The sequence below is a fragment of the Kitasatospora sp. NPDC054795 genome, assembly GCF_053611565.1.
On the sequence record NZ_JBSHAP010000051.1, the window covers coordinates 1 to 56,270 of the forward strand.

A 56,270-nucleotide genomic window follows, 5' to 3' on the forward strand; every position below is an offset into this window, starting at 1 on the left:
GGACGGCGGACAGCGGACGGCGGTCCCGGCGGACGGCGGTCCTGGCGGCCGCCAGCTGTCAGCCGGTGGCGGCAGCGGCCAGTTGGGCGAGGTAGCGCTCGGCGGCACGGAGCTTGCGGCCGTCGGGGCCCGGGAGGTGGGCGCGCAGTTCGATGATCTCCGGGGCGATCCGGATGGCCGCCGCGCGGTCCGTGATCGCACGCCAGCAGGCCTCGGCGTTGGTCGCCGCCCGCTGGGTCTCCGGATGGTCCGACCCCTGGGAACGGAGCAGCGTCAGGGCCACCTCGCGGTAGATCTCCGCGGCCTCGGCCGACCGGCCCGCGAGCCGGCAGACGTGCGCCCGGACCTGCCGGACCTGCAGCACCGGCTCGGAGACGGCACCGTGCTCGGCGATCGCCTCCAGTTCGAGGGCGAAGGCCAGGTCGGTGGCGGCGGCGTGATCCCCGGCGTCGGCACTGCGGACAATCCGTCCGATGACCTCGCGGTAGTCCGCCCGGGGCGGCCTGGCCGCAGCGGCCTCGTCGGCCGACGCTTCGGCAGCGGTGCCGGCCGGGTTGTCGGTCGGGGCGCCGGTCGGGCTGTCGGTCGGGGCGCCGGCCTGGGCGGGCGGCGCGTCGGCGGGAGATTCGCCGGCCGGTCGCTCGTCGGCCGGTCCTTCGCCCCGCGGCACGGCGTCGACCGGCGCCTCGTCAGCAGGGTGCTCGTCGGCCGGAACGACATCAGCAGGCGCCTCCTCCGTCGGCGCCTCATCGGCCGGCACCTCGTCGGCGGGAGTCTCGTCAGCGGGCACCTCCTCCGCGGGCGCCTCCGGGACGGCGTCCCTGGGCTGCTCCGTGACCACAGGGGCCTGTTCGGCCCCGGGTCGCTCCGCAGCCTCGGACTCCTCCGCGACGGCCTCCCCGGTCGCGTCCCCGCCCGCCGCTCCGGCCGTCTCCCCCGTCGTCTCCGCAGCAGTCTCCGCAGCCGTCTCCTCAACTGCCTCCGCAGCCGCACCCTCGACCGCCTCCGCCGCGGCCTCGGAGGCCGCCACGGCTTCCTCCTGCGGGAGTTCGGGCTCGGCGACCGCGACGTCCGCGGGCTCCGGCCGGGGCTTGAGGAGTGTGACGCCCGCCGGAGGCGTGCCGTCCTCGGGCACGGCGTCGGCCGGGGCGGGCTTGCGCAGGGTCACGCCCGGCGCCTCGGCCGTTCCGCCCGCCTTCAGCAGGCTCACCGGGCGGGCCGGCCGCGGCGGAGTGGGCGGGACGCCCGGCTTGACCAGGCTGACCGGACCACCCGCGGTCACCGGGGAGCCGACGGCCGCGGTCGACGGCTCGGGCATCGCTGCCGGTACCGGCGACGGCCACCCCGGGACGGCGTCCCGCGGTTCCGTCGGACGCGGCAGCGGCGGTGCCAGGGGCGGCGGCAGGTCGGAGAGCGCCACGCCGGCGGCCGGCACCGGCGGCACGTCGGCCGGCAGGCCCTCGCCGCGACGGGCGGTGTTGCGGAAGAACGGCCGGTCGGGGGCGTGGGTGGCCAGGACGATCACATCCGGCCGCAGCACCGAGTACACCTGCTGCCGCAGTTGCTCGGGCGCGAGCACCTCGCCCGCGCCGGGCCGTCCGCCGTGCAGCGCCTCGATCAGCGCGCGGGTGAAGGTGCCGATCTGCTCCGGGTCCGGGCTGACCACCGCCCACAGCGGGATGCCCTCGCTGAGCGGGGAGACGGTGCCCTGGAGGTACGGCCAGGCGTTCTGGTCGGCACTCAGGTCGGCGATGACGAGGGTCTGCCACTCCGCCGGACGGTGGCTCAGCTCGGCGGCGACGGACTGCCAGGGGAGGCCGTCCTGCTTGGCGTCGCGCAGGGTCAGCTGGAGCTGCCCGCCGCGCTTGTCGGCGACGATGTGGCCGCCCAGGTGGACCAGCAGCGGTCCCGGGTGGCGGGAGGCGGCGCGCAGGTGGGCGAGGACGGTGTGCGGGTCACCGGCGCCGGGGAGGTGGACGGCGTCCACCGCGTCCGCCGCGAGCAGCACCTGCGGCGAGACGGCGGCGAGCATCGCCGAGAGCACCGGCGCCTGGGCCGGTCCGCCACGGCCCCAGGTGCGGCGGCCGGAGTTGCCGTACCCGCCCTCGATCACCAGGATCCGCCCGCGCGGCGCGGCCCCGAGGCCACCCGCACCGATGCCGCCCGCGCCGAGCCCGCCCGCACCGCCGACGGTGGCCGGCGCCGCACTCTGGACCGGGAACGGCGGCGGGGTCGCCGAGGAGGCGAACCCGGCGGTGGGCAGGCCGGTGAGGGTCCACCCGGTGGGCGGAACGGGCGGTGCGGCTGGGGGCGCGGGCGGCGGCATGGGCGCCTGTCCGACCGGCTGCACGCCCCCCTGCGTGCCCGCCCCGGAAGCAGGTACGGCCCCCGGAGGAACACCCGGTACGGAAGCGGCGACCGGAACGGGGGCAGGGGCGGCCGGGGGCGGCGGCGGCTCGTACAGCGCTGCGGGGCCGGGCGGATGCTCATCGGCCGGGAGGCGCGGGGGCGGCGGTACGGCGTCCCAGGGCCCCGAGCCGCCGGCCGGGTCGGGACCTCCGGAAACCGCTGTCGTCTCCGCCATCTCCTGGTCACCGCCCCGCCCCGCCGCTCCCGCGGCGTCTGATGCCCTCGCCTGTGTGGTGCCTGCCACCACACTCCGTGCGCGCCACCCTACGAGATCCCGGCTCACCCGTTCCAGGCCGGGTGGCCGATCGGCGCACCGCACCACCCGCGCCGCCCCGCTAAGGTGCCGTCATGGTCGATGCCGATCGCCCCTTGCTCTTCCTCGACGTGGACGGCCCGCTGATCCCCTTCGGCGACCCTCCCCCCGGTGGCTACCCCACCTACCGCAGCCCGTACGTCCCGCCCGGCCCGGCGATGGGCGGGAATCCGCTGATCGCCCGCGTGAACCCGGAGTTGGGGCCGCGGCTGCTGAGCCTGCCGGGCGAACCGGTGTGGGCCACCACCTGGCTGGAGGACGCCAACGAGTGCCTCGCGCCCTGGCTCGGCCTGCCCCGACTCCCCGTCGTGGACTGGCCGGTGGACGACACGGGTGCCATGGACGCCCCGGACGCCCCGCACGCCTTGGACACCCCTGCGACGACGGACCGGCCGGACATCACGAACTGGCCGGACGGGCCGGACGGCCTGCACTGGAAGACCCGTGCGCTGGTCGCATGGGCGGACGGGCGGCCGTTCGCCTGGGTGGACGACGAGATCACCGAGCCCGACCGCCGCTGGGTCGCCGCCCACTCCCCCGCCCGCGCCCTGCTCCACCGGGTGGATCCCCGACGCGGGCTCACCGAGGCGGACTTCACCGCCCTGGACGCCTGGCTGCGGGCGGTCTGACCCGCCACCGGCCCGCCGATCCTCCGGGCCGCCGCTCCACCGATCGGCCCGCCGATTGATGTGCCGATTGATCCGCCGACCGCACCCGTACCGAATGTCCACACGACCGTCACATCCGCCGTCGGCCCGTCAACACGACTGCCCGGCCACCCCCGTGGGAGTGGCCGGGCAGTCGGCGATCAACCTCAGGAACCCGCGAGCAGGTCCCGCAGCAGGGCGACGGTGTCGGCGTCCAGGTCCCGGCCGGTCCGGCGGCTGAGCGCATCCAACCGGTTGACGGCGCGCAGGAGTTGATCGCGGGCACCGGCCGAGGCGTAGGCGTAGAAGAGGTCCCGGTGCAGCAGTTCGACGTCCGGGGCGACGGCGAGGCCGCGGAACACGGCGGCCTCGGCGCTGCGGTGGTCGCCGTACTGCAGACGCCGGGCGGCCAGTTCGTGGGCCGTGTCGACGATCGCCGCGATCATGTCCTGCCGCTCGGCCTCGGCCCAGCCGTACGAGGCCGGCGGGGCCTCGGCGAACGGCGCCCCGCGGACCAGGGCCAGGGCGTGGGCGAGGGCCGCGTCGGCGGTGGCACTGGTGCTGCGCATGCCGCGCCGGTAGAGACCGCGGAACTCGTCCCAGTCGCAGGTGACCGCCGGGGCGAAGGAGTACCCCTCGGTGCCCTCTGTGGGCAGGAAGGCGCGGCCCTCCGGCGAGGTGCCGAACCAGGCGGCCAGGTCGCCGAGTTTGGCCACCACCGGGCTCCTGGCGTCGCCCGCGGTGGGGTGCGGGTCGAGGTGCGCCGCGCCGGGGTGCAGATCGTGGTCGAGCGCGTGGCGGTCCGACCCCGGACGCAGCGCCAGGTAGACGGCCAGCTCGGTGAGCCGGGGCAGCGCGCCGGGGACGGCGGTGCCGAGGACCCCCGCGACGTCCACCGGGCCGAGCAGCCGGATCCGGGGGGCGTTGCGAGCGGCGTGCGCCTCCGGGGAGCGGAGGATGGCGAGCAGGTCGTCGCTGTCGCTGCGCCCGGGGGTGGTCCGGGCGACCGGGGCGACGGTGGCGGGGCCCGATTCGACGGCGGGCTCGAACTCCCCCGTACCGGCGGGGTCCGCGGTCCCGACCGTCTCGGCGGTCCCGGCCGGACCCGTCCCGGCGACGACGGCGGGCACCGCGACGGACGCGGCCGACGGCGCCGACTCCTCGGTCCCCTTCGGCGCGGTCGGCTCCGCCGTCCCCGGCTCCGCCACCACGGGAGGCGACACCACGGACTGCGGAACGACGGACTGCGGAATGACGGGCTTCGGGACGACCGGCTGGACGGCGAGCACGACCGTCGCCGTGGACTCCGAGGAAGTGTCCCCCGGCTCGTCCGCCCCCTCGCCCTCCGGCAGGCCCGGGCGCCGCAGGTCCCGGGTGGTCTCGTCGGTGGCCGCCTGCCTCCCCTGCCCGTTGACGACGAACCGCGCCGGACCGGCCGGAACCGGAGCCGGCACGGGGGCCGGGGCCGAGGCCGAAGCCGCGGGCGGCAGGGCGGCGGGACCCGGAGCGGGCGTCACCGGATCGGTGCCCGCGAACGGGCTGGCCCCGGTGCCGATGACCCGGGCGAGCAGCCGCGGACCGGCGGCCGCGTCCGCGCCCTCGTCAGCCCCGCCGACCGAAGCCCCACCGGCCGAAGCCCCACCGGCCGACAACCCACCGGCCGAAGCCCCACCGGCCGAAGCCCCGACGGCCGAGGCCCCGACGGCAGCCAGCACCGGTACGGCGGTCGGCAGTTCGGCGGTGTCGGGGTCCTCCTCCGGCCCGTCCAGGGTCCAGGCCGGGGCCGGGTGCTGGGTGGTGTCGTCGGCGGCCCGGAGCAGCTCGGCGACCTGGTCGTACTGGTGGCCGCTGAGCCGCTGGAGCTCGACCGTGAGGTGCAGGCCCGGGATCGCGGCCTGCCCGGAGGTCGGCAGGGTCCAGCGGGCGACCGGGCCAGTGCCGCGCTCGGGGGCGCGGGTGATGACGGCGACGCAGGTGCGCGGGCGGGCGTCGAGCAGGCGTCCGAGCTCGGCCGGGACGTCCCCGCCGGGCTGGTGGGCGCAGAGCACGATCTCGGGCGTCCAGGACTCGTCGGCCTGGCCCCGGCTGCGGGCCTCGCGCGGGCTGGTGGCCTCGGCGGCGACCAGGGTGGCGCGGGCCTTGGCGGTGCGCGGGCCGAGGGCGGCGAGCGCGGCCTCCAGGGTGGGGTGGCGGTGCACCCGTTCGGCGGCCGGTCCGCTGATCGGCAGCTCCTCGGCGAGGTCCACCAGGTGCAGGTGGAGCCGGTCGGCCAGCGGGCTGTGGGCCAGTTCGACGGCGAGGGTGCGCAGCACGTCCCGGGCGTCGTCCGGGTGGCCGGACAGGTGGAGCAGCCGGACGGCCTCCAGGTCGGCGAGGACCACCGAGCCGTCCGGCGAGGTGCCGAGGGTGACCAGCGCGGGGTACGGCGCGGCGGTCCGCCGGGCCTGGCCGGGGCTGAGCAGGTCGCCCGAGTCGGCGCTGCACCACCACACGTTGGCGGCGTGCGCGGCGCGGAACGGCGCGATCGGGGTGGCCGGGCCGGACAGGTGCAGCTCGATGGTCTGGCCCTGGGTGATCCGGGCGGCGACGATGGCGGGCAGCCGCTTGCCGCCGCGCACGGTGTTGCGGGCCATGGTGCGCAGGGCGCGGTCCAGCAGTTCCAGTCCGGCCTGGTCCTGCCGGGCCATCAGCTCGTTCTCGAAGGCGGCGGCCTCGGCGTCGGGCATCGCGATGCGGTGCCGAGGGCGGCGGGCGCGCTGCTGGCCGCCGCGCTTGTGGGCGACGGCGCCGACCATGATGGCGGCGAGCAGGACGCCGACGGTGGAGACCGAGAGCGCGACGGTGTAGTCGTCGCTGGGGGCCGGGTCGGCGTGCGCGGCGGGGGCCGGCGCGTGGGCCGGCGCGTGTGTGGGCGCGGGCGCGGGGGCCGACTGCGGCGTGCCCTGCGCCGGAGCGCCCTGCGTGGGAGCGCCCTGCGTGGGAGCGCCCTGTGCCGGAGCGGGTGCCGGGGCCTGGTCGGCAGGAGCCGGTGCGGGCGCCGGCGCCGGTGCGGCACCGCCCGCCCCCGGCACCGTGAGCACCATCCCCGGCACGACCACGTCCGGGTCCGTCAGCTGCTCCCCGTCCGGGGCCTGCGCCCCCTTGTTCGCCTCGAACAGCTTCGGCCACTGCTCCCCGTCCCCCAGCTCCCGCTGGGCGATGGCCGACAGGCTGTCCCCGGCCTGGACGGTGACGGTCCGCTGCCCGCCGGATCCGCCCGCGCCACCGGCGCCTCCGGGCCCCCCGGCCTCCGTTCCGGACTGCGGAACGTTCTGCGGGGCACCCTGCGGCGTCCCCTGCGGGGTACCCTGCGCCGCATCCCCGGAGGGAGCCGGCGCGGGGGCAGGAGCCGGTGTCCTCGCCTCGTCCGGCTTGGCGTCCGCCGGCATCAGCAGTTCCCAGCCTGGCTGGATCGGCCGTTCGGCGTCGAAGCGGACGCCTGAATCGCCCATCAACCGGCCCTCGTTGAGCTTGGCGATCTCCATCCACCGCTCGCCCGAGCCCAGTTGGCGCTCGGCGATGGACCACAGGCTGTCGGCCGGCCGGACGTCGCGCACTGTGTAGGTGCTCTGCTGTTCGGCGGCCGGGGTCGGGGCCGGTGCGGCCTGCGCGGCGGGCAGTGCGGCGCGCTGCACGCCCGGCGTCAACTGCGCCTGGACGACCGGGCCGTGGGCGGCTTCGGGGACGGCCGCGAAGGCCGAGCCGGCCACCGGCAGCAGGGCGAGCACCGAGCCGACCAGTCCGGCCGCGATCCGCTGGCTCCAGCCGAAGGCCGGGATGCGGCGGGCGATCCGGCCGCGCAGCTGGGCGGGGATCTCCAGCAGGACGGAGAGCGCGAAGCAGGCCCAGGCGAGCCAGCCGACCACCACCAGCGCCCACAGGAACAGGCTTCCGTCGTCCGGGCTGGTGAGCGCCTCGCCCACCCCGCCCGAGGCGACCTCGCCCATCCCGGCGACCGCCTGGGTGCCGTACAGCAGCAGTGCGGGGACGCCCAGCAGCAGGGCGAGCAGGGTGACCAGCGCGCCGAGCGCGGTGATCACGGCACGGCCGCGCCCGCGGGGTGGTCGGGGCGCCGGGGCGGCGGGCCTTCGGGCGCCGCCGGCGCGATGGGACGTCCCGGCCCGGCCGTTGCGGGCCTGGGCGGTACGGGCCTGGTCCTTGGCACGTGGCGCGGCCATCAGTCGGTCTCCGCTTTCTCGACTCCGTGGACGAGGGTCGCACTGCCCTTGCCCGTTACCTTCCGTTGCCCGAGGGCGCCCAGCAGGACCGGGCGGTAGTCGGCCTGCACGGTGACGGTGACGACCTTGCCGTCACCGGAGAACTCGATGTCGCCCGCGTGCAGGCCGTACAGGCGCAGATAGGCGTCGGCGGCGTCCCGGACGTAATTCTCCTGGACCTTGAAGCCCTTGCCCTGCAGGACGGCCGCCCGGTCGAGCTGCTGGCCGCCGACCCGCGCGGCCTCCAGGGCGTAGGCGTCGGTCCGCTCGGCGACCCGCAGCCGGCCGCCGGCGTCGATCACCAGGGCGATGACGAGCACGACGTAGGCCGCGCAGATCGCCACGAAGAGGGCCACCGCGCCCCGGTCGGACCGGCGCGCCGACAGCCGTCGCCGCAGACGGCTCACCACTCCCGTCCCCTCCCCCCACTTCGCACGCTGCTCTCCCCACCGGCTCCCACCGGGCGCCACTCGGTACCGCTGTGTCATCCCCCGGGCGCTCTCCGCTTGCGTCTCCCCCGCACGGGCCGTCTCCAATCCCCCGTCTTCCCGGCGACGGCGCCGCGCGCCGTCATGTGCCCCGGTAACGGTCCACCACCGAGGTGAACTCGCCGACGAGGTGCTTCGTCACGGGTACCCCGGACGGCCCGCCGAGCAGGTCGGCCAGTTCCACGTCGCAGATCACCGTGACGGTGACGGTCGTGGCCGGTCCGCCCGGCAGGTTCAACTCCCCCTTGCCGACCCGTACGTCCCCGTTGCGGCAGGACACGCCCTGCTGGCGCAGGGTGGCGAGGGCGGACTCCCTGGCCGGCTGGTCCATCCCGTCCACGCTGCGCTGCAGGGACGCGGTCCGGGCCCCGGCCCGGGCCGCGGCCTCCACGGTGCCGGCCGTGGTCTGCACCCGACCGGCGGCGATGGCCACCAGGACCAGTCCGACGACCCCCGGCACGACGATCGCCGCCTCGATCGCGATCCCGCCGCGGTCCCGCCTGCGCGGCCGCGACCAGAACCGCCGCCGGGACGGCCGCGATGGCCGCCGCCGCCCGCCAGGTGCCCTCGGTTCACTCCTCACGGCTTCACCACCGGCGCCACGAAGCGCTCGCGCGGCGCCTCGGCGAACTGGGTGACGGTGGGCGCCCTGAGCCCGGGTATCAGCAGCGGCGGGGTCAGCTCCACGGTGACCCGGACGGTCTGGGCCGTGCTGCCGTCGGTCCGCACCACGTACCCGCGCACGCCCTGCCGGTCGAGGAAGTCGCGGGCCTGCCGCTGGGCCGCCTCGTTCTTCTCGCCGTCCGTCGCGCTGCTCTGCACCCGTCCGGCGTCCACACCCTCGCGGGCCGCGGTGAGCGCGACCTGCCGGTCGTACCAGAGCAGCGCGGCCTGGACGACGAGCAGCAGGAGCAGCAGGACGACCGGGAAGACGATGGCGAGACTCACGCTCATCGACCCCCGGTCGCCCCTGCGGCGGAGAGCAGGACGCATCACTGGGTGGCGCCGCCCGCGCCCGCGCCGCCCGGCATGTTCGGGTCCTGCTCGACCTTCTTGACGACCTTGTCCTTCAGCAGGTAGAGCGCCGTCGCCACGGCACCGGCGACGAAGACCAACGCGATGATGGCGAGGGCGAGTTCGATGCTGATCGCACCGCGGTCGCCGCGCGCCCGGGCGGCCCGCAGCCGGCCGAGCCGCAGGGTGAACAGCATCAGTGCGAACTGGACCGGTAGCAGGGCGGGTCGCAGCACCCGGTCTGCCAGGTGGGCGAGTCGTGCGGTCATCGGGTTCTCCCGGGGATGTGGCGGTGTGGTGTGGTGGTGCCGGCTGCTCTGAACTGGCGGGTGGGGCTTGCGAGGTCCGGTCGGGGACGGTACGCGACCGTGGAGCACGGTCAGTTGAGCATCTGGTGCAGGGCGGGGAAGACGATCAGGACGGTCATCAGCAGGGTCAGCGCGGCCCCGGGAGCGACCATCCGTTCGCTGTCGGCGTTCGCCCGGGCTAGGTCCTCGGCGAGCAGTTCCCCGCGCAGGCCCTTGGCGCGGGCCCGAAGGGTGTCGTAGACGGCGGCGCCGTCGGTGCCGGACAGCCGCATGATGTCGGCCACGTCCTGGAGCGGGCTGAGTCCCAGCTCCTCGGCCAGTGCGTCGAGTCCGGCCCACGGCGGGAGCCGGTCGGTGGCCGCGCGCTCCAGGGCGTCGCGGATCCGCCGGAACACCGTGCCCTGCCCGACCGCGGCGGCCCGGCGCAGCGCCTCGGCGGGGCCGCAGTCGGCGGCCCGCTCCATCGCGACGAGTTCCAGGTAGGCGGCGATGCCGTGCAGGTACTCGGTGCGCGCCTCCTTGGCCTCGCCGCGCACCACGGCGTCCGGGACGAACCAGAGCAGCCCGGCCAGCAGCGGCCCGGCGACCAGCGGCAGCGCGAACGGCAGGCCGGTGTCCATCAGCACGGCCATCGCCCCCAGGTAGGCGGGCAGCAGCAGGCCGAGCGCGGCGAACAGCAGCTTGTGCACCATGAACCGGGCCGGGGTGCGGCCGATCAGGGCGAGTTCACGGCGCGGTACGGAGACCCCGCGCAGGTGGACGGACCGCTCGCCGATCCGGTCGTACCAGCGGGGCCGCTCGTCCGGGTCCTGCTCGCGGTCGGCGGGGGTGGCGTGCAGCCGGTCCAGCGCTTGGCGCAGGTCCGGTGGCGCCGGCCGCAGTTCGGCGACCAGCAGAGCGAGGCCGCCGGCCGCGAAGGCGCCGGCCAGCACGGACCAGGGCGAGATCACCGGACCTCCCCGAGCTGCTCGACCGGCTCCGGCGCGGCCGCCGGTGCGGCGGACCGGCGCCCGCTCCTGCTGCGCCGGTCCGGCGTCAGCAGCCGGGGCACCGGCGGGTGGGAGGCCAGCGCCCGCATCCAGGCGATGATCGCCACGAACAGGGCGGCGACCACGGCGAGCACCACCTGACCGAGGAAGCTCCCGTACGGCCGGGTGTACTCGGTGTTGAAGGAGCCGACGGTGACGACCAGCACGATGATGCCGACCAGCCAGCGGATGGTGGTCCGGTGCTTGGCCCGGTCCGCCTCGATGGCGCGGCGCTGGCGGACCTCCTCGCGCACCGAGTCGGCCATGTCGGAGAGCGTGCGTGCCAGGCCGGGGCCGCTGTCCCCGGCCCGCAGCACGAGCGCGGCGAGCACCTTGTCGGCGGTGGCGTCGGCGAGGCTGTCGGCGAAGGCGCGCAGCGCCTCCTCGGGCCGCCAGCGGGCCTGCAGCCGGGCGGCCAGCTCGCCGATCTCGTCCTCCAGGGCGGCCGGGGCGGTGCGGCGGCTGGTGACGATGGCCTGGTTGAGGCCGACGCCGAGCAGCAGCACGTCGGCGATCCGCTGGGTCCACTCGGAGAGCGCCTCCAGCCGCTCGATCCGGTGGGTGTCCGGGCGGGTGGTGTCGAACAGCCAGGGCAGGCCGAAGACGGCCAGCGGCACCAGCAGCGCGGTCAGCGGGATGCCGGTGAACAGCCAGGCCAGCGGCGCGCCGGCGAGCGCGAGCGGCAGCTGGACGCGGCGCAGCCGCACCATCCGGTGCGCGGCCGTCCCGGGGGCGCCGTACCAGAACACGTGGATCCGGCCGGCCAGCGGGTTGGGCTCCCGCTCGGCCCCGTCCTCGGCGCCGGGCTCGCTGCCGCGGGCCCAGGCCACCAGGGCGACCAGGCCGCCCGCGACCGCCAGCCCGCAGAGGGCGAAGAGCAGCATCACCGCGCGCCACCGCCGATCCGCAGCTGGAGCGGGGTGGCCCAGCTCCCGTACCGGGAGCCGAGCAGCGAGGCGTCGAAGCCGGCCCGGCGCAGGTCGTCCAGGCACTGCGGCGGGGTGTGCGGGACGGCCCGCGGCTCGCCGAGGTCCGGCCGGGGGCCGAAAACGGTGTTCAGTGCGGGCCGGCCGCTCTCCCCGAGGCCGGTGACCTCCAGGACGTGGGAGACGAAGCGGTGCCGGCGGCCGCCGACGGCGGTCTCGTCGACCATGGTGACGTGCACGATGAGGTCCAGGGCGTTGGCGGTGAGCCGGTAGGCGAGCGAGTCGGTCATGTGCGAGCCGTACTCCAGGCAGAGTTCGGCGATGCGGTCGACAACCATGTGCGGGCCGCGGGCGTGCAGGGTGCACATCGAGCCGCCCTCGCCGTTGGTCATCACCCGCAGCATCGGGACGACCTCGCCGGAGCGGACCTCCCCGACGATGATCCGGGAGAGCGTCATGCGCAGCGCGGCCGGAATGAGGTCGCCGATGGTCAACTCCCCGGCCAGGCGCCCCTCGACGCGCTCGCCGTTGCCCTCGCGGGCCTCCATCGGGACGACCTGGCGCAGGTGGCCGAGGGTGTGCAGCCAGAGTTCGAACTCCGACTCCAGGGTGCCGATCCGCTCGTCCGGCGGGATCTCGGCGGCCATCGCGCGCAGCAGGCTGGTCTTGCCGACGCCCTGGGTACCGGTGATCATCACGTTCTTCCGGGCCCGGATCGCGGAGGCCAGGAAGGCGGCCAGGGTGGCGTCCAGGGTGCCGAGTTCGACCATCTCGGGCAGCGTCGCCGAGGCCACCCGGTGGCGCCGGATCGCGATGTACGGGCGGGGCGTCACCTCGGTGAGCGCCTGGAGGCGCATGCCGCCCTCCAGGCGCAGCGCGAGGGTCGGGCTGGCGGTGGACAGGCTGCGCTCGCCGCCGCCGTGCTGGCGGGCCAGGTCCTGGAGCAGTTCGATGAGTTCGGCGTCGTTCTCGGCCACCGGCGGTACCTGGCGCAGGGGTTGGTGCACCTTGGAGACCCAGACGTCGTCGCAGCCGTTGATCAGGATGTTCTCGATCTCCGGGTCGTCCAGGTAGGGCTGGAGCCGGCCGGCCCGGAACAGCAGGTCGAAGACGGCCTCGGCGAGGGCGCGGTCCTGCTCCCGGGTGGGCGGGATGCCGTGGGTCTGCGCATAGGCGTCGGACCACCGGGCGACGGCCTCCTCGATCAGCGCCCGGCCGCGCTGGCGGCGGGTGGCGCGGTCCGGATCGGAACCGGAGGCGGCGGTCAACCGGGTGATCTGCTGGTGCAGTTCGGCCGCGACCTGGCGCTTGAGCTCCCGGGCGACCTGCGGGTCGACGGCGGGCCGGGTGGCGGAGCCGCGCAGGTCCAGCGAGGGCAGCTGGGAGGGCACAGCGGCGGGCCCGGCCGCACCGGGCGGAACGGGCTGGGGCACGACGGGCTGCGCCGGGACGGGCTGGGGCGCGACCGGTCCCGGCCGGTACCCGTGCGGCGGGACGACCGGTCCGGGCGGCGGCGCGGCCCAGGGCAGCGCGGCCGGATCGGACGCGGGACGCTGGTGCAGGGGGCTACCGCGCACGGAGCACCTCCCCGGGATTGTTCGGGTACGGCCCGCCCGTGTCGCCCTGACTGTTCGTCACCGCAGGCTGCTGGAGCGGGTACTGGTCTTCCGGTTCGCCGTACGGGGCGAACTGGACGTGAGCCGGGAACGGTGCCGGCGCGGCCGGCTGCGGCGCCAGCCCGGCCAGCGGCGCCACCGGGCCGGTGGTGATCACCGGCGGGACGGGCTGCGGCGGGGCGTACGAGGGCTGCTCGCCCTCCGCCGTCCCGTAGCCGGACCGGCCGTGCACGGACCGGCCGTGGGCCGCCGTGCCGTACCCTCCCGGCGGATACGGCGACGGGCCGTGGCCGCCCGTCCCGTATCCCGGCTGGGCATACCCCGGCTGCCCGTAGTCGGACGGGCCGCCCGTCCCGTACGCCGACTGCCCGTACGGGCCCGGCGCGGACGCGGGCGGAGGAACCGGCCCCGTCCCGGACAACGGCACGGGCCCGGACGACGGCACGGGCCCGGACGACGGCACGGGCCCGGCCCCGGGAACGGGCATCGACGGCTGCGGCGCCATCGGCACGGGCGGGGCCGGTATCGGCGGGGCCGGCACCGGAGCCGCCGGGACCGGCGGCACCGGCACCGCCGCCGCGACCGGGACCGCCGCCGGGCCGCCCGCCGTCAGCCGGGCCGGCACCGCGTCCTGCGCCGCGCCCGGCGCGAGCCGCTGGCGCCGACGGCGGATCAGCAGCTGCACCTCGTCCGCCGCCGACCGCGCCGTGCGCATCAGCTCCGAGCGGATGAACCGCCGGTCGCCGGTGTCCCCGCCGTCGGAGAGCACCTTCGCCGTCCGGGTGGCGTGCGGCAGCACCCCGAGCACCGGCAGCCCGAGCTCGCGGGTCACCTCCGCCCTCGTGTACGGCCCCTCGGCGACCAGCAGCAGCCCGAGCGCGTCCGCCCCGGTACCGGCGGTGGCCAGGTCCTCGGTCAGGGCGGCGAGCCGGGGCCGGACCGAACTCAGCCCGCGCAGCGTGGTGCGCACCGTCGCCACCACCGCGTCGGCGCGGCGGGCGAGCACCGCGCTGTGGCCGGTGGCCCCGGAGCGGCCGAGGTCCACGATGACGTCGTAGCCCTGCCGTTCCACGCCGTGCAGCAGTTCGGCGAGCGGTTCCCAGGTGTAGGCGAGGCCGGGCGCCTGGGTGGGGTCGGTCAGCCCGGGCAGCAGCAGCCGTTCGGCGTTGCCCTCGGGCGAGAGGTCGATCAGCTGCTCCCAGATGGTCTGTGTGAGCAGTCCGCGCCGGTCGGCGACGGCCAGGTTGCGCAGCCCGTACACCGCCTCGACCCGGCCCTCCAGGGCACCGGCGAGCACCGCGCCGCCGTCCGGGTCGGCCTCGACCAGCAGGATCCGCCGGCCGGGCGACAGCGGCCACGACAGCAGCAGTGCCAGGGCGGTGGTGGTCGCTCCCGGTGCGCCCGGGCCGCCGACCACCGCGATCACGGCCATCAGGCGCCGCCCGTCGCGGCCGGGGCCCCGGAGGCGGCACCGGGGCCCGGCGTGGTGGCCCCGGGCGCCGCGCCCCCGGGCGCGGTGGCGGCGGCCGAGGGCGCACCGCTCGGTGCCGGGACCGGCGCGGTGCCGCCGCCGGGGGCACCCGCCGCACCCCGCGGCGCGAGCAGCACCTGGATCCGCCCGCTCGCCACCCACTGCGCCAGCCGGGGCCCGTCCGCGGTACCGACCGCCACGTCGATCACCTGGCTGCCGTCGGTGTCCACCCGGCCGACGGTGATCACCGTGGCCGGCAGCGAGTCGGCCCGGCCGTTGTCGGGAGTGAAGACGACGACCAGCTGCACACCGGGCTGGAGCCGGCTGGCGGGCAGCTGGGTGCGCTTGGCCGACACCCCGACCACGATCTGCCCGGGCTGCACCGACAGGCCCTGCGCGAGGTCGGAACCGGTGAGCATCGCACCGCGTTTGAGGTCGGTCGCGGCCCGCATGCCGACCGCCTTCGCGCGGTCCTGGGCCGACACCGGGCGCAGCGCCGGGTCCCCCGCGATCCGGGCGACCACCAGGTCGTCCTCGGTGATCACCTGCCCCCACGGCACGTCCCGGGCCAGCGCCAGCACCGCGACCCGCTGGCCGGTGCTGTTGTAGAGCACGGCCCCGCCCAGCCCGCCGGCCGCGATCAGCGCGACCGCCATCGCCAGCACCGCCGGGCGCCGCCGGCGCGCCCCCATGGTCCGCCCGGGCGCGTGCGGCACCGCCCGGCCCCGGCCCCTGCCCGGACCTGTCTGCTCCGGCTGCTCCGGGAGCGCCACGGACGCCGCCGCGCCCGCGGAGGTGCCGGATCCCGGCGTCGCGAACGTACGGTTCTCCACCGGGTTCCGCCCTTCCCTCGTTCGTCTCTGGCTCGTCCGGCTGGTCGGTGTGCGAATCGCCGTACCGGCACGGTCACTTGTGTGCGGTCACTTGCGGGTGATCACTTTCGGGTGATCACCGGAGCTCGGTCACCGGACCGCGCTCAGTTGAGCACCTGCATCTCGGCGACCCTGAGCTCGAAGGGCTTGCTGCTCTGGTTGATGCCCGGGATCGTGAACTTCCGCGGGTTCGGCCCTCCGGTGACCACCACGGCGGCCTCCCAGTGCATCGTCACCGTGGCGCTGAAAACGCTGTTCTTCTCACCGGCCGAGCTGGTCCTGAACTCGTAGCCGCAGTCCGGGGACTTCGCGTCGCCGTACTTGGGGTCGTACGGCGTTCCGGTCGTGGTGCAGGAGGTCTGGAGGTGCGCGCCGAAGCTCCAGTCCGCCTTCAGCAGCCGGGGCGTGACGGTGACCGAGATGCCCCCGACCGCCGCGCTGCCCGGTGCGGGCAGCGCGGCGTCGTCCGCCCAGAGCCAGACCGGGGCGTTGACCACCGCCGTGGTCTGCGGAGCGGCGCGGCCCACCGGCGGCCGGAAGCGGACCTGGTCGTAGGCCCGCTGGATGGCCATCGCCTCCGCGTTGACGTTCTGCCCGCCCGGCGCGGTGGCCTCGAAGACGATCTCGGCGCCGCCCTGGCCGCCGTCGGTCTGCGGACAGACCTTGGTGTAGAGGGAGCCGTCCTTCGGGTCGTGGCCGTCCCACGCCGGGTCGCCCGCGGGCGGCGGGTTGTCCAGGGCGCGGAAGTAGCACCCCTTGTCGCTGTTGAACCAGCCCAGCTGGGGGTCGTGGCAGGCCCACGCGACCTCGTGGTAGCTGCACAGCTGCGGGCCGGTGTCCGAACCGCCGCCACCGCCGGGCTTCGGTCCGCCGGGCGACGTGGTCGATCCGCCGGAATTGACGTCTATGCAGATGACGTTCGGGTAGCACTGCTCGGCGCCGCCGTTCGGCGGTTCGTCCGCGGTCGCGTTGACGGCCGAGGTCAGCAGCAACCCGGCCGACATCGACGCGGCGATCGCGATTCGCCGGGCCGGTTTCCGCGCGTTCAGCATGTCCGGTCCACCTCCCGTTTGAAGTCGTAGATCAACCAATGTGCCTGGAACCAGCGCAGGGAAGCGGTTCCGACGTACCGGTTCAGACGTGCTCCGGGATCCTTGGCGGCCCCGGTGACGGCGTCGACGCGGTGCCAGCCGGACAGGTCGACGCAGTCCTCGATCACGGCGGTCTGCGGATCGGCTTTCAGATCAATGGCCTTGACCATCGCGGAATTGCGCGGCGTCCCGGTCATCACCACTTTGGCGTCGCGCAGTTGCCGGAGGCTGACCAGGCTGTCGGACAGGGCGCGCCCGGAAGAGTACTGCTCAAGTGCGTAACCGTCCGAATCCGAACGTCCGAAGACCTGGGCCTGGACCTGCCACCAGTCCTGATAGGCCTTCAGGGCCAGCCGTCCCATGGCCCCTTCCGGACCGCTGGTCGGCGCGATCGAGGCGTTTACCGAACCACCCGAAGGAGTTAGCGGGTCCACTCCCGCGACAGTGGGCGCGGCCGACCCGATGCGATCGACGGAACCGCCCGCACCACTGCTCGCACAAGCACCGAGCAGCAACACCAGAACCGCCCCACCGACTCCAACCGCCCCAGGGCGCAACACATTTCCGCGCTGCCGCATGGCCCCACCTCGTTGCGACCGACCTGATCCGTGATCCACGGCCGCCAGGAGAATTCCGCCGTCCCACCGGTGTTTCCGCTGGGGATCGATTCTTCGCCAACCCACCCCATCACGGCAACACCTCAGGCCCCCTGACCTTACGCGGAAGGAGGTTCCGTCGGGGCGTTTTCCCGCCACAGAACGGCCAACAGTTCCTCGGAAAGCGACAATCCGGCCAATGCGCCCCGAACCGCGGCCCGATTGCGCATCAGGAGCCGCCCGGCGTGCGGCGGAACGAGCAGGCGCGCGCCAGGCGCACCCGAACTACCGGCCGCTTCCCCACCGTCCGTCAGCGCGGCCACGGCCGGCTGGAGATCGAGCGGGGCGACGGCCGCGGGGGCACCCGGGACGCCCTGGCGCAGGACGGCGGTCAGGGCCCGGCTGAACGAGCCCTCCCCGCCCGGCAGGACGGCGTCCCGGCCGCGTCTGCCCGGGGCGTAGCGGCTGCCCGGGGAGTGGCGGCCGATCCGGCCCCACAGCGGAACCCTTGAGTAGCTCAGCAGTTCACCCGCGCCGTCCTCGCCGCGCTCCAGCGCCACCCAGGCGTCGCGGTCGACCACCGCGTCGACCAGCAGCAGCGCCTCCTCCTGGTCCCCGTGCACCATCGCACTGACCACCCAGTCCCAGGCCAGGCCCCGGCGGTAGGCGTTGTCGGCAGTGCTTCCTGCGGTGACCAGGGCCAGCCGGCGCCCGCGCGGATCGACCACCAGCTGGCCGACCAGGCAGACCAGCAGCCAGCGGCCGGGGTGCTGGGCGGCATCCCGGACGGCGGTGAGCATCGCGTTGGCGTCCGCGTCCGGCGCCACCGTGGTGACCCGGCAGCCGGCCGCGCCGGTGTCGAAGCACATCCCGGGCAGCACGTCGGCGAGCAGCCGGGCGCCGTCCGCCGCGAGCGCCGCACCCCCGAAGGCCCGGTCGGGCCCGCCGTCCGCCCCGATCACCACCAGATCGACCCCGCCCGCCATCCGGCCGTCCCCCTCCTGCACCATTTCTCCACCCGCCGGGCAGGCTACCGCCCCGAACGGTCGCCGACGGGGCTCCCGACCCGTCCGCTCAGGGACCATGGGCCCTATCGGCGCGCGCACCGACCGAGGACGATCGGACGCATGGAGCGTGAGGACCGTGTGGAGACCCTGAGCGAGGCCGAGTGCCTGCGGCTGCTCAGCACCGTGCCCGTCGGGCGCGTGGTGTACACCGAGCACGCGCTGCCGGCCGTCCTGCCGGTCTCCTTCGAGGTCCTGGACGGGCGGCTGGTGCTCGCCGTACGCCGGGGAAGTGCCACCGCGCGCGGGCTTGACGGCACGGTGGTGGCCTTCCAGGCGGATCTGCTGGACCCGGTCACCCGCACCGGGTGGAGCGTCCTGGTGCACGGGCGGGCCGACGTGGTGAGCGATCCCGAGCAGGTCAGACGGGTGCTGCGGTCCGGTCTGCGGCCGTGGGTGGGCGATCCGGAGCCGCTGTTCGTCGCGCTGGTCCCGGAGCTGGTCAGCGGCCGCCGACTGTTCCCGACCGGGCCGGGCGTCCCGGGCCGCCGGACACGCCGGCAGCCGAGCACCGGGCCGGTGAGCGCCGGGCCCGTGAACACCGGTTCTCCGTTCGGCTCCTGACAGATACCGGTGGGTAGGCATACGCTTCCGGCGTCCTGACCCCACCCCGGGCCCGTCCCCACCAGGAGCGCACCGTGACGACCTTCGCCTCCCTCGCCGAGCTGACCGCCGCCGTCGGCACCGAGCTGGGCACCAGTCAGTGGCACACCATCGAGCAGCGGCGGATCGACCTGTTCGCCGAGGCGACCGGTGACCACCAGTGGATCCACGTGGACCCGGAGCGGGCCAAGGAGAGCCAGTTCGGCTCGACCATCGCGCACGGCTACCTGACCCAGTCGATGATCCCGGTGCTGGCGAAGGAGTGCTACGCCGTCGAGGGCGTGCGGATGGCGCTGAACTACGGCTCCGACAAGGTGCGGTTCCCGGCGCCGGTGCCGGTGGGCACGGCGATCCGGGCCACCGCCGAGCTGCTCTCGGCCACCGAGGTGCCGGGCGGGATCCAGGCGGTGGTGCGGTTCACCGTGACCAGCGAGCGGAGCGCCAAGCCGCACTGCGTCGCGGAGACGATCACCCGCTTCTACGCCTGATCCGGGCCAGGGCCGGGGCCTGATCCGGGCCAGGGCCGGGGCCGGGGAAGTCCCCCCGGGGGAGAGAGAGCGGGGCGGCGCCCGGACACCGGCCCGCGCCGCCTTCCCGGGTACGCCGATTGGACCGCGCCGGGCTCTCCACCAGGTCCGGACGGCCCATGGCGAGTAATCTCCGACGAGATGGTTGTCGTATCGCAGCAGCCCCACCCGCCACTGCGCTGCGCGCCCCGGGCACGCCCGGTAGCCGTGACCGTCCCTGGAGGAGCCGTGCCCCGCCCCGCCCCGTGGTTCTCCCGCCTCGCCGGTCTGTCCGCGCTGTTCGCCCCGCCCTCCGCCGACCCCGCCACCGAGCGCGCCGTACCCGGGCTGGCCGGACTGCCCCGGGCCGCCTGGCACCGGATCCGGACCGACGCCTTCGGAGCCGAGCCCCGGGGCGAGCGGCTGGCCCGCATCCGCCGCTCCCCGCAGTTCGCCGACGGCGCCTTCCGCAACCCGGTGCCCACCCGCCGCCTGGTGTACGAGCGCAGCCCGCTGGAGATCACCCGCGCCCAGCTGGCCGGGGACAAGACCCGCCGCGCGCCGACCGCCGCCGTGCCGGTGCACCGGCTGCTCCCGGGCGACCTCGCCGCGCCGCCGGATTCCGGGCTGCGGCTGACCTGGCTGGGGCACGCCACGGTCCTGGCCGAGATCGGCGGACGGCGGGTCCTGCTCGACCCGGTCTGGGGCGAGCGCTGCTCCCCCTTCTCCTGGACCGGCCCCAAGCGGCTGCACCCTGTTCCGCTGCCGCTGTCCGAACTCGGGCCGGTGGACGTGGTGGTGGTCTCCCACGACCACTACGACCACCTCGACATGGGCACCGTCCGGGCGCTGATCGGGACGGGCGCGGTGTTCGCCGTCCCGCTCGGGGTCGGGGCCCACCTGGAGCACTGGGGCGTACCGGCCGCGCGGATCGTCGAACTGGACTGGTGGGAGTCGGCCGAGGTCGCCGGTCTGACGCTGACCGCCACGCCGGCCCGGCACTACTGCAGCCGGGGACCGCGCACCAGCACGCTGTTCCTGTGGGCCTCCTGGGTGATCGCCGGTGGCGGGCGGCGGATCTTCCACAGCGGGGACACCGGCTACTTCCCCGGCTTCGCCGAGATCGGCCGCCGGCTCGGCCCGTTCGACGCGACGATGATGCAGGTCGGCGCGTACAGCGAGTTCTGGCCCGAGGTGCACATGACCCCCGAGGAGGGCGTGCGGGCGCACCTGGACGTGGGCGGCGAACTGCTGCTGCCGATCCACTGGTGCACCTTCAACCTCGCGCTGCACCCCTGGGACGAGCCGGCCGAGCGAGTGGTCACCGCGGCCCAGACGCTCGGCGCCCGGCTCGCGGTGCCCCGTCCCGGCAAGCCCTTCGAGCCCGCCGCCCCGCCCGCCCTGCGCCTGTGGTGGCGGGCCGTCGCCGCCCCGCGCGGCATCCCGCCCCTGGCCGGCGAGCGGCCGCAGGACGAGGCGGCCACGGGGGCGTCCGAGGCGCGCGAACGGACGACAACTTTCAGCGAACAGATTTCAAAATCTGTTCGCTGAAAGTTGTCGTCTGTTCGACATCCGTCCGCCATCAGTCGACATCTGTCCGCCGCCGACCGACACCCGTCCGCCGCCGGCGCCCGTGTCGGGGTCCGCCGGCATCCACCCCCTCAGCCCGCGAGCACGTCCCGCAGCGCCCGGGCCTCCTTGACCACCCGGCCCGCTCCCCCGCGCTCGGCCGCCGCCGTCACCTCGGCGACCGGCCCGCGGGCCCCGGTGCGCCGGGCGCAGTCGGCGGCCAGCGCGATCAGGTCGCCCAGCCCGCGCGTCGACGGGTCGGCCTCCCCCAGCAGGCCCGGCAGGGCCGCCGCGAGCACCGACCAGACCGTCGCCCGGGCCCCGGTCTCCGCCGCCGTGGTGAGCGCCGCCCCGAGCCGGCCGGCCGGCACCGTGCCGCAGGCCACCAGGGCGCCGAGCTCACGGCCGAGCAGCGCGCCGTCCAGGTCGCCGCGCGCGGCGAGCACCAGCAGGGCGTCCACCGCCGCCGTCCGGTCCTCGGCGTGCCGGGCGCCCAGGCCGTACGCCAGTGCGAGGTGCAGCGCGAGCCCGGCAGGGCCGCCGGCCTCGGCGAGCAGCGGGAGGTAGCGGGCGGCACCGCGCTCGTCCCGGTCGGCGCCCTCAGCGAAGGGGTCGAGCCAACGCGCGGCCAGCTCCTCCCGGTGCCAGGGGAGCATCGCGAACCAGTGCGCGACGGGCCGCCAGGTCCAGCCGTACACCTTGCGGGCCCGGGCGACGCTGGGCTCGGTGCCGTCCAGCAGGGCCCGCGGCTCGGCCGTGAGCCGCTCGCCGCCCGGCCCCTTCGGTCCGGCGCCGATGCCCGGCTGGGCGACGGCGATCCGCTCGACGTCCTCCCACCAGCGGTCCCCGTACGCGTTGGTGCGCCGCACCCCCTTGCCGGGCGCGAACAGCACCCGCTCGGAGGGCTGCCCGGGCAGGCCGCCGGTGCGCAGCCAGTGCGCCAGCCACCGCCCGGCCGGGGAGGTGAGCGCCTCGGCGGCCTTCAGCACCGCCTCCTCCACCCGCACGTCGACCCGCAGCAGGGCCTGGGACAGGTCGGCCTTTCCCGGCGTGACGCCCGCCGCCTCGTACCCGGCGAGCCGCTCGACCAGCACGGACGCGTCCAGGGCGCCGGTGGCGTCGGTCGGGGTGGCGAGCAGGTACGGCAGCCGGGCCTGGACGACCTGCCAGGCGGCCTCCTCCAAGCGGGCGGCGAGGACGGCCCCGTGCACGGTGGTGTGCGCTCCGCGAAGCACGGAGCGGCCCTTGCGGCCGAGGTAGTCCCAGACCTTCCACGGCGGCGTCTCTCCGGCCACCGCGGCCACCACGTGGAGGATCTCCCGGGGCATGCAGTCACCCCCACTGTTGGTGCCGCGCCACGGGTGCACCCGGCGGACCGGCTCCACCGCGTCGGCCAGCGCCTTCCGGTCCAGGTGGGTGAGCCGGACCAGCCCGTCCAGCACCCGCTCGAAGTCCGCCACGGCGGGCTCGCCCGAGGCGAGCAGGGCGGACAGCTCCTCCGCGAGTTCCACCGCCGAGCCGATCGGGGCGCCGAGCGGGCGCGGTTCGGGGGCCGGCGGGAGGAAGGCGTTCCACCCTGCGTCCGGGTCGTCCTCGTCACCCCCGACCGGCGCGCCGAGCAGGTCGCCCGCGCGCCGGTGGTGGGCCGGGTTCAGGGCCTCGGCGGCGGTCCGCAGCTCCGCCACCACCGCCTCCCCCGCCGCCTTCAGGTGCCGGGCCACCACGTTCAGCGCCCGTTCCTGGAGGGCCGCGTCGGGGTGCCCGAAGGCCTCGGCCGCGGCCAGCACCACCGGGCCGGAGCGCCCGGGCGCGCGCCGGGCCGCCTTGTCCAGCCAGGCCAGCTGGGCGCGGACCAGCTTCTTCTCGGTCCGGAACAGCACCACTGCCGAGGCCTCGGTGAGCACCTCGGGCTCGATCAGCCCGGCCTCGTCCAGCCCGGCGAGCACCTCCTGGACGTGCCCGGCGAGTACCGACGGGCCGTCCAGCAGCGCCACCAGGTCGCGCACCCGGGCCGCGTACTCCCCGGGCGTCGGTTCGAGCTCCCGCAGCACCTCCAGGAAGGCCCGCTGGTCGGTCGTCCTGCCGCCGCGCACCAGCCGGGCCAGGCAGCGGTCGAGCACCTCGGCCCGGTCCACCACGCCGGCCGCGGCCAGTTCGCCGATCGCCTCCGTCCAGACGTCGCCGGGGCGCGGGCCGAGCCGGAGCGTCAACGGCCAACCGATGTCAGCGAGTTCGAACAGCTCGGGCAGCAGCATCGGGGTGAAGGCGTCCGCGCGCAGCTTCTCGGCGAGCGTCGGACGCGCGCCGCCCAGGTCGCCGGTGCGGTCCATCCAGCCCCGGACGAAGGTCTCGCCGCGCGGCACCTCGCAGCCGGTGCGCCGGACCACGGCCTCCATCACCGGGTACATCGACCAGCCCTGGTTGCGCGCCGGCCGGACTGCGAGCCGGGTGACCACCTCGACCTGCCACTCCACCGGCTGCGCCTCGATGACCTGGTGCAGCACGGAGTTGCGAGCCCACGGGCGGTCGGCGAAGTCGCTGCCGGCCAGCCAGACGGCGGCGCCGGCCGGGCCGGCGTGGCAGCCGACCCCGGCCACCAGCAGTCGCCCCCTGGCCTCGGCCGCCTCCCGCGACCAGTCCTGCCGCAGCTCCTTGCGCAGTTCCTTGAGGGCGGCCAGGCCGGACCGTCGCTGGGCCGGGTCCAGGGCGGCCAGCAGCTCCGGTATCCGCGCGAGCCGTCCGGACCGGACGGCCGTCAGCAGTTCGTCGACCGGCCCCTGCCGGTCGGCATCCGCCGTCGTGCTCACGCTCCGGCCCCCTTCGCCCCCGCGGCCGACTCCCGCACCATCCCGACCGCCAGTGCGTGCTTGCACGGCCCACGTCCGCCCCGGTACTTGCCCCACCACAGGCAGGTGCAGCTCAGCCGCCCCGACGCGTCCGTGCGCACCCGCTGGATGTGGCCGTCCACCGTGACGACGGCCGTCGCCCCGCCCTCCTCCAGCCGGACCGCGCCCGCCTCGACCAGGGCCCGGGCGGCCCGCAGCCGGGGGTTGGCCGCCTCGGCCCGCCCGGCGGCGTACGGGAGCTGCCGGTGGAAGTAGGCGGCCTCGGCGGTGTCGTAGCCGATCTGCCCGGCGGTGCCCAGCCGGGTGAGCGCGGCGCGGACCCGTTCGGGGCTCAGCCCGGACTGGGCGGCGAGGTCCCCGACCTCGATCCGGGGCTCCCAGGCGAGCAGCACCGCGATCAGTCCGGCGTCCCGCTCGGCCGTCCCGGTGGCGAGCGAGTCGAGCACCCCGCCCTCGCCGGAGAAGCCCCGGGAGGCGTCGGGCGAGAGCGTCAGGGTCAGCCGCATGCCGGGCAGCACCGCCTCCCAGGCAGATGCGGTCGGCCCCCCGGCCGCGACCGGCCCGTACACCCGCAGGGCGAGCGCGTGCCGCAGCACCCGCTGGAGCGCCACCAGCCGCTCGGGCCCGGGCAGGCAGACCGCGCCGGGCACCGGCCGGGTGGTCGGCCGCAGCGTCCTCCCGGCCGGGACGACCCAGCCGGCGCCGGCCCGCCCGCCGCGCCCGGCGCGCGGCAGCGAGCGCAGGAACCGGACCGCCTCGGCGGCGGGCAGCTCGGCGCGCGGCTCGAAGCCGGCGGCGACGACCTGGGTCTCGGCGAATCCGCGCAGCCAGCGCTCCGGCAGCGGGACCTTCTTCTCGACCAGCGGCCCGTCGAAGCTGGTGACCTCCAGCGCGTCCGGCCCGACCGCGAGGTGCAGCGGGTCGGCGGGGCCGATCCTGGTCAGCGCCTCCCGCAGCGGGTTGTTGACGTCCACGTTGGTGGTGCCGTGGCCGATCTCGTCCCCGTCGAGCCCGGCCCGGAGCACGTCGAGCCGGGCGTAGACGCCGCAGCAGCCCGAGAAGGACTCGAAGCGCAGCCGGTCCCCGTTGGCGGTGACCACCGGGTCGAGCGAGGCGCGCAGCTGCGGCTGGTAGTAGCGCGCGGCGGCGACGTCCGCGACCGCGAGCAGCGCGGCGGCGGCCGGCGCCGGATCGGCCAGGAAGCCCGCGAAGAAGCGCGGGTTGGCGGCGGATCCGAGCGGGGTGGCGCCGCCGGAGGTGGCCAGGTCGAGGCTGCGTCCGTCGGCGCCGTCCAGGACGGCCGAAGGACGCAGATAAGCGTACGCGTGTGCGGATTGCGTCATGCCGAGCACGCTAGGTGAGGGCACTGACAGGCCTGTGGGCCACCAGCTGAAGTGAAACGTGTTCTATCCGATTTCCGAGCACCCGGACGTTACCCGGGTCACATCGCCACACGGTTGGCTTCTGCCACTATTGGCCCGTGACAGACCTGACTGAACAGCGCATCCCGGCCGAACAGGAGCCCAGCCCGGCCACCTCGTTCGCCGGGCTGCTGGAGATCGAGCAGCTGAACGAGAACACGTTCCGGGGCCGCTGCCACGCCGGCGCCCCGATGCGCGCCTTCGGCGGCCACGTCGCCGCGCAGGCGCTCGTCGCCGCCGGCCGCACCTGCGCGGACCGGCGCCCGGTGCACTCGCTGCACGGCTACTTCCTGCGGCCGGGCTCCCCCGCCCAGCCGATCGACTACCTGGTCGAGCGGGTCCGCGAGGGCATGTCCTACACCACCCGCCGGGTGACGGCGCTCCAGCAGGAGCACGAGGTCTTCACCCTCTCGGTGTCCTTCAAGCACCCCGAGCCGGCCGCCGACCGCCAGCGCGAGATCCCGCCCCTGCCCCGCCCGGAGTCGCTGCCGAACGCCGTCGCCGGGCTGCCCGAGCAGGTCCGTCGGGCGCTCGCCGCGGACGGCGGCTTCCGCGACCTCGACGTGCGCTTCGTCCCGGCGGACTCCCCGGGGCTGCCGGCGGCCGTCCCCGGACTGCTGCAGCAGTTCGTCTGGATGCGCACCGCCTCGCCGCTGCCGGACGGGGACCCGCTGCTGCACGCCGGCGCGCTGACCTACCTGTCCGACCTCACCCTGGCCTCCACCGCCGGGCTGAACATGCAGCCGAACTTCTTCCAGCGCACCGAACCGCCCCGGCTGCTGATGGCCTCGCTGGACCACGCGATGTGGTTCCACCGCCCGTTCCGGGCCGACCAGTGGCTGCTGTTCGCCCAGCGCAGCCCGTCCTCCTCGGACGGCCGGGGCCTGGCGCTCGGCGAGTTCTACGACCTGGACGGCCGACTGGTCGCCTCCGCAGTCCAGGAGGCGCTGATCCGCGACCCCTCGTGACACCCGGCACTCCCGGTACCCCGGTGACCCCAGGACGAACGGAAGGCGGCCGGACGGCGTCATACTCCTGAGCGGCCCCGGCCCGTATCATGGTGCGGGTGACCAAGGTTGACCTGTCACCACGGCCGGTGGAGGCGATGTCTCCGCGTCAGCTCGAACGCCGCGAAAGCCTGATCGCGGCCGCGCTCGCCCTGGTGAACGAGATCGGCGTCGAGCGGATGCAGATGAAGCAGGTCTGCGAGCGGTCCGGAGTCGCCCTGGGGACGGCGTACCGCTACTTCTCCTCCAAGGACCACCTCCTGGCGGCGGCGATCGCCGAGTGGCATCGCCTCCTGCTGGCCGACCTGGTGGCCGAGCTGCGCGGCCCGAGAGCCGGGCCGGGGGCCACCGACCGGGCGGTCCGGTTCGTCCGGGGCGGGATGCGGGCCTACCAGCGGCAGCCCGAACTCGCCCGGCTGAGGGTGGCCGTGGCCGCCTCCACCGATCCGTTCGCCAGCGAGGCCCTGCAAGGCATGGCCCGGGCCGACAGCACCGCCCTGCAAGCCGTGACGACCGAGGTGCCGGCCGCCGCGAGCGACCTGGTGCGGCACATCGTCGCCCACGCCTGGCAGGGCGAGCTGACCGCCTGGGTGACCGGCCGCACCACCCTCGGGGACGCCCGGCGGCGCCTGGAGGACGTGGTGCGGCTGGTGCTGACCCCGTACGAGACGCGGTACCCGGCCCCGTACGAGGTCCAGTCCACCGGCGCGGCGCGGATCACTGCCGCGGCTCAGACCACCGTCACCGGGTGGGCCACCACCGCACCGAACAGGTAGCCCTCCCGGTTGAACACCGCCCGCTCGGGCTGGGTGTTGCCCCGGCGGTCCGTCGCGCGGGCACGCAGCTCGTACGGACCGGGCCGCTCGGGGCGCCAGTCGACGCTCCAGCGCGTCCAGCCGTCGGCCCGCGGCTCGTCGCGCAGTTCGGCGCGCCGCCAGGTCCGGCCGCCGTCGGCACTCACCTCGACCCGGCGCACCGCCGCCGCCCCGGACCACGAACGCCCGTGCAGCCGGTGCTCGCGCCCCGCCGCCAGCCGCGCACCGGCGGCCAGCTCGAAGGCGCTCTTGACCACCTGCTCGGTGAGCGGGTCGCCGCCGCCCGGCGGGTACTCCGGACCGAACATCCGGTAGAAGTCGGTGTTCCACGGCGAGTACAGCCGGTGGTCGGCGACCTCCACGCTGCCCACCCACTTGATCGAGGCGATGCCCACCCAGCCGGGCACCACCAGCCGGGCCGGGGCGCCGTGGTCCGGGGTCAGCGGCTCGCCGTTCATCTCGTACGCGAGCAGCACGTCGTCCAGCGCCTTGGCGATCGGCAGCGGGCGGCGCACCGGTCCGTAGTTGGTGCCGCCGGCGACGAAGTCCGGGTCCAGGCCGGTGGGCAGCACGTCCACCGCCGCCCCGGTCAGCCCGGCGGCCCGCAGTACCTCGGCCAGCCGGACGCCGCGCCAGCTCGCCGAGCCGACGCCGCCGAGGGTCCACGGCGTACCCGGGACGGGCTGGTTCTGCTGGCCGGCGTAGTAACTGCGGGCGTTGCCGGCGCACTCGATCAGCGCGCTGATCCGGGTGGACGGCAGCTCCCGCAGGTCGTCCAGGCCGAACTCGACCGGGCGCCCGGCCGTCGGGGCGCCGCGCAGGCCGCTGCCGAAGAGCCTGAGGCGCCAGGTGCCGGGGTCGATCAGCGGGGTGCTGGTGTGGTTCCGGACGAAGAACCGCTCCACCGGCACGTGCCGGTGGACGACGGCACGGCCGTCGGCGTCGCGGAAGGCGTCCCAGCGAGTCTCGGCGTTGGTGCCGCGCGGCACGAACCACTCGGCGGGCAGCGGTTTGACGATCCCCGGCACGGGCCCGGGCGCCGCCCCGGGCAGGGGGCCGGGCGGAGGCACCTCCTCGGCGGCCGCCCGGCCCGCGGCGAGCAGCGGGACGGCCGGGACGGGCGCGACGAGCGCCCCGGCGGCGGAGACCATCCGCAGCACCGTCCGGCGGTCCACTCCGTCGTCGCGGACGGGCTGCGCCGGGCCGGCCTGCTCCGGGGCGTCCTGCGTCGGGGTGGCCGCGGTCCCGCCGGCCTGCGCCGGGGCTGCATCGTCCGGGGTACGGACCTCGTCGTCCATGAACGGCGTTCCTTCCGTGTCGGCGTGGACGGTTCGCCGGTGCACGCGACCAGAGCCGGGACCCGAAGGCTGTCCCGGGCGGGCTCCCGCTCTCCGGCTTGACCTTCTCACTGGTGTGAACACCTACCGTTCCCGCTGTCGGCGAAACCCCGGCCCGCGAAGGAACACCCGATGTCAGCCACCCCGCTCGCCCGGACCTCCTGGCCGGCCGCCCACGCCGACGTGCGAACTGCGCGACGTGGTACTGGAGTTCTTCAAGGGCTGACCGCCCCCGGGGAACACCCCGGCGAGCGGCGTCGTTCGCCGGGTCATGCGCATCGGAGAACTCGCCCGCCTGACCGGGGTGTCCACCCGCCTGCTCCGCTACTACGAGGAGCAGGGCCTGCTCAGGCCGGACCGGACGGCGGCCGGCCACCGCGCGTACGGCGAGCAGGACACCGTCCGGGTGTGGCAGATCCGCAGTCTGCTCGCGGCCGGTCTGAGCACCCGGATCATCGCCGGGCTGCTGCCCTGCGCCACCGGTCCCGTCCCGGTCCTGGAGGCCTGCCCGGAGCTGCTGGCGACCCTGCGCGACGAGCTCGCCGGCCTGGACTCGCGGATCGAGGACCTCTCCCGCAGCCGCCGGGCGCTCTCCCACTACCTCGCCACCGCGCGCGACTCCGGGCACGGGCACGACTACGGCGAGGGGCGGGCGGCCTGACGGGACGTAGGTCCCGACCCGGCGCTCCCCCGGCGCGCCGTCCCGCCACCGGCGGAGCGAACTGGACATAGTGCGACATACAGCTTGATCCCGAGCGTTCCGAGCGTTCCGGAAGACCCGAGCGTTCCGGACGCGCCGAGTATGTCGAGAGGTCCATCCGATGAGCAGCCAGCCGCCCCAGCCCGACCCGCCCGTGAAGGAGCCCGACGAACCCGCCGCGACCCTTCCGGTCGACCGGGCGGTGTTCGGCATCGGCGCCGTCCTGGTCCTGGCGGTGGTCGCGTGGGGCGTCTTCGCCGAGGACTCGCTCGGCCGCACCTCCGGCACGGCGCTCGACTGGGTGCTGCACAACTTCGGCTGGCTGTTCGTGGTGGCCGCCGACGTCTTCCTCGCCGTCGCCGTGCTGCTCGCGTTCAGCCGCTTCGGCCGGATCCGGCTCGGCCGCGACGACGACGAGCCCGAGTTCTCCACCGTCGCCTGGGTCGCCATGATGTTCAGCGCCGGCATGGGCATCGGCCTGATGTTCTACGGCGTCGGCGAGCCGCTCCAGCTCTTCGCCACCCCGCAGCCCGGCTCCGGCCTGGAGCCGCAGAGCTCGGCCGCCGCCCAGCAGGCCCTGGAGTTCTCGCTCTTCCACTGGACCCTGCACCCGTGGGCGATCTACGCGGTCGGCGGCCTGGCCCTCGCCTACACCACCTTCCGCAAGGGCCGGGGCAACCGGATCTCCGCCGCCTTCGTCCCACTGATCGGACAGCGCGGCGCGGACGGCTGGGCCGGGCGGACGATCGACCTGCTGGCCGTGTTCGCCACCGTCTTCGGCTCCGCGACCAGCCTCGGCCTCGGCGCGCTCCAGGTCGCCGACGGGCTCGGCTACATCTCGTCCGTCCGCAACACCCAGAATGCCCAGCTGATCATCATCGCCTCGCTGAGCGCCGCGTTCGTGGTCTCCGCGTTCTCCGGGGTGCACAAGGGCGTGAAGTGGCTCTCCACCGCGAACGTCGTACTCGCCTCGCTGATCATGGTCTTCGTCTTCGTGGTCGGTCCGACCGTGTTCGTGCTGGACGCGATTCCGTCCTCGGTCGGCGGCTACCTCTCCGACCTGCTCGCCATGTCCACCCAGACCGGCGCCTTCACCGACGAGGGCTGGCTCGGCTCCTGGACGATCTTCTACTGGGCCTGGTGGCTCTCCTGGGCGCCCTTCGTCGGCACCTTCATCGCCCGGATCTCGCGCGGCCGCACCGTCCGGCAGTTCCTGCTCGGCGTGCTGCTGGTGCCCAGCGGGGCGACGGTCATCTGGTTCTGCGTGATGGGCGGCACCGCGATCCGGCTGGTCACCACCGGTGCGGCCGACCTGGTCGCGACCATCCCGCAGGGCCCGGAGGCCTCCCTGTTCGAGATGCTGCGCTCGCTGCCGCTCGGCTCGGTGACCAGCGTGGTCGCGGTGCTGTTGGTGATGACCTTCTTCGTCACCAGCGCCGACTCGGCCTCGCTGGTGCTCGGCTCGCTCTCCAGCCGGGGCTCGCTGCATCCGCGGACCTGGCTGGTGGTGGTCTGGGGCGTGCTGATGGGCGGGGTCGCGGCGGCCCTGCTGCTGGCCGGCGGGCTGACCGCGCTGCAGAACGCGACGATCCTGGTCGCGCTGCCGTTCGTGGTGGTGATGCTGCTGCTGTGCGTCTCGCTGGTGAAGGAGCTCCGCGAGGACCCGGCCGCCGCACCCTCCCGCTTCCGCCCGCCGCACGGCCTGCGGGACGCCGTCCGGGAGGCCGTCGGCGAGTCCGGCACACGCCGCTGACCTGTGCATACGCCCCGGCCGGCGACGGTTGGGGCGTGTGCGGCCAACCGACGCCCAACCCCCGTCGGGACTTCACCCGCGCGTACCGACCGTTCACGCCGCCCTGGAAACCTCCCTGTCATGAACGCCAACCCTCAGGCGCCCCACCAGGAACCGCGCTTCCCCTTGCCCCAACGGCACCGCCGGCTGCTCGCCGCCACCGCCGTCCTCGTCTCCGTCGCCCTCGGCACCCTGGGCGTCGGCGCCACCGTGGAAACCGTCGAACACGGCCCCTTGGCCAGCGCCTCCGCCAGCAAGTAGCAACCGCCCCGCCCGGCACCGCGGTCCCCGCCCCGGACCCGGTGCTTCTTGCTCTCCCGGTCCGGAACCACCACGCTCCCCGGCCCGAGCCCGTCGCGTCTTCCGCCCGAGCCCGTCGCGTCTTCCGCCCGAGCCGGGTCCCGCTGCCGGAGAGCGGCGCCCCCCGCTACGCCCGCTGCTCGGCGCGGGGGCCGGCCGGGGGCGGGACCAGCGGGCCGGGGCGCGAATGGCGGCCTGTGCCGGGGGTGGGGTGGAGGTCGGGAGCCGGGGCGTAGCGGGCGGCCGGGGGGCGCAGGCGCCAGGCCGGGGGCCGGGTCCGGTGGGGGGTGGGGGCCATCAGGGCGAGGCGGTGGAGCAGGTCGAGGGCGTCGCGCCGCAGGGCGGTGCGGTCGGCGAGGTAGCGGGCGGGCAGCCCGTACTCGTCGGCGATGTCGCCGAGGACGCCGTCTATCAGCGCGTCCGGGATCGGGACGTCTCCGGCCACCGCCTCGCCGGGCAGTGGGCGGACCTCCTCGACCAGGCGCTCGACCAGCAGCAGGGCGGCCTGGGCGACGGTGTCGGCACCGGGGAGGGCGAGGTCGGTGAGTTCGGCGGCCGGGTCGAGCAGGGCGACGCCCTCGGCCCGCAGCTCGGCCTCCAGGCCGAGGAACTCGGCGAGCGCCGCCGGGCCGCTGAGCCGGTGGTCCTGCAGCCAGGCCCGGTGGTCCTCCGGGAGGTCGGCGGCCAGGACGGCGGGTGTCTCGGCGAGCAGCCGGCGGACGGCGGTGGCGGGCTCGGCGTCGGCGGCGCGGCGGATCAGGTCGGCGGCGTCGTCGGCGAGGGCGGGCGGGCCGGCCGGGACGGCACGGGCGAGCTCGCGGTCCACGGTCAGCACGAAGGAGCCGTCGGCCGGGTCGGGCGGCAGCTCGCCGAGCACCTGCCAGCCGGCCAGCGCGGCCAGCGCCATGGCGAGGTCGGTCGGTTCGGCGGTGAGTTCGGGGGCGGCGGCGCCCATCGCGTCGAGCAGCCGCCGGTAGTCCAGCTCCTCCGGGGCGTCGACCAACAGGGACAGCGCGAGAGCGAGTTGGGCGTACCCGGCCGGGGTGAACGGCACCCCGGTGACGGGGTGTTCGAGCCGGCGGGCGGCGTCCGGGCCGAGGCCGGCCTTGCAGAGCCGGGCGTGCCAGGGGCCGACGACGAGGCGGTAGCCGAGCAGGGTGTCGAACCGCTCGGCCAGCCAGTCCCGGTGACGGCGGATCAGCGGGAAGCCGTCGGCGTGCGGACCGGAGGCGGTGACCAGCGGATGGGCGAGCAGCAGCCGGGCGGCGATCCGGCGTTCGGCCGAGGGGAGCTCCTCGCCGGACCGGTCCTGGGCCACGACGGTGAGCGGCGTCACCCGCGTGGGCTCGGGCCTGCGGTGCCGGCCCGGCCTGCCCGGTTTGGCACCTGACCGGACGACGGGCAGCGCGGCGTCGTCGCGCCGGGCGCGGCGCAGGCCGCCCTCGGTGCGGTCCTCCCGGAGGCGCGCCGGCGTGGCGGAGTGCGCGGTGGGGCCGTGCCACCAGCTGACGCCGGGATCGGCGGCGGGCTCGGCGGCGGCGCCGAGGTGGCGGGCGGGGTAGAGGCCGAAGGAGGCCGCGCAGAGGTCGTCGGCGGTGCCGGGGGCGGCGGCGGCGAACCAGTGGGCCAGGCGCAGCAGCCCCGGATCGGGCGAGAGCGTCACGTCGGCGGCCGGGGGGTCGGTCACCCGCACGTCGTCAGTACCGCTCGCCGCGCCCGTCCCAGGTCCCCTGTCAGTGGGGCCGGTTCCAGGACCGCCGGTGGCACCGGTGGCGGAGCCGGCAGCGGGACCGCCGTCAGGACCGGCTTCGCGTACGGCGAGGACGGCGTGGGCGGTTCCCCGTCCTGCCCCGCCCGCGCGTCCGTCCGGCCTGCCGGCCACCCGGGTGGCGCCGACCGCGTAGTCCTGCTGATCCATGTCGGGGTCCAGACTAGACGGTGCCCGGGCCACCCGTCGGCAGCAACCGCCCTCCTGAGGAACTCTCCGCAGGAGCCCTCGAAGCGGTCGCCCGCGCTCCGCCTGCCGGCCGCCCCGTCATCCGGCTCCGCCCACCGGGGTTACGCGCCGGTAACCCGCCCTTCCGCCGCCGGTCCGGCTCCTCTAGGGTCGGTCCGAAGCAGCGGATCACCGAGAGGCGCACGCATGACTGTCCGTACCACCGACCGCGCCGGCCTCGGGGCACGCCTGCGCTCGGCCACCGGCCTGCTGGGCGGCTTCGCGGCCACCTCGGCGGCGCACCTGGGCGCGATCGTCTCCGGTGCCTCGGTGCTCCAGAACGCCACCAAGCCGGCCCTGATGCCGCTGCTGGCGGCCCAGAGCGTGGCGGCGGCCAGGAAGGCCGGGCAGGAGGCGCCGAAGCTGCTGGCGCCGGCCCTGATGCTGAGCGCGGGCGGGGACGTGCTGCTCCAGCTGAAGAACGATCCCGCGTTCCTCGCGGGCATGGGCTCGTTCGCGGCGGCGCACGTCTGCTACGTGACGATGTTCGTCAAGCGCGGCGCGCTCACCGACCGCCGCCGGGCGCTGATGGTCGCGGCCGCGTACGCGACGGCCTGGGTGACCCTGGTCGGGCAGCTCTGGCCGGACCTCGGGGACCTGCGCGTCCCGGTGGCGGGCTACAGCCTGCTGCTCGCCTCCACGGCCGTCACCTCGGCCGGGCTGGGCTGGCGGACCGGGCTGGGCGGGGCGCTGTTCCTGCTCTCCGACACGTTGATCGCCACCCAGCTGGCGAAGTGGCGGGAGCTGCCGGGCCATCAGTTCTGGATCATGGCGACCTATGTGCTGGCCCAGTACCTGCTGGCCGACGGCACCCTCCGGCACCAGGACCGGCTGCACCGCGAGGGCGTCGAGGGCACCGGGGCCGACAGGCGCAACGGCGGCGCCGAGCCGCTGACCGTCTGACCCGCCGCCGCGCCGCCGGTCCCGTCAGGCACCGCGCCTGCGCAGCAGCCAGAAGCCACCGACGCCGCCGGCGACCAGCGCGAGGCCGCCGGCCAGCTCCGCCGGGTCCGCCGCGACCGAGCCGCCGAGGCCGGTCTGCACCGCGCCGTGCGGGGCGACCTGCTGGCTGCCGGCGCCGGACTGCCCGAGCGAACCGGCCCACTCCCCCGCGGCCTCGCCCCATTCGCCGAGGCTCTTGTCGGGGTTCGTCCGGAGGTCCTTGTCGGTGCTCCTGTCCGGGGTGGTGGAGGCCGCGGTGGCGACCGTGACGGTGGTCGCGAAGGCGCCGCCGTCCGGGCAGGTGCCGTCGACCTTGCTGTCCCCGGCGTGCTGGCCGGCCAGTCGGGCGGAGCCGCTGTGCTTGCCGTCGGGGCCCAGGGTGAGGGTCGCCGGACCGCCCTCGAAGGCGGCGGAGCGGGCGGTGATGGTCTTGGCGTCGGGCTTGTCCGACTTCTCGCAGGAGACCGTGACCGTCACGGTCTGGCCCGGTGCGGCCTGGGACGGGCTGACCGAGGCCGAGCCGTCCCTGGCGGATGCGAGGGGGGCCGTCAGGCCGGTCAGCGCCGTCGCGCCGATCAGGACGGCGGCGGCCGTACGCGTGGGGCGCATGCCGGAACCTCCGGGATTCTCGGGCGCAGCCGGGGACTCCCATGTCCACCTGGTCGAGCGACTGCACCCGGTCATTCACCGACGGTAGGCACCCGCCCCGCGCTCGGCCAGCGCTCACGACCGTTCGGGTTACGGCCCGTGACCCGGCGTGACGCCCGCGGCGCGGCTCAGACGTCGAGGTCCAGGTCCACCACGACCGGCGCGTGGTCCGAGGTCCCCTTGCCCTTGCGGGCCTCGCGGTCCACGTAGCTGTCGGTGACGGCGTCGGCGAAGGGCTTGTTGGCGTAGGTGAGGTCGATCCGCATGCCCCGGTTCTTCGGGAACGCCAGCTGGCGGTAGTCCCAGTAGGTGTAGGGGCGGTCGTACTTGAGCGGGCGGGGCAGCACGTCCTGGAGGCCGATCTCGCCGAGGGACGTCAGCGCGGCGCGCTCGACCGGGGTGACGTGGGTGAGGCCCTCGAAGGCGGCGGCGTCGAAGACGTCCTCGTCGGTGGGGGCGATGTTGAAGTCCCCGAGGACGGCGAACGGGCGGGAGCCCGCGGCGTCCTCGGTGGCGGCCTTGCGCAGCGCCTCCAGCCACTCCAGCTTGTACTCGTAGTGCGGGTGGCCGACCTCGCGGCCGTTGGGCACGTAGACCGACCAGACCCGGACCGGGCCGCAGGTGGCGGCGACGGCGCGCGGCTCGACCTCGGGCAGCAGGGCGCCGTCGGCGAGGTAGCCGGGCTGGTCGGGCAGGCCGCGCACGACGTCGTCCAGGCCGATCCGGGAGACGATCGCGACGCCGTTCCAGCGGCCGTTGCCGTGCGCGGCCGTCTCGTAGCCGAGCTCGCGGACCGCCTCGTACGGGAAGGCGTCGGCCGCGCACTTGAGCTCCTGGAGGCAGAGCACGTCGGGCTTGGCGCCCTCCAGCCACTCCAGGAGCTTGGGCAGCCGCGCGGTGACGGAGTTGATGTTCCAGGTGGCGATGCGGACGGTCACGGCGGGCGGCCTTCCCGGTGGTTCGGTGCGGACGGGCATGCGGACGGGGTGGGCCGCCCCTCGCGTGGGAGGCCCACCCCGAACATACCGTCCGGCACCGACAGTCCGGCCCGATCAGCGCGCGGGCCGGACCACCGCGGCCGAGCCGCCACCGCGCCGCACGGGTTCGGCGGCGGCCGCCCAGCGGCCGTCCGGAAGCCGTTCCACGCCGGTGGCGGCACCGATCTCGCCGCCGTTGACGAAGCTCTGTCCGAGGCCCTCCAGCGCTGCCCGCTCGGGCAGCGCCAGGAAGCCGGGCTCGACCTGGGTCGTGGCGCCGTTGCGCTGGCTGGCGCGCGGTGCGGCGATGGCCTGTTCCAGGCTCAGGCCGCGGTCGAGCCGCCCGAGCAGCACCTGGAGGGTGGTGGTGATGATGGTCGCGCCGCCGGGGCTGCCGGTCGCGAGCACCGGCTCGCCGTCGCGCAGCACGATCGTCGGGGACATCGAGGAGCGCGGCCGCTTGCCGGGGCCCGGCAGGTTGGGGTCGGGGACGCCGGGCGCGAGCGGGGTGAAGTCGAAGTCGGTCAGCTCGTTGTTGAGCAGGAAGCCCCGGCCGGGGACGGTGATCCCGCTGCCGCCGGTCTGCTCGATGGTGAGCGTGTAGGAGACGATGTCGCCCCAGCGGTCGGCGACCGTCAGGTGGGTGGTGTTGGGGCCCTCGTACGGTTCGGCGACGGCCTGGCCGGTGTCGGCGCAGGGGGCCGGGTGGCGCGGGTCGCCGGGGGCGAGCGGGCTGGTGAGCGCGTGGTCCGGGCTGATCAGGCAGGCCCGGGAGGCGGCGTAGCGCTCGGAGAGCAGCTGCTTGGTGGGGACGTCGTTGAAGGCCGGGTCGCCGACCCAGCGGTTGCGGTCGGCGAAGGCGATCCGGGAGGCCTCCAGGAAGTGGTGGTAGTACTGGGTGCTGCTGTACGCGGAGACGTCGCCGCCGTCCTCCAGGATGTTGAGCGCCTCGCCGACGGTGGTGCCTCCGGAGCTGGAGGGGGCCATCGCGTAGACGTCGTAGGCGCCGTGGGAGACGTGGGTGGGCGCCTGGTCGCGGACCCGGTAGTCGGCGAGGTCAGTGGTGTCGACCCGGCCGGGGCGGGCGTTGCGGCCGGAGGCCGGGTCGACCGGCGGGTGCTGCACGGTGTTGACGATGTCCCCGGCCAACTCGCCCTGGTAGAAGGCCTTGACGCCGTCCTTGGCGAGCAGCCGGTAGGTGGCTGCGAGGTCGGGGTTGCGCAGCAGGCTGCCGGTCTCGGGGGGCTTGCCGTTCGGCAGGTAGAGCTTGGCGGTGGCCGGGAAGTCCTTGAACCGGGCGTAGTTGTCGGCGGTCTGGTTGCGGAAGGTGTCGTCCACGACGAAGCCGTTGTCGGCGATCCGCTCGGCCGGTTCGAGGTTCTGGGCGAGCGAGCGGGTGCCCCAGTGGCGCAGCGCGGCGTCCCAGGTGGCGGGGGTGCCGGGCACTCCGACGGACAGTCCGCTGGTGACGGCGTCGGCGAAGGCCAGCGGTTTGCCGTCCTCCAGGAACAGGCCGCTGTCGGCGGTGCGGCCGGCCGTCTCGCGGCCGTCGATGGTGTGCACCCGTCCGGTGGCGTGGTCGTAGTGGACGAAGTACCCGCCGCCGCCGATGCCGGAGGAGTAGGGCTCGGTGACCCCGAGGGCCGCGGCGGCGGCGACGGCCGCGTCGACCGCGTTGCCGCCCTTGCGCAGCACCTCGATGCCGGCGGCGGTGGCGTCGGCGTCGACGGTGGCCACCGCACCGCCCCAGCCCACCGCCTCCGGCGCCTTCGACGGCGGGGCCGCCGCGCCGGCCGGCCCGACGCCGGACCAGACCAGTGCGGTGGTGAGTAACAGAGACGGCGCGAGGCGGGTCAGAGCTCTCATGCGAGTCCTCCTGAGTCGACGTCAACTCATCAGTTGTTCCACAGGAGGGATGATCCGACAACCGCACCGCCCCGCCCCCGCCTACAGCGCGCTGCGCTCCACCCGCCGCCGCTTGATCGTGCGGAAGCGCCGCGCCACCTGCCGGGCCAGGTCGGCCGCGCCGACCAGGCCCGCCTCGTTGCCGAGGGCGGCGTGCACGATGGCGGCCTCCGGGCGGAACCCGCGCCCGGTGAGGGTGCGGCGGAAGGTGTCCCGGGCCGGGCCGAGCAGCAGGTCGCCCGCCTCGGAGACCCCGCCGCCGATGACGAAGCGGCCGGGGTCCAGCGCGGCGGCCAGGTTGGCGATGCCGACGCCGAGCCAGGTGCCGACCTCGTAGAGCAGCTCGGTCGCGGTCGGGTCGCCGTCCTGGGCGGCCTCGGTGACCAGCGGGCCGGTGATTCCCTCGACCGTGCCGCCCGCCCGGGCCAGCAGCGGCTGCACCACCGGCGACTCCTCGGCGACCAGCTCGCGCGCGTCGCGCACCAGCGCGTTGCCGGAGGAGTACTGCTCCCAGCAGCCCCGGTTGCCGCACGGGCAGCGGTGACCGCCGGGCAGCACCTGCATGTGCCCGAACTCGCCCGCCAGGCCGTACTTGCCGCGGTCCACGTAGCCGTCCCGGACCACCGCGCCGCCGATGCCGGTGCCCAGGGTGAGCATCACCATGTGGTCCTCGCCGCGCCCGGCGCCGAAGCGCCACTCGGCCCAGGCGGCCGCGTTGGCGTCGTTCTCCACGATCACCGGGAAGCGCAGCCGCTCGCTGAGCGCCTCCCGGAGCGGCTCGTTGCGCCAGTTGAGGTGCGGGGCGAACAGCACCTTGGAGCGGTCGGCGTCGACCCAGCCGGCCGCGCCGATGCCGACGGCGTGGACGTCGTGCCGGTCGGCGAGCTGGAGCACCAGCTCGACGATGACGTCCTCGACCACCTTGGGGCTCTTGCTCTTGTGCGGCGTGTCCGTGCGCAGCTTCTCCAGCACCTTGCCCTCGCCGTCCACCACCCCGGCGACCACCTTGGTGCCGCCGATGTCGACGCCGATGGTGGGCAGCCGCAGTATCCCGGCGGGCAGGGCGCGGCGGCGGCGCTCGGCGCGCGGGCCGAGGCCGAGCAGGGTGGGCAGGACGGGTGGCCGGGTGCTGCCTTGGGAGCTGGTCACGGCTGCAGACGCTCCTCGCCTGGGTCGGGGTCGCGGGGGTCGGGCTCACGGGGGTCGGAAACGGAGGGCCGGGCCAGCTCGTGCGAGAGCTCGGCGAGGTCGGAGCCCCCGGCCATCTCGGTGGTGAGCTGTTCGAGGCCGATCTCGGCCCGCGGGTGACTGCCCGCCATCCGGCCCCGCTTGAGCAGGGTGAAGTGGTCGCCGACCAGGTACGCGTGGTGCGGGTTGTGGGTGATCAGCACGACCCCGAGCCCGGCGTCGCGGGCGGCGGTGACGTACTTGAGCACCACTCCGGACTGCTTGACGCCGAGCGCGGCGGTGGGCTCGTCCAGGATCAGCACCCTGGCGCCGAAGTGCACCGCGCGGGCGATGGCCACGCACTGGCGCTGCCCGCCGGAGAGGGTGCCGATCGGCCGGTCGACGTCGTACAGGTCGATGCCCATCCTGGCGAGCGCCTCGCGGGTGGTGGCGCGCATCCCGTCGGCGTCCAGCCGCAGGCCGCCCCAGCGGCGCGTGCCCTGCTCGGAGCCGAGGAAGAAGTTGCGCCAGACCGGCATCAGCGGGACGACCGCGAGGTCCTGGTAGACGGTGGCGATGCCGCGCTCCAGGGCCTGGCGCGGGGAGTCCAGGCGGACCTCCTCGCCGCCGACGGTGAAGGTGCCCTCGTCGTGCTGGTGCAGCCCCGCGATGATCTTGATCAGGGTGGACTTGCCGGCCCCGTTGTCGCCGAGCACGCAGCTGATCTCGCCGGCCCGCAGGGTCAGCGAGACGTCCTGCAGCGCGCGGACGGTGCCGTAGCTCTTGCCGACTCCCTCCAGGGAGAGCAGTTCGGTGCCCGCCGCGGCCGCGCTCGTCATGTCCGTGCTCATCGCGGCCCCCGCTCGGCCCGGCGCTTGACGTAGGCGTTCAGCAGCGCGGCCAGCAGCAGCATCGCACCGAGGAAGAACTTGAACCAGTCCGGGTTCCACTGGGCGTAGATGATCCCCTTGCTGACCATGCCGAAGATCAGCGCGCCGAGCGCGGAGCCGACCACCGAGCCGTAGCCGCCGGTGATCAGGCAGCCGCCGATGACGGCCGCGACGATGTAGATCAGCTCGTTGCCGACGCCCTCGCCGGACTGCACGGTGTCGAAGGAGAACAGCAGGTGCTGGCCGAGCACCCAGGCGCCGAAGCCGACGCCCAGGTAGAGCAGGGTCTTCGTCCGGGCGACCGGCACGCCGACCGCGCGGGCCGCCTGCGCGTCGCCGCCGACCGCGAAGATCCAGTTGCCGAAGCGGGTGCGCAGCAGCACCCAGCTGCCGACCGCGAGCAGGCCGAGCCACCACCAGACGGTGGCCTTGATCGTCAGCCCGCCGACGGTCACCTCGGAGGCGAACAGCCAGCGGCAGGAGGCGAAGCCCTCCATGTCGGAGATCGACTTGGTGGAGACGGTGCCGGAGATCGCCTTGGTGACGCCCAGGTTGGCGCCGGTCAGCATCAGGAAGGTGCCGAGCGTGACGATGAAGCTGGGCAGCCTGGTGCGGCCGAGCATCCACCCGTTGAACCAGCCGACGGCCAGCGTGGTCGCCAGCGAGACCAGCACGCCGACCCAGGTCACCGCGGTGAACTGGTACGAGACCATCGAGGAGGTCAGCGCCGCGGTGGTGACCAGCACGCCGGCCGAGAGGTCGAACTCGCCGCCGATCATCAGCAGCGAGACCGGCACCGCCATGATCCCGATGGTGGAGGCCGCGTACAGCACGGTGCCCAGCGAGGAGACCCGCAGGAAGGGTTCGGCGACGACGGCGAAGACCACGAAGACCGCGACGGCGGCGATCAGCGCGCCCAGCTCGGGGCGGGCGAGGAGCCGCCGCAGGGCCGCCGGGCGGCCGTCGACCAGGCCGTCGTGGGCGAGGAGGTCGGGGCTGCTCACCTGGTCCCCCTCGCGACGTACTCGGCGAGCGCGTCGGCGTTGTCCTTGGTCAGGATCTGCGGACCGGTCTCGACGGGCTTGCCGCCCCCGAGCATGTTCAGGTTGTACTTGTACAGCCAGATCAGGTCGACGCCCGTGTAGCCCTGGAGGTAGGGCTGCTGGTCGACGGCGAAGCCGACGCTGCCGGACTTGAGCCCGGACACCACCTGGGTGCCCAGGTCGAAGGTGTCCAGCTCGACGCTGCGGCGGGCGTCCTGGACGGCCTGGAGACCGGTGGCGGCCATCGGGCCGGAGAGGGTGAGCACGGTGTCGATGGCCGGGTCGGCCTGGAGCTTGGCGGAGATCGCGGCGCGGGCGTCGGGCATGTCGACGCCGTTGACGTAGAGCACCTGGAAGGCGCCGCCGGCCTTGGACTGGGCTCCGGAGCAGCGCTGCTCCTGGCCGACGTTGCCCTGCTCGTGGATCACGCAGAGCACGTTCTTGCGGCCGCGCGAGGCCAGCTCGGCACCGGCCGCCTGCCCGGCGGTGGACTCGTCCTGGCCGATGTGGGTCAGCGCGCCGAACTTCTGCGAGAACTCCTGACCGGAGTTGATGGTGATCACGGGGATGCCCGCGGCCTTGGCCTTGCCGAGGACGTCGGCCATGGCGTCCCCCTTGGCGAGGGTGACCAGCAGGCCGTCGACCTTCTGGTCGATGGCGGCCTGGACGAGCTGGACCTGGTTCTGGGTCTGCGCGTCGTTGGAGTACAGGAAGGTGATGTTGTCCTTGGCGGCGGCCTGCTCGGCGCCCTTGCGCACAGTGTCCCAGAAGGCGTCGCCGGCTCCGGCGTGGGTCACCATGGCGACCTTCCAACGCGGGGTGGTGACGGCGCTGCCGCCGGTGGCCGCGGCCTTGGCGCGGGCCTCCTCGGCGCGTCTGCCTCCGGTACTGCTGCAACCGGCCGCGGTGACCGCGAGTGCCAGGACGGCGCACACGGGCCAGAAGCGGCGGGACGGGCGAAAGCGGGTGATGCTCATCCCCATAGTCTCCCTTCCCTGGTCGCGCGGGATCGCACCGCCTCGCCCGGCAGGCCCAATGGCCTGGGAGGTAAGGTGCCCCGGGGGACCTTTCCTGGTAGTTCGCTGAACATCTGGTCCGGACGACGTCTGTCCGGGTGGCAGACTTAGGCGCCGATCCGAACGGGTTCATCGCGAGAACGTGATGTTCCTCTCAGGTTCCGCACAGATTCGGACGGCAACCGATCATCGGTCCATCACCGTCTGATGCCATTGACGTGCGTCCGGGCGAGTGGGGCCCGGGCGGCGTGCGACCCGATACGAGAACTCGATGGAACTGACAGGTACGCCATTCTTCCTCCTCACCGTCATCCTGGTGCCGGTGTCCATCACAGTGGCGCTGCTGTTCTGGGGGAAGGTCGGCGGGCCGCAGCCGGTGCGCTACCTCACCCGGATCGTCATGATCATGTTCTGCCAGGTCACGGCCGTCCTGATGGTCTTCGTGATGGTCAACAACGCCAACCTGATCTACGGCAACTGGGACGACCTGCTCGGCACCGGCAACCACGTCCGCGCGGTGCCCGTCCTGGCGCCGGTCGACCCGGCCGCCCCGGCGGGCCAGGGCGGTGAGGCCGCCAAGGAGCCGCCGAAGGTCAAGCAGAGCTTCAGCGGCGTGAACGACCCGCTCGTCCCGAACGACGTGCAGCGGACCGAGCTCAAGGGCCAGGTGTCCGGGGTCGACGGCGAGGTGCTGGTCTGGCTGCCGCCGCAGTACAACGACCCGGCGTTCAAGGACAAGAAGTTCCCCGTGGTCGAGCTGATCCCGGGCTACCCCGGCTCCTCCTCCACCTGGTACGGCACCCTCAAGGTCTCCGAGCAGCTCAAGCCGCTGATGCAGCAGGGCAAGGTCGCCCCGTTCATCCTGGTCTCGCCCCGCACGAAGCTGCTGAACAACCAGGACGCGGGCTGCACCGACATCCCCGGCAAGATCAACGCCGACGCCTGGGTCACCCGCGACGTCCCGCAGATGGTGCTGGACAACTTCCGGGCAGACCCGTCCGCGGACCGCTGGGCGATCGCCGGCTACTCGGCCGGCGCGCACTGCGCCGCCAAGCTGTCGCTGTCCCACCCCAACCGGTACCGGGCCGCCATCGCGATGTCCGGCTACAACGACCCGGCCCAGGAGCCGGACTCCCTGGTCGGCAAGGACGCCAAGCTGCGCGAGGCCAACAACCCGGTCAACATCCTGAAGGCCGCCCCGCAGCCGCCGAAGGTCGCCCTGCTGGTCAGCGGTTCCAAGGGCGACGGCTACGAGGACGGCGAGGCGATCCGCGCCGCCGCCAAGGCCCCGACCACCGTCCAGGTCGAGGAGGGCACCGGCCCGCACACCACCGAGCAGTGGAAGAAGATGGTCCCGGCCGCCTTCCAGTGGCTGACCTCGGTCATCCCGGTCCAGTAGGCCGGCCGGCAGCAGCGAACCGTACGGGCAGGGCCCGCCGCGACCGAGGTCGAGGCGGGCCCTGCCGCATGTCCGGGCGCGGCGTCAGGCCAGCTCCAGCGCCAGGTAGAAGTCCACTCGGTCCTCCAGCCGGGAGAGGTCACGCCCCGTCAGCTCCTCGATCCGGCCGATCCGGTACCGCAGGGTGTTCACGTGGACGTGCAGCTGCGCGGCGCAGCGGGTCCAGGAACCGTCCGAGCGCAGGAAGGCCTCCAGGGTGCGGACCAGGTCCGCCTGGTGCTCGATGTCGTACGCGATCACCTTGTCCAGCAACCGGCCGCGGAAGGCGCGGCGCACCTCGTCCGGGACGGCGGCCAGCAGCAGCACGTGCGAGGCGAGCTCCTCGGGGCCCGCGACGCAGACCCGGCCGACCCGGGAGGCGGCGATCCGGCGGGCGTGCCGGGCCTCCTCCAGGGCGCCGCGCAGACCCCCGGCCCCGGAGGCGGGGGCGGAGACCCCGAGGGTGATCCGGCCCTCCGAACCGAGCCCGGCCTCCAGCGGGGCGAGCAACTCGCGCAGGGCGTCGGCGGGCACCGGGCCCTCCGGGGCGGGCAGCACCACCACGGCGCCGGTGCCCGTCCCGGCGACCAGGGCGCGGTCGGTGTCGCCGCCGAGCGCCTCCTCCAGCACCGCCCGTACGGTGCCCTCCGGCAGGCCGGTGCCCTCGGCGCTGAGCACCAGCCAGGAGCCTTCCTGCGCCCGGGACTTGGGATCGGGGATCTCGTATCCGACGGCCATCGCCGAGGAGGCGTACAGGGTGCGGCTGATCTCGGCCGGGTCGGCGTCGCGGCGCAGCAGGGCCAGCACCTCGTCGGCGAGGCGGCGGCGCAGCCGGCGGCCCTCGTCGCGGCGGTGGCGCTCGGCGGCCACCAGCCGGGCCAGGTTCTCGGCGAGCTGCTGGCGCTTGGCGGTCCACTCGGTGACGTCGCCGGCCACCGCGAGCACCCAGTCGACGAGCGGCGCGTCGTGCTCGGCCGAGACCGGGGCGGGCAGCAGCGAGTAGGAGCCGGCCGCCAGCCGGGCCCGGTGCGGGGGGCGGCGGCGCTGGCGCTGGGCGGCGAGGTGGGCGCGGACCAGCTGGTCGCGGTCCTGGGCGGAGAGCCGGTCGGCGGGGCCGGCGATCACCGCGCCGGTCGGGGTGAGCACCCAGCAGTCCAGGTCGAGGTCGCCGCCGAGCAGGTCCAGCACCGCGTCCAGTCCGCCGCCGCCGGCCGCCGAGACCAGCAGGCGGTGCCGGTCGACCAGGGCGGCGAGGTCGGCCGCGCGGTCCGCGGAGACCTGGCGGCCGATGAACTCGGTGACGGTGCCGAAGGCGATGTCGTCGGGGACGGCGAGCAGCGGCATCCGGTGCCGCCGGCAGGCCTCGACCAGGTCCTCGGGCACCGGGCCGACCTCGGCCTCGCCGGCCGCCAGGGCCACCGCGCCGCCGGCCGCCAGGGTGCGGACGAAACGCTCGGAGTCGGCCGGGACGGTGCGCCAGAGCATGCCGGTGAGCACCAGTTCGCCGCCGTGCAGGTAGCGGCCCGGGTCCTGGAGGTCCGTCGTCATCACGCCGCTGACCTGCCGGTCCAGCTCTTCCTCGGCCGCGAGCAGGCGCAGTCGCGGGGCTCCGGGGGCGAGCAGGTCACGGACGCGCATCCGCGGACTCCTTAACGGGGCTTGGGGGGGGAGGGGTGAAGGGGTAACGATAGGGCCTGGCCGAGCGGGCGTGCGCGCGGGTCCGTAGCCCGCGGATCCCGGCCGGACTACGGTCGTAGGTAGCACCCGGCGAACACCCGGGCTGCGAGATTCCCCTCCTTAGAGGAACGTACAGGATGCCGGGCGGGCTCACAGCCGGGGCTTCATGCCATCGGTGACTGCCAGTGGGCCGCGTGACAGCGGTTCACTGGGCGACACGCCGCCGGGCACCCGGCGGGCGAAGACTTGAGGAGACACCCGCATGGAGTTCCTTCGGCCCGCCACCTGGGACGAGGCACTCGCGGCGAAGGCCGAGTACCCGACCGCGCTGCCCCTTTCGGGCGGCACGGACGTCATGGTCGAGCTGAACTTCGACGTGCACCGGCCATCCGCGATTCTCGACCTGAACCGCATCACCGAGCTCACCGAATGGTCGAACGACGACGGCGTCGTGCGGCTCGGCGCCGCGGTCCCGTACGCCCGGATCATCGCGGAGCTGTCCGGTCCGCTGCCCGGGCTGGCGCTGGCGGCCCGCACCGTCGGATCCCCCCAGATCCGCAACCGCGGCAGCGTCGGCGGCAACCTCGGCGCGGCCTCCCCGGCCGGCGACGCGCACCCGGCGCTGCTGGCGGCCGGACGGGACGTGTTCGTCGAGGCGGCCTCGGTGCGCGGCACCCGGCTGATCCCGATCGACGACTTCTACGTCGGGGTGAAGCGCAACTGCCTGGAGGCCGACGAGCTGATCCGGGCCGTGCGGATCCCGGTGGCGGACGGGCCGCAGCAGTTCTCGAAGATCGGTACCCGCAATGCCATGGTGATCGCGGTCTGCGCGTTCGGCTTCGCCCTGCACCCGAGGAGCGGAACCGTCGGCACCGGCATCGGTTCGGCCGCCCCCACGCCGCGCCGGGCCGTCGAGGCCGAGGAGTACCTCCGGGGCGTGCTCGCCGAGCGCGGCCTGTGGGAGTCCGGGGAACTGCTGGGCACCGAGGTGGTCCAGCGCTTCGGCGAGCTGGTCAAGGCCGCGGCCTCGCCGATCGACGACGTGCGGGGCACCGCCGACTACCGCCGGCACGCGCTCGCCGTGATGGCCCGCCGCACCCTCACCTGGACCTGGAACGACTACGGCAAGCAGATCAGGAGCGCGGCATGAGGGTCACTTTCACCGCCAACGGCAAGCCGGTCGAGGCCGACGACGTGTGGGAGGGCGAGAGCCTGCTGTACGTGCTGCGCGAGCGGGTCGGCCTGCCGGGCTCGAAGAACGCCTGTGAGCAGGGCGAGTGCGGCTCCTGCACGGTCTACCTGGACGGCGTCCCGGTCTGCTCCTGCCTGGTCGCGGCCGGCCAGGTGCAGGACCGCGAGGTGCGCACGGTCGAGGGCCTGGGCACGGAGGACGGCGAACTGGGCCTGGTCCAGCAGGCGTTCGTCGACGCCGGCGCCGTCCAGTGCGGCTTCTGCACCCCCGGGCTGCTGGTGCAGACCGACGCACTGCTGGCCGCCGACCCGCAGCCGAGCGACGACGACATCCGCGAGGCGCTGTCCGGCAACCTGTGCCGCTGCACCGGCTACGAGAAGATCATGGACGCGGTGCGGCTGGCCTCGGCCCGCACCTGCGCGGGAGCGGGGGCTGCGGAATGAGCGGGCGGACGGTCCAGCGGCCGATCCAGGGACAGAAGAACCTCCAGAACATCAACCAGGCCTCCAAGGACGGCATCGGCGGCTCCCCGCTGCGCCCGGACGGCAACCTGAAGGTCCGGGGCGAGTTCGCCTACTCCTCCGACCTGTGGCACGAGGACATGCTCTGGGGAACGGCGCTGCGCTCGCCGCACCCCCGGGCGAACATCCTCTCGGTGGACATCTCCGAGGCGCTCAAGGTGCCCGGGGTGTACGCGGTGCTGACGCACGAGGACATCCCCGGCTCGAAGTACTACGGCCTGGAGATCCAGGACCAGCCGGCCCTGGCCATCGACAGGGTCCGGTACCACGGCGAGGCGATCGCCCTGGTCGCCGCCGACCACCCGGAGACGGCCCGCCGCGCGGTGAAGAGGATCGCGGTCGAGTACGAGGTGCTCACCCCGATCGTCACCGAGGAGCAGTGCCTCGACCCGGAGACCCACGGGTACGTGCACGAGCCGCACGCGTACAAGTCCCATGCGTACGGCAACATCTGCCACGAGCAGCGGCTGGTCTCCGGCCGCGGCGTGACCGACGAGGTGCGGGCGCTGGCGGACGTGATCGTCAGCGGCGACTACGAGGTCGGCATGCAGGACCAGGCCTTCCTCGGCCCGGAGTCCGGCCTCGCGGTGCCCGCCGAGGACGGCGGCATCGACCTCTACATCGCCACCCAGTGGCTGCACGTCGACCGCCAGCAGATGGCCCCGGTGCTCGACCTCCCGGAGGAGAAGGTCCGGCTCACGCTGGCCGGCGTCGGCGGCGCGTTCGGCGGCCGCGAGGACCTTTCGATGCAGATCCACGCCTGCCTGCTGGCCCAGCACACCGGCAAACCGGTCAAGATCGTCTACTCGCGGGACGAGTCCTTCTTCGGCCACGTCCACCGCCACCCGGCGCGGATGCACTACGAGCACGGCGCCACCCGGGACGGCAGGCTGGTCTTCGCCGACTGCCGGATCGTGCTGGACGGCGGCGCCTACGCCTCCGCCTCCCCCGCCGTGGTCGGCAACGCGGCCTCGCTCGGACACGGCCCGTACGTCATCCCGAACGTGCGGATGCACGCCATCGCCCTGTACAGCAACAACCCGTCCTGCGGGGCGATGCGCGGCTTCGGCGCGGTGCAGGCGGCGTTCGGCTACGAGTCGCAGATGGACAAGCTGGCCGTCGAACTGGGCATGGACCCGGTGGAGTTGCGGCAGCTCAACGCCGTCTCGCAGGGCGACTTCATGCCCACCGGGCAGGAGATCGACGCGCCCGCGCCGGTGGCCGAACTGCTCCGGCGGGCCAAGGAGATGCCGCTGCCGCCGCCGCTGGACACCGAGCACCCGGACATCCGCCGGCTGCCCGGTGCCCTGTCCAACACCTCGCACGGCGAGGGGATCGTGCGCGGCGTCGGCTACTCCGTCGGCATCAAGAACGTCGGCTTCTCCGAGGGCTTCGACGACTACTCCACCGCCCGGGTGCGACTGGAGGTGATCGGCGGCGAGCCGGTCGCCATGGTGCACACCGCGATGGCCGAGGTCGGCCAGGGCGGCGTCACCGTGCACGCCCAGATCGCCCGCACCGAGCTGGGCGTCGAGCAGGTCACCATCCACCCGGCCAACACCGAGGTGGGGTCGGCCGGTTCGACCTCCGCCTCGCGCCAGACGTACATGACGGGCGGCGCGGTGAAGCTGGCCGCCGAGGCGGTGCGCCGGGAACTGCTCGACCGGGGACGCCGGCGCTACGGCTGGACCCACGACGACCTGGTGCTGACCGGCGGCAAGGTCGTCTCGGCCGGGGCCGGCACGCTGGTCTCCATCGTCGACCTGCTCGGCGACGACGTCATCGAGCAGACCCGCGAGCACCACCACCGGCCCACCCAGCCCTTCGACAAGGAGACCGGCCAGGGCTTCGGCCACGTCCAGTACACCTTCTGCGCCAACCGCGCGGTGGTGGACGTGGACGTGGAACTGGGCCTGGTCAAGGTGGTCGAGCTCACCGCCGTCCAGGACGTCGGCAAGGCGCTCAACCCGCTCTCCGTGGTCGGCCAGATCCAGGGCGGCTGCACCCAGGCGCTGGGCCTCGCGGTGATGGAGGAGATCATCGTGCGGGACGGCAAGGTGCGCAACGCCTCCTTCACCGACTACCTGATCCCCACCATCCTGGACACCCCGCCGATCCCGGTGGAGATACTCGAACTGCCCGACCCCAACGCGCCGTACGGGCTGCGCGGGGTCGGCGAGGCGCCGACCGTCTCCGCGACGCCGTCCATCGTGGCCGCCATCCGCAACGCCACCGGGCTGGCGCTCAACCGGATCCCGGTCCGGCCGGAGCACCTGACCACCGAACAGCCCGGCTGAGACCCGGCCGAGCGCCTCGCCGCCGGGCGCGGCCGGGCACCCTGCCGCCGGTCCGGCGGCCGGAGTTCGCCCTCCCCGGGGCGGTGCCCGTCATCCCCGCCGCCCCGGGGCACCCCCACACCCGCTGCCCTGCCCACGCCGGGGTCCGCAGCGGTGCGCACCAGCACCACCCCCGCCCGCACCGCCCGCACTCCACCCTTCCCGCGAGTGCCCCCGTGAGTCGATACGTCCCCCTGTGCCGCCTCGTTGACCGGCAGTCAGGTCGGCTCGCCCACCCCAACCCCCTTTGACACTTGGGAGTGGACATGACCAGGATCCCCACGGAACCCGGCACCACCGAAGACAGACCAGCCGACGGCGGACCCGCCGCGGACGGCCCCCACCCGTCGTCCCCGGCACCGCGCCCCACCGGCGCGCTGGACGCCTACTTCAAGATCTCGGCCCGCGGATCGACCCTCGCCAACGAACTGCGCGGTGGACTCACCACCTTCATGGCGATGGCCTACATCATCCTCCTCAACCCGCTCATCCTGAGCGGCGCGGACGCCACCGGCGTCAAGCTGGACCACGCCGCGCTGACCACCGCCACCGCGCTGGCCGCCGCCGTCACCACCGTCCTGATGGGCCTGGTCGGCAACGTCCCGCTCGCCCTCGCCGCGGGCCTCTCCGTCTCCGGCGCGGTCTCCGCGCTGGTCGTCCCGCACACCACCTGGGCCCAGGCCATGGGCCTGTGCGTGATCTACGGCCTGCTGATCGTGCTGCTGGTCGTCTCCGGGCTGCGCGAGAGGATCATGAACGGCATCCCGCTGCCGCTCAAGCACGCCATCACCATCGGCATCGGCCTGTTCGTCACCGTGATCGGCGTCTACAAGGCCGGGTTCATGCACACCGGCGGCCCCACCCCGCTCTCGCTCGGCCCCACCGGTGAGCTGGCCGGCTGGCCGGTGCTCGTCTTCTGCGCCACCCTGCTGGCGATCTTCGTGCTGATGGCGCGCGGCGTCCGCGGCGCGATCCTGATCGGCGTCGCCGGCGGCACCGTGCTCGCGATGATCGTCAACCGGGCCGCGCACGTACCGGCCGAGGCCTGGAAGAACTCGGTGCCGGTCTGGCCCGGCAGCCCGGTCTCGGCACCCGACTTCGGCCTGTTCGGCCACGTCGACCTGTTCGGTGCCTTCGGCGGTCACGGCATGGGCGCCATCAGCGCCTCGGTCGCGGTGTTCACCCTGGTGCTGGCCGGCTTCTTCGACGCGATGGCCACCATCATCGGCGTCGGCACCGAGGCCGGACTGGCCGACCGGCAGGGCCGGATGCCCGGGCTGTCCAAGGCGCTGTTCATCGACGGCGCGGGCGGCGCGGTCGGCGGCCTGGCGGGCGCCTCCGGGCAGACCGTCTTCGTCGAGTCCGCCACCGGCGTCGGCGACGGCGCCCGCACCGGACTCGCCTCCACCGTCACCGGCGCCCTGTTCGCGCTGATGCTGTTCTTCTCACCGATCGCCGGGATCGTCCCGGTCGAGGTGGCCTCGGCCGCCCTGGTCGTGATCGGCTCGATGATGATGAGCCAGGCCCGGCACATCGACTGGTCCGACCGCGAAGTGGCGATCCCGGCCTTCCTCACCTGCGTGCTGATGCCGTTCACGTACAGCATCACCGCGGGCGTCGCGGCCGGCGTCATCTCGTACACCGTCATCAAGGCCGGGCTGGGACGGTGGCGCGAGCCCGGGCCGCTGATGTGGATCCTCACCGCGGTGTTCGTGGTGTACTTCGCGATCACCCCGGTCAAGTCCTGGCTGGGCGTGCACTAGTCGGCACCGGCCACCACCCGGGCACCCACCGCCTTCCACCGCCTTGCACCGCCCTGGGCACCACCGCCGCCGTCCGGGATCGTTTCCCGTACGGCGGCGTCTCCCGCTACTGTCGAAACCGTGTAAGGAGCCCCCATGCAGGACATCGCCGAGCAGTTGCGGGCCTGGCAGGCGGCCGGCCGCTCCTTCGCCGTGGCCACCGTCGTCGGCGTCTCCGGCAGCGCACCGCGCGACCCCGGGGCGGCGCTGGCCGTGGACGCGGACGGCGAGGCGGTCGGCAGCATCTCCGGCGGATGCGTCGAGGGCGCGGTGTACGAGCTGTGCCAGGCCGCGATCGCGAGCGGCGAGCCGGTGCTGGAACGCTTCGGGTACAGCGACGAGGACGCCTTCGCGGTGGGTCTGACCTGCGGCGGCGTCCTGGACGTGTTCGTCCAGCCGGTGGTGCCGGGGGCCGACGCCGGGCTGGACGCCGGGATCGCCCGCATCGCGGCCGGCACCCCGGTGGCGCTGGTCCGGGTGATCGCCGGGCCGGGCGGCCTGGTCGGGGCCGTGCTGGCGGTCACCGCCGACGACGTCACCGGGGCGCTCTCCCCGACGCCCTCCACGGTCGGCGGACTGGAGCGGGCGATCGTCGCCCGGGCCCGGGCGATGCTGGAGGCCGGACGCACCGGCCGGCTCGTGCTCGGCCTCGACGGACGCCCCTGCAACGAACACGGGCGGGGCACCGTCACCTGCTTCGTCGAGTCGTACGTACCGGCGCCGCGGATGCTGGTGTTCGGGGCGATCGACTTCGCGGCCGCGGTCGTGCGGATCGGCAAGTTCCTCGGCTACCACGTGACCGTCTGCGACGCCCGGCCGGTCTTCGCCACCACCCGCCGCTTCCCCGACGCCGACGAGGTGGTGGTCGACTGGCCGCACCGCTACCTGGACTCCCAGCTCGGCCGGATCGACGGACGCACCGTGCTCTGCGTACTCACCCACGACGCCAAGTTCGACATCCCACTGCTGGAGCGCGCCCTGCGACTGCCGGTCGGCTACGTCGGCGCGATGGGCTCGCGCCGCACCCACCGGGACCGCGTGGCCAAGCTGCGCGAGACCGGGATCACCGAGGCCGATCTCGCCCGGCTGCGCTCCCCGATCGGCCTCGACCTCGGCTCGCGCACCCCGGAGGAGACGGCCGTCTCGGTCGCCGCCGAGATCGTCGCCCACCGGCGCGGCGGCAGCTGCCTGCCGCTGAGCGCCTCGGACGGGCCGATCCACCACGACCTGTCGCGGACGGGAACGGAGGGTGACGAGGGTCGCGCGGCCGACGGCCCGGCACCCCGCCCCCACGCGGCCTGAACCGGGAGCGGCTCCGGCACCACTCACGTTGCGTGGCCACCGGCACGGCGGGAGGCTGGAGTTGCGGACTCGCCCCGAGCCCGGGGAAGGAGCAGGGATCATGCGCGCCCTGCTGGAGGTCGAACTCGACCTCGACACCGCGACCTCGAACAAGGTCATCACCGATGGAACGATCGGCGAGGAAATCCAGCAGACCCTCGCCCAACTCAAGCCGGAGGCGGCCTACTTCCTCAGCCGCAACGGGCACCGGGCCATGATCTTCGTCGTCGACATCGCGGACGAGGCCTCGATCCCGTCCCTCGCCGAGCCGTTCTGGCTGCAGCTCAACGCCACCGTCGACATCCGCCCCTGCATGAACGCCGACGAACTCATGGAGGGGCTCAAGCGGCTCGGCGGCTGAGCGGCCCGGCGGCTGAGCACGGATGGACGTCAGTCGCTCAGCGCCAGCTTCACGCCGAAGCCCACCACGACCGCACCGGTCACCCGGTCCATCAGCCGCCGGGCGGCCGGACGGCGCAGCCAGCCGCGCAGCACCTGGGCGAAGCCCACCAGGACCGTCGACCAGAGCAGGCCCTCCACGACGTGCACGCAGGTCAGCGCCACACCGGCGGCGAAGTGCGGGGCCCCGGCCGGAATGAACTGCGGCAGCACGGCCACGTAGAAGACCCCGACCTTGGGGTTCAGCAGGTTGGTCAGCGTGCCCCGCCGCCAGCCGTGCGCGAACCCGCCGTCCTCCGGCTCCTCCTCGGCCGCCGCCTCGCCGCCCCGGTTGCGCAGCATCCCGATGCCCATCCACACCAGGTACGCCGCGCCCGCCCAGCGCAGGATCTCGTACCCGACCTGCGAGGCGGTCAGCAGCGCCGTCACCCCGGCCGAGGTCAGCGTCCCCCAGAGCAGCGTCCCGGTCTGGATCCCCAGCACGACCCCCCACGCCTGCCGGCGCCGCCCCAGGGCGGAGGTCCGCAGGATCAGCGCGGTGTCGAGACCGGGGGTGAGGGTGAGCAGCCCCACGACGAGGGCGAAGGACCACAGAGCCGTTGTCATCTCCATGGACCTCGATGCTCTCACAGCCCCGGCCGGCCCCCGCCCGCCGGGGCGGACGGTACCCGGCCGCCTGATCCGTCAGTCCGCCGACCCCGGAGGCACGACCCACTCGGTGGGCTGGCCGGTGACCGCGGCGATCATGTCGAAGTCACCGTCGTAGTGGAGCACCGTGGCCCCGTGACGCTCGGCGGTGGCCGCGACGACGAGGTCCGGCACCGACAGCGCCCGCCAGTTGCCCGACGAGGTCAGGAGGGCCTGCACCTCGATGGCGCGGTCCCACACCTCGTCGGGCGTGGGCAGCCGGTCGAAGCCGCTCAGGCCCTCCCGGATCCGAAGGGCGTCGGCCTTGGAACGGGCGCTGTGCATGATCTCCAGTTCGACAGCGCCGCAGATGGCGACGAGCCCTCTGACGATCCTCGGCCTGAGGACCGACCTGACCGTCGGCTCGGAGAAGCGAGCGAAAGCCGACTTGTCGATCAGGAAGCGCTCGCTCATCCCTTTTCCACCGGTCCGGTGAGGTCAGGCAGTCCGCCCTCGGCGAGCCAGTCCATGAAAGTCTCACGCTTGCGGCGCTTCACGAGGTCTTCAAGGGCGGCGTTGACGGTGGCCACCTTGGTCGTCGTACCAAGGATCTCGGCGGCCTCGGCCAGCAGTTCGTCGTTGACGTCTATCACGGTACGGGCCATGGTCGGCCTCCCAGGCGGAGCGGGCCTGCGATATCAATATCGACGGTACTTGATATCGCAGGCCCATATGCCCCGATCAGTCGATGCTCCCCCGGTCAGGTGATGTTGAGGCGGGCGGCGAGGCGCAGCAGGCCGGGGCTGAGGCGGGAGAGGAAACGGGCGGCCTTGGCCTCCGGGGTGACGGGGACGACGGGCCTGCCGGTGCGGACGGCGGTGAGGACGGCGCTCGCGACCTTCTCCGGGGGGAAGCCGCGGCGGGCGTAGAGCTTCGCGGCGCGGGCCTGCTTGGCGGCCTGCTCGGTGGAGGTGGTGGCGGAGAAGGTGGAGGTGCGGGTGATGTTGGTGTTGACGATGCCCGGGCAGATGGTGGAGACGCCGATGCCGTGGCCGACGAACTCGGCCCGCAGGCAGTCGGAGAGCATGAACACCGCGGCCTTGCTGGTGGCGTAGGCGGTGAGCGCCTTGGACGGCAGGTAGGCGGCGGCGGAGGAGACGTTGACGATGTGGCCGCCCTGGGCGCGGTCGGCCATCAGGGTGCCGAAGGCGCGGCAGCCGTGGATCACGCCCCAGAGGTTGACGTCCAGGACCCGCTGCCACTCCTTCTCGGTGGTCTGCAGGAACGTCCCGGAGTGGCCGATGCCGGCGTTGTTGACCATGACGTCGGGCACCCCGTGCTCGGCGGCGACGGTCTGCGCGAAGGCGTCCATCGCGGCGCCGTCGGAGACGTCCACCCGGTAGGCGTGCGCCTTCGGGCCGATCAGCGAGGCGAGTTCGGCGGTGCGCTCGGCGGCCGCGAGGTCGAGGTCGCAGACCACCACCCGGGCGCCGTCCTCGGCGAAGGCGAGCGCGGTGGCCCGGCCGATGCCGCTGCCGCCGCCGGTCACCACGACCAGCCGGCCGTCGTCCCCGGCCGGTCGGGCCTGCCCCGCGTCGATGCGGGCGGTGAACTCGCGGACCATCCCGGCCACGACGGCTCCCTTCTCCAGCAGCGCCGACCAGTGGCCGGCGTGCAGCGTCCTGCGGGTCAGTTCGGGCACCCAGCGCTCCAGCCCCTCGGAGAGGTAGGTGCCGACGTACCGGTCCCGGGTGAGGGTGATCAGCTGGACCGGCACCTCGGTCGGCCGCTCGCGCGGACTGCCCAGGGTGGGGCGGAAGTTGGCCCGGTACAGCTCGATGCCGCGGACCGCGTCGCGGCGCAGGGTGGACTGCGGGTGGTCGGCGCGCGGTGTGACGTGCTCCAGGTCGCGCAGCACCCGCGGCCAGGCCCGGGCCAGGCCGAGCCGCCAGACGCCGGGGGCGAGGTAAGGCAGGTGGAAGGCGGTGATGTACCAGGAGTGCAGGCCCTGGTGCAGCAGTTGCCCGAGGTGGCGGGGGGTGGGGCGGCGCACCCGGTGGCGCAGCCAGTGGCCCATGTGGTCCAGGCTGGGGCCGGACAGCGTGGTGTACGAGGCGATCCGGCGCCCGGCGCCGGGTTCGGTGACGGCCTCCCAGGACTGGATCGAGCCCCAGTCGTGGGCGACCAGGTGCACCGGGCGGTCCGGGCTGACGGCGTCGGCGACGGCGAACAGGTCCTCGGCGAGGTGCTCCAGGCGGTAGCCGGACCGGTCGGCGGGGGCGGCGGACTCCCCGGCGCCGCGCACGTCGTAGCGGACCACGTGGTGGTCGCGGGCGAGGTCGGCGGCGATGTCGTCCCAGACGGCGTGGGTGTCGGGGTAGCCGTGCACGAGCAGGACGGTGGGGGCGTCCGGGTCGCCCTGCTCGAAGACGGCGAGCGGGAGGCCGCCGGAGCGGACGGTCCGGCGGCGGACCGGGGGCGCCGCCGGGGGCTGCGCCGGACGCTTCGTCGGGCTCGTCATCGGGTGGCCTCCTGGATGGTCGGGGCGATGGCGGTCGGGGCGGCCGTGGTCGGCCCGGCGGCGGTCGGGACGGCCGCCCGCCCGGTGGCAGTCTGCCCGGTCCCGGTGGTCCAGCGGCGGACGTGCGGCAGGTCGTCGTCGAGCCAGTAGGCGTCGTCCTCGGTGACCACCAGCAGTTCCTCGAACTTGATGCCCACGCCCCGGAAGCCGATGTGCGGCTCCACCGCCCACAGGCCCGGGGTGGGCGCGTGCCGGGACGACCGGCCGTCCGCCCAGAGCGGTGAACGGCCGTGCAGCCGCTCGGAGATCAGCTCGCGGCCGAGGGTCTGGAGGGTGCGCACGCCGAAGCCGAGGACGTTCACCCCGGCCGGGCCGCGCGCGGTGTTGCGGGTGACCTGGTGGCCGATCACCCGGCCCGGGTAGACCTGGTGGCGGTTGTCGTAGCCGTGCGCGGCGATCTGGGCGTCCACCGCCGCGTACACCTCGGCGAGCGGCCTGCGGGCCCGCACCTCGTCGAGGATCAGCTTCCGGTACACCTCCAGGTCGGCGGCCAGGCGGTCCCAGACCCGGTTCTCGCCGACCTTGCCGCCGTAGCCGATGTCGGCGGTGTAGCCGTCCACCACGGGCGCGCAGTCCAGCACGTACGGCATGCCCTCCTCCAGGCGGCGGTTGCCGGCGAAGAACTGCAGCGGGGTGTGGAAGTGCCGGAACGCCGTCCGGTCGCCGAACCAGGCGAAGGGGACGTGGAAGAAGTCCTGCACCCCGGCGGCGACCAGGCGGCGGCGCAGCTCCGCGGTGGCCTGCCGCTCGGTGACGCCGGGCTCGATCCAGGCGGCG

General features: G+C 74.6%; 48 protein-coding genes (1 of these 48 running past the window's edge). 17 read left to right on the forward strand and 31 right to left on the reverse strand.

The window, feature by feature from the left end; translation table 11 throughout:
* Window positions 1-58: 58 nt before the first annotated feature.
* Window positions 59-2,350: a hypothetical protein gene (locus tag ACWGJO_RS19695; protein ID WP_452185364.1), complete on the reverse strand. Its 2,292-nt coding sequence runs from the start codon at window positions 2,348-2,350 to the stop codon at window positions 59-61.
* A 407-nt stretch (window positions 2,351-2,757) separates the two neighbouring features.
* Between ACWGJO_RS19695 and ACWGJO_RS19700 the strand changes: the two genes are divergently transcribed.
* Window positions 2,758-3,351 carry a hypothetical protein gene (locus ACWGJO_RS19700; protein WP_452185366.1) on the forward strand — a complete coding sequence of 198 codons (594 nt, stop codon included), beginning with the start codon at window positions 2,758-2,760 and terminating at the stop codon, window positions 3,349-3,351.
* A gap of 185 nt (window positions 3,352-3,536) precedes the next feature.
* On the opposite strand, the gene ACWGJO_RS19705 is transcribed toward ACWGJO_RS19700, so the two are convergent.
* The 13 genes from ACWGJO_RS19705 to ACWGJO_RS19765 form a co-directional block, all read right to left on the reverse strand.
* Window positions 3,537-7,586, reverse strand: coding sequence for a LysM peptidoglycan-binding domain-containing protein (locus ACWGJO_RS19705; protein WP_452185368.1), 4,050 nt, complete (start codon window positions 7,584-7,586; stop codon window positions 3,537-3,539).
* On the reverse strand, window positions 7,586-8,032 hold the full coding sequence (locus ACWGJO_RS19710) for a hypothetical protein (RefSeq protein WP_452185370.1): 447 nt from the start codon (window positions 8,030-8,032) through the stop codon (window positions 7,586-7,588). The genes ACWGJO_RS19705 and ACWGJO_RS19710 overlap by 1 nt, the downstream gene beginning before the upstream one ends.
* A gap of 163 nt (window positions 8,033-8,195) precedes the next feature.
* Entirely contained in the window at window positions 8,196-8,573 is a 378-nt protein-coding gene (locus ACWGJO_RS19715) for a pilus assembly protein (protein ID WP_380635259.1), read from the reverse strand.
* Between the two features lie 119 nt (window positions 8,574-8,692).
* The gene (locus ACWGJO_RS19720; RefSeq protein WP_387685144.1) at window positions 8,693-9,067 is read right to left on the reverse strand and encodes a TadE/TadG family type IV pilus assembly protein; all 375 of its coding nucleotides are present in this window, start codon (window positions 9,065-9,067) and stop codon (window positions 8,693-8,695) included.
* Window positions 9,068-9,105: 38 nt separating this feature from the next.
* Entirely contained in the window at window positions 9,106-9,396 is a 291-nt protein-coding gene (locus tag ACWGJO_RS19725; RefSeq protein ID WP_359913790.1) for a hypothetical protein, read from the reverse strand.
* Between the two features lie 110 nt (window positions 9,397-9,506).
* Window positions 9,507-10,385, reverse strand: coding sequence for a hypothetical protein (locus ACWGJO_RS19730; RefSeq protein WP_359913793.1), 879 nt, complete (start codon window positions 10,383-10,385; stop codon window positions 9,507-9,509).
* Complete coding sequence (locus ACWGJO_RS19735; protein ID WP_452185373.1) at window positions 10,382-11,347, reverse strand: type II secretion system F family protein; 966 nt, start codon at window positions 11,345-11,347, stop codon at window positions 10,382-10,384. The genes ACWGJO_RS19730 and ACWGJO_RS19735 overlap by 4 nt, the downstream gene beginning before the upstream one ends.
* A complete protein-coding gene (locus ACWGJO_RS19740; RefSeq protein ID WP_452185375.1) occupies window positions 11,347-12,966 on the reverse strand; it encodes a CpaF family protein in 1,620 nt (539 codons plus the stop codon). The genes ACWGJO_RS19735 and ACWGJO_RS19740 overlap by 1 nt, the downstream gene beginning before the upstream one ends.
* Entirely contained in the window at window positions 12,956-14,437 is a 1,482-nt protein-coding gene (locus ACWGJO_RS19745) for a hypothetical protein (protein ID WP_452185377.1), read from the reverse strand. Before ACWGJO_RS19745 ends, ACWGJO_RS19740 begins: the two co-directional genes overlap by 11 nt.
* A complete protein-coding gene (locus ACWGJO_RS19750) occupies window positions 14,437-15,309 on the reverse strand; it encodes an SAF domain-containing protein (protein ID WP_452185379.1) in 873 nt (290 codons plus the stop codon). The genes ACWGJO_RS19745 and ACWGJO_RS19750 overlap by 1 nt, the downstream gene beginning before the upstream one ends.
* Before the next feature lie 143 nt (window positions 15,310-15,452).
* Window positions 15,453-16,400 (reverse strand): hypothetical protein, encoded by a 948-nt coding sequence (locus ACWGJO_RS19755; RefSeq protein ID WP_387727655.1) that lies wholly within the window; start codon window positions 16,398-16,400, stop codon window positions 15,453-15,455.
* Complete coding sequence (locus tag ACWGJO_RS19760; RefSeq protein ID WP_452185381.1) at window positions 16,394-17,017, reverse strand: hypothetical protein; 624 nt, start codon at window positions 17,015-17,017, stop codon at window positions 16,394-16,396. Before ACWGJO_RS19760 ends, ACWGJO_RS19755 begins: the two co-directional genes overlap by 7 nt.
* Window positions 17,018-17,154: 137 nt before the next feature.
* The gene (locus tag ACWGJO_RS19765; RefSeq protein WP_452185383.1) at window positions 17,155-18,045 is read right to left on the reverse strand and encodes a hypothetical protein; all 891 of its coding nucleotides are present in this window, start codon (window positions 18,043-18,045) and stop codon (window positions 17,155-17,157) included.
* A gap of 117 nt (window positions 18,046-18,162) precedes the next feature.
* Here ACWGJO_RS19765 and ACWGJO_RS19770 point away from each other — a divergent pair, with 117 nt between their 5' ends.
* The 3 genes from ACWGJO_RS19770 to ACWGJO_RS19780 all read left to right on the forward strand — a co-directional run bounded on the left by ACWGJO_RS19770 (window position 18,163) and on the right by ACWGJO_RS19780 (window position 20,759).
* Window positions 18,163-18,663, forward strand: coding sequence for a pyridoxamine 5'-phosphate oxidase family protein (locus ACWGJO_RS19770; RefSeq protein ID WP_452185385.1), 501 nt, complete (start codon window positions 18,163-18,165; stop codon window positions 18,661-18,663).
* 74 nt (window positions 18,664-18,737) lie between these two features.
* The gene (locus ACWGJO_RS19775; RefSeq protein WP_359913279.1) at window positions 18,738-19,190 is read left to right on the forward strand and encodes a MaoC family dehydratase; all 453 of its coding nucleotides are present in this window, start codon (window positions 18,738-18,740) and stop codon (window positions 19,188-19,190) included.
* 366 nt (window positions 19,191-19,556) lie between these two features.
* The gene (locus tag ACWGJO_RS19780) at window positions 19,557-20,759 is read left to right on the forward strand and encodes an MBL fold metallo-hydrolase (protein WP_452185439.1); all 1,203 of its coding nucleotides are present in this window, start codon (window positions 19,557-19,559) and stop codon (window positions 20,757-20,759) included.
* 110 nt (window positions 20,760-20,869) lie between these two features.
* Here the strand turns inward: ACWGJO_RS19780 and ACWGJO_RS19785 are convergent, their stop codons facing one another.
* Both ACWGJO_RS19785 and ACWGJO_RS19790 read right to left on the reverse strand, forming a co-directional pair.
* The gene (locus tag ACWGJO_RS19785) at window positions 20,870-23,584 is read right to left on the reverse strand and encodes a DUF7824 domain-containing protein (protein ID WP_452185387.1); all 2,715 of its coding nucleotides are present in this window, start codon (window positions 23,582-23,584) and stop codon (window positions 20,870-20,872) included.
* Window positions 23,581-24,966 (reverse strand): SWIM zinc finger family protein, encoded by a 1,386-nt coding sequence (locus ACWGJO_RS19790; RefSeq protein WP_452185389.1) that lies wholly within the window; start codon window positions 24,964-24,966, stop codon window positions 23,581-23,583. Before ACWGJO_RS19790 ends, ACWGJO_RS19785 begins: the two co-directional genes overlap by 4 nt.
* 137 nt (window positions 24,967-25,103) lie before the next feature.
* Here ACWGJO_RS19790 and ACWGJO_RS19795 point away from each other — a divergent pair, with 137 nt between their 5' ends.
* Both ACWGJO_RS19795 and ACWGJO_RS19800 read left to right on the forward strand, forming a co-directional pair.
* On the forward strand, window positions 25,104-26,012 hold the full coding sequence (locus tag ACWGJO_RS19795) for an acyl-CoA thioesterase (RefSeq protein WP_452185391.1): 909 nt from the start codon (window positions 25,104-25,106) through the stop codon (window positions 26,010-26,012).
* Between the two features lie 98 nt (window positions 26,013-26,110).
* Window positions 26,111-26,827 carry a TetR/AcrR family transcriptional regulator gene (locus ACWGJO_RS19800; protein ID WP_452185393.1) on the forward strand — a complete coding sequence of 239 codons (717 nt, stop codon included), beginning with the start codon at window positions 26,111-26,113 and terminating at the stop codon, window positions 26,825-26,827.
* On the opposite strand, the gene ACWGJO_RS19805 is transcribed toward ACWGJO_RS19800, so the two are convergent.
* On the reverse strand, window positions 26,782-28,017 hold the full coding sequence (locus ACWGJO_RS19805) for a sulfite oxidase (RefSeq protein ID WP_452185441.1): 1,236 nt from the start codon (window positions 28,015-28,017) through the stop codon (window positions 26,782-26,784). The genes ACWGJO_RS19800 and ACWGJO_RS19805 overlap by 46 nt on opposite strands.
* A gap of 457 nt (window positions 28,018-28,474) precedes the next feature.
* Here ACWGJO_RS19805 and ACWGJO_RS19810 point away from each other — a divergent pair, with 457 nt between their 5' ends.
* From ACWGJO_RS19810 to ACWGJO_RS19820, 3 genes are all read left to right on the forward strand, one after another.
* Window positions 28,475-28,864, forward strand: coding sequence for a MerR family transcriptional regulator (locus ACWGJO_RS19810; protein ID WP_452185395.1), 390 nt, complete (start codon window positions 28,475-28,477; stop codon window positions 28,862-28,864).
* A 160-nt stretch (window positions 28,865-29,024) separates the two neighbouring features.
* Window positions 29,025-30,656 carry a BCCT family transporter gene (locus ACWGJO_RS19815; RefSeq protein ID WP_452185397.1) on the forward strand — a complete coding sequence of 544 codons (1,632 nt, stop codon included), beginning with the start codon at window positions 29,025-29,027 and terminating at the stop codon, window positions 30,654-30,656.
* A 120-nt stretch (window positions 30,657-30,776) separates the two neighbouring features.
* Window positions 30,777-30,956: a hypothetical protein gene (locus ACWGJO_RS19820; RefSeq protein ID WP_452185399.1), complete on the forward strand. Its 180-nt coding sequence runs from the start codon at window positions 30,777-30,779 to the stop codon at window positions 30,954-30,956.
* Between the two features lie 166 nt (window positions 30,957-31,122).
* Here ACWGJO_RS19820 and ACWGJO_RS19825 read toward each other — a convergent pair whose 3' ends face one another.
* Entirely contained in the window at window positions 31,123-32,682 is a 1,560-nt protein-coding gene (locus ACWGJO_RS19825; protein ID WP_452185401.1) for a DUF2398 family protein, read from the reverse strand.
* A gap of 456 nt (window positions 32,683-33,138) precedes the next feature.
* Between ACWGJO_RS19825 and ACWGJO_RS19830 the strand changes: the two genes are divergently transcribed.
* Window positions 33,139-33,894 (forward strand): lysoplasmalogenase, encoded by a 756-nt coding sequence (locus ACWGJO_RS19830; RefSeq protein ID WP_452185403.1) that lies wholly within the window; start codon window positions 33,139-33,141, stop codon window positions 33,892-33,894.
* Window positions 33,895-33,918: 24 nt separating this feature from the next.
* On the opposite strand, the gene ACWGJO_RS19835 is transcribed toward ACWGJO_RS19830, so the two are convergent.
* The 7 genes from ACWGJO_RS19835 to ACWGJO_RS19865 form a co-directional block, all read right to left on the reverse strand.
* Window positions 33,919-34,542 (reverse strand): hypothetical protein, encoded by a 624-nt coding sequence (locus ACWGJO_RS19835; RefSeq protein ID WP_387727643.1) that lies wholly within the window; start codon window positions 34,540-34,542, stop codon window positions 33,919-33,921.
* A gap of 167 nt (window positions 34,543-34,709) precedes the next feature.
* Complete coding sequence (locus ACWGJO_RS19840) at window positions 34,710-35,558, reverse strand: exodeoxyribonuclease III (RefSeq protein ID WP_452185405.1); 849 nt, start codon at window positions 35,556-35,558, stop codon at window positions 34,710-34,712.
* Between the two features lie 75 nt (window positions 35,559-35,633).
* Entirely contained in the window at window positions 35,634-37,424 is a 1,791-nt protein-coding gene (gene ggt / locus ACWGJO_RS19845) for a gamma-glutamyltransferase (protein ID WP_452185407.1), read from the reverse strand.
* 81 nt (window positions 37,425-37,505) lie between these two features.
* Complete coding sequence (locus ACWGJO_RS19850; RefSeq protein ID WP_380547113.1) at window positions 37,506-38,612, reverse strand: ROK family glucokinase; 1,107 nt, start codon at window positions 38,610-38,612, stop codon at window positions 37,506-37,508.
* Complete coding sequence (locus ACWGJO_RS19855) at window positions 38,609-39,469, reverse strand: ATP-binding cassette domain-containing protein (protein WP_452185409.1); 861 nt, start codon at window positions 39,467-39,469, stop codon at window positions 38,609-38,611. Before ACWGJO_RS19855 ends, ACWGJO_RS19850 begins: the two co-directional genes overlap by 4 nt.
* An 8-nt stretch (window positions 39,470-39,477) precedes the next feature.
* On the reverse strand, window positions 39,478-40,524 hold the full coding sequence (locus tag ACWGJO_RS19860; protein WP_452185411.1) for an ABC transporter permease: 1,047 nt from the start codon (window positions 40,522-40,524) through the stop codon (window positions 39,478-39,480).
* Window positions 40,521-41,534 (reverse strand): substrate-binding domain-containing protein, encoded by a 1,014-nt coding sequence (locus tag ACWGJO_RS19865; protein ID WP_452185443.1) that lies wholly within the window; start codon window positions 41,532-41,534, stop codon window positions 40,521-40,523. Before ACWGJO_RS19865 ends, ACWGJO_RS19860 begins: the two co-directional genes overlap by 4 nt.
* A 316-nt stretch (window positions 41,535-41,850) precedes the next feature.
* Between ACWGJO_RS19865 and ACWGJO_RS19870 the strand changes: the two genes are divergently transcribed.
* Window positions 41,851-42,978 carry an alpha/beta hydrolase gene (locus ACWGJO_RS19870; RefSeq protein WP_452185413.1) on the forward strand — a complete coding sequence of 376 codons (1,128 nt, stop codon included), beginning with the start codon at window positions 41,851-41,853 and terminating at the stop codon, window positions 42,976-42,978.
* A gap of 84 nt (window positions 42,979-43,062) precedes the next feature.
* Here ACWGJO_RS19870 and ACWGJO_RS19875 read toward each other — a convergent pair whose 3' ends face one another.
* Complete coding sequence (locus ACWGJO_RS19875; RefSeq protein WP_452185415.1) at window positions 43,063-44,655, reverse strand: PucR family transcriptional regulator; 1,593 nt, start codon at window positions 44,653-44,655, stop codon at window positions 43,063-43,065.
* A gap of 301 nt (window positions 44,656-44,956) precedes the next feature.
* On the opposite strand from ACWGJO_RS19875, the gene ACWGJO_RS19880 reads away from it, so the two are divergent.
* The 6 genes from ACWGJO_RS19880 (at window position 44,957) to ACWGJO_RS19905 (ending at window position 52,247) form a co-directional block, all read left to right on the forward strand.
* The gene (locus tag ACWGJO_RS19880; protein ID WP_452185417.1) at window positions 44,957-45,844 is read left to right on the forward strand and encodes an FAD binding domain-containing protein; all 888 of its coding nucleotides are present in this window, start codon (window positions 44,957-44,959) and stop codon (window positions 45,842-45,844) included.
* A complete protein-coding gene (locus tag ACWGJO_RS19885) occupies window positions 45,841-46,329 on the forward strand; it encodes a (2Fe-2S)-binding protein (RefSeq protein WP_452185419.1) in 489 nt (162 codons plus the stop codon). Before ACWGJO_RS19880 ends, ACWGJO_RS19885 begins: the two co-directional genes overlap by 4 nt.
* A complete protein-coding gene (pucD, locus tag ACWGJO_RS19890) occupies window positions 46,326-48,704 on the forward strand; it encodes a xanthine dehydrogenase subunit D (RefSeq protein ID WP_452185421.1) in 2,379 nt (792 codons plus the stop codon). Before ACWGJO_RS19885 ends, pucD begins: the two co-directional genes overlap by 4 nt.
* 305 nt (window positions 48,705-49,009) lie before the next feature.
* A complete protein-coding gene (locus tag ACWGJO_RS19895; protein ID WP_452185423.1) occupies window positions 49,010-50,506 on the forward strand; it encodes an NCS2 family permease in 1,497 nt (498 codons plus the stop codon).
* 135 nt (window positions 50,507-50,641) lie between these two features.
* Window positions 50,642-51,847, forward strand: a complete 1,206-nt coding sequence (locus ACWGJO_RS19900) for an XdhC family protein (RefSeq protein ID WP_452185425.1) — start codon at window positions 50,642-50,644, stop codon at window positions 51,845-51,847.
* 100 nt (window positions 51,848-51,947) lie between these two features.
* Window positions 51,948-52,247, forward strand: a complete 300-nt coding sequence (locus ACWGJO_RS19905) for a hypothetical protein (RefSeq protein ID WP_452185427.1) — start codon at window positions 51,948-51,950, stop codon at window positions 52,245-52,247.
* A gap of 29 nt (window positions 52,248-52,276) precedes the next feature.
* On the opposite strand, the gene ACWGJO_RS19910 is transcribed toward ACWGJO_RS19905, so the two are convergent.
* The 5 genes from ACWGJO_RS19910 to ACWGJO_RS19930 all read right to left on the reverse strand — a co-directional run.
* Complete coding sequence (locus tag ACWGJO_RS19910; protein ID WP_359911746.1) at window positions 52,277-52,897, reverse strand: LysE family translocator; 621 nt, start codon at window positions 52,895-52,897, stop codon at window positions 52,277-52,279.
* A gap of 72 nt (window positions 52,898-52,969) precedes the next feature.
* On the reverse strand, window positions 52,970-53,386 hold the full coding sequence (locus ACWGJO_RS19915; protein WP_452185429.1) for a PIN domain-containing protein: 417 nt from the start codon (window positions 53,384-53,386) through the stop codon (window positions 52,970-52,972).
* The gene (locus tag ACWGJO_RS19920; RefSeq protein WP_401046265.1) at window positions 53,383-53,577 is read right to left on the reverse strand and encodes a type II toxin-antitoxin system VapB family antitoxin; all 195 of its coding nucleotides are present in this window, start codon (window positions 53,575-53,577) and stop codon (window positions 53,383-53,385) included. Before ACWGJO_RS19920 ends, ACWGJO_RS19915 begins: the two co-directional genes overlap by 4 nt.
* Window positions 53,578-53,672: 95 nt before the next feature.
* The gene (locus ACWGJO_RS19925) at window positions 53,673-55,433 is read right to left on the reverse strand and encodes an SDR family oxidoreductase (RefSeq protein ID WP_452185431.1); all 1,761 of its coding nucleotides are present in this window, start codon (window positions 55,431-55,433) and stop codon (window positions 53,673-53,675) included.
* Window positions 55,430-56,270 carry the 3' portion of a M24 family metallopeptidase gene (locus ACWGJO_RS19930; protein WP_452185433.1) on the reverse strand. 95 nt of this gene lie beyond the right edge of the window, so only the last 841 of its 936 coding nucleotides appear in the window; its start codon lies off the right edge, out of view — the gene reads right to left on this strand; its stop codon occupies window positions 55,430-55,432. The genes ACWGJO_RS19925 and ACWGJO_RS19930 overlap by 4 nt, the downstream gene beginning before the upstream one ends.

What these genes read in the sequence shown, in the direction of transcription:
- ACWGJO_RS19770 (WP_452185385.1), top strand. Translation starts at nt 18,163, where the DNA reads ATGGAGCGTGAGGACCGTGTGGAGACCCTGAGCGAGGCCGAGTGCCTG.
- ACWGJO_RS19765 (WP_452185383.1), bottom strand. Translation starts at nt 18,045, where the DNA reads ATGGTGCAGGAGGGGGACGGCCGGATGGCGGGCGGGGTCGATCTGGTG.
- ACWGJO_RS19755 (WP_387727655.1), bottom strand. Translation starts at nt 16,400, where the DNA reads ATGCTGAACGCGCGGAAACCGGCCCGGCGAATCGCGATCGCCGCGTCG.
- ACWGJO_RS19720 (WP_387685144.1), bottom strand. Translation starts at nt 9,067, where the DNA reads ATGAGCGTGAGTCTCGCCATCGTCTTCCCGGTCGTCCTGCTGCTCCTG.
- ACWGJO_RS19705 (WP_452185368.1), bottom strand. Translation starts at nt 7,586, where the DNA reads ATGGCCGCGCCACGTGCCAAGGACCAGGCCCGTACCGCCCAGGCCCGC.
- ACWGJO_RS19725 (WP_359913790.1), bottom strand. Translation starts at nt 9,396, where the DNA reads ATGACCGCACGACTCGCCCACCTGGCAGACCGGGTGCTGCGACCCGCC.
- ACWGJO_RS19885 (WP_452185419.1), top strand. Translation starts at nt 45,841, where the DNA reads ATGAGGGTCACTTTCACCGCCAACGGCAAGCCGGTCGAGGCCGACGAC.
- ACWGJO_RS19820 (WP_452185399.1), top strand. Translation starts at nt 30,777, where the DNA reads ATGAACGCCAACCCTCAGGCGCCCCACCAGGAACCGCGCTTCCCCTTG.
- ACWGJO_RS19735 (WP_452185373.1), bottom strand. Translation starts at nt 11,347, where the DNA reads ATGCTGCTCTTCGCCCTCTGCGGGCTGGCGGTCGCGGGCGGCCTGGTC.
- ACWGJO_RS19760 (WP_452185381.1), bottom strand. Translation starts at nt 17,017, where the DNA reads ATGCGGCAGCGCGGAAATGTGTTGCGCCCTGGGGCGGTTGGAGTCGGT.
- ACWGJO_RS19910 (WP_359911746.1), bottom strand. Translation starts at nt 52,897, where the DNA reads ATGGAGATGACAACGGCTCTGTGGTCCTTCGCCCTCGTCGTGGGGCTG.
- ACWGJO_RS19920 (WP_401046265.1), bottom strand. Translation starts at nt 53,577, where the DNA reads ATGGCCCGTACCGTGATAGACGTCAACGACGAACTGCTGGCCGAGGCC.
- ACWGJO_RS19915 (WP_452185429.1), bottom strand. Translation starts at nt 53,386, where the DNA reads ATGAGCGAGCGCTTCCTGATCGACAAGTCGGCTTTCGCTCGCTTCTCC.
- ACWGJO_RS19900 (WP_452185425.1), top strand. Translation starts at nt 50,642, where the DNA reads ATGCAGGACATCGCCGAGCAGTTGCGGGCCTGGCAGGCGGCCGGCCGC.
- ACWGJO_RS19880 (WP_452185417.1), top strand. Translation starts at nt 44,957, where the DNA reads ATGGAGTTCCTTCGGCCCGCCACCTGGGACGAGGCACTCGCGGCGAAG.
- ACWGJO_RS19745 (WP_452185377.1), bottom strand. Translation starts at nt 14,437, where the DNA reads ATGGCCGTGATCGCGGTGGTCGGCGGCCCGGGCGCACCGGGAGCGACC.
- pucD (WP_452185421.1), top strand. Translation starts at nt 46,326, where the DNA reads ATGAGCGGGCGGACGGTCCAGCGGCCGATCCAGGGACAGAAGAACCTC.
- ACWGJO_RS19815 (WP_452185397.1), top strand. Translation starts at nt 29,025, where the DNA reads ATGAGCAGCCAGCCGCCCCAGCCCGACCCGCCCGTGAAGGAGCCCGAC.
- ACWGJO_RS19840 (WP_452185405.1), bottom strand. Translation starts at nt 35,558, where the DNA reads ATGCCCGTCCGCACCGAACCACCGGGAAGGCCGCCCGCCGTGACCGTC.
- ACWGJO_RS19895 (WP_452185423.1), top strand. Translation starts at nt 49,010, where the DNA reads ATGACCAGGATCCCCACGGAACCCGGCACCACCGAAGACAGACCAGCC.
- ACWGJO_RS19855 (WP_452185409.1), bottom strand. Translation starts at nt 39,469, where the DNA reads ATGACGAGCGCGGCCGCGGCGGGCACCGAACTGCTCTCCCTGGAGGGA.
- ACWGJO_RS19925 (WP_452185431.1), bottom strand. Translation starts at nt 55,433, where the DNA reads ATGACGAGCCCGACGAAGCGTCCGGCGCAGCCCCCGGCGGCGCCCCCG.
- ACWGJO_RS19870 (WP_452185413.1), top strand. Translation starts at nt 41,851, where the DNA reads ATGGAACTGACAGGTACGCCATTCTTCCTCCTCACCGTCATCCTGGTG.
- ACWGJO_RS19700 (WP_452185366.1), top strand. Translation starts at nt 2,758, where the DNA reads ATGGTCGATGCCGATCGCCCCTTGCTCTTCCTCGACGTGGACGGCCCG.
- ggt (WP_452185407.1), bottom strand. Translation starts at nt 37,424, where the DNA reads ATGAGAGCTCTGACCCGCCTCGCGCCGTCTCTGTTACTCACCACCGCA.
- ACWGJO_RS19830 (WP_452185403.1), top strand. Translation starts at nt 33,139, where the DNA reads ATGACTGTCCGTACCACCGACCGCGCCGGCCTCGGGGCACGCCTGCGC.
- ACWGJO_RS19905 (WP_452185427.1), top strand. Translation starts at nt 51,948, where the DNA reads ATGCGCGCCCTGCTGGAGGTCGAACTCGACCTCGACACCGCGACCTCG.
- ACWGJO_RS19835 (WP_387727643.1), bottom strand. Translation starts at nt 34,542, where the DNA reads ATGCGCCCCACGCGTACGGCCGCCGCCGTCCTGATCGGCGCGACGGCG.
- ACWGJO_RS19805 (WP_452185441.1), bottom strand. Translation starts at nt 28,017, where the DNA reads ATGGTCTCCGCCGCCGGGGCGCTCGTCGCGCCCGTCCCGGCCGTCCCG.
- ACWGJO_RS19875 (WP_452185415.1), bottom strand. Translation starts at nt 44,655, where the DNA reads ATGCGCGTCCGTGACCTGCTCGCCCCCGGAGCCCCGCGACTGCGCCTG.
- ACWGJO_RS19790 (WP_452185389.1), bottom strand. Translation starts at nt 24,966, where the DNA reads ATGACGCAATCCGCACACGCGTACGCTTATCTGCGTCCTTCGGCCGTC.
- ACWGJO_RS19810 (WP_452185395.1), top strand. Translation starts at nt 28,475, where the DNA reads ATGCGCATCGGAGAACTCGCCCGCCTGACCGGGGTGTCCACCCGCCTG.